This window comes from Pseudomonas sp. (assembly GCF_035497915.1).
Classification (GTDB): Bacteria; Pseudomonadota; Gammaproteobacteria; order Pseudomonadales; family Pseudomonadaceae; genus Serpens.
Map to the genome: position 1 here is coordinate 113,304 of NZ_DATJCS010000025.1, position 52,147 is coordinate 165,450.

Genomic DNA, 52,147 nt, shown 5'->3' on the forward strand with positions numbered 1-52,147 from the left:
ATCAGGTTGAGGATCTTCTGCGGATCGACGCGGCGCAGGAACACGTGCACGCCGGCCAGCGCGGTGACGGTCCAGGGGTAGCACCAGCCGTTGCAGTGGAACATCGGCAGGGTCCACAGGTAGACCGGCTGCATGCCCATCGACCAGGTCATCTGGTTGCCCAGCGCGTTCAGATAGGCGCCGCGGTGGTGGTAGACCACACCCTTGGGGTTGCCGGTGGTGCCGGAGGTGTAGTTGAGGCTGATCGCCTCCCACTCGTCGTCCGGCCACTGCCAGGCGAACTCCGGATCGCCCTCGGTGAGGAAGGCCTCGTAGTCCAGCGCGCTGACCGCCTCACCCTCGCCGTATTCGGGGTCGTCCACGTCGATCACCAGGATCGGCCGGCCGAGCATGCCCACGGCGGCGTGGATCACTTCATGGAACTCGCGGTCGGTGATCAGCGCCTTGGCCTCGCCGTGCTGCAGCATGAAGGCGATGGCCTCGGCGTCCAGGCGCACGTTCAGGGTGTTGAGCACCGCGCCGATCATCGGCACGCCGAAATGCGCTTCGAGCATGGCCGGGATGTTCGGCAACATCACCGCCACCGTGTCGCCCTTCTTGATGCCGCGACCGGCCAGCGCCGAGGCCAGGCGGCGGCAGCGCGCGTAGGTCTCGGCCCAGTTGCGCCGAATGGAGCCGTGGACAACCGCCGGGTAATGCGGATAGATGGCGGCCGTGCGCTCGATGAAGCTCAGCGGCGAAAGGGCGATGTGGTTGACGGGGGAGCGGGCCAGGCCCTGTTCGAAGATGGACATGCACGTTACCTGCGGCTGATTGTTGGCTCTGGTTATGAGTTGCCGGGTCGGGGCCTCTGCGGTTTGTGACAGCGCGGGCCCGTACCTTTCTGCAAGCTGGCTTTACTTATAGAGAGCGCGTAGGTGGATTGGTATATAAACCAAGGTTTTATAGTGGTTTTACTAGATCGGATTTCGCATAGATGAAGGCGATGGAATTGCAGTCACAGTTGCTGTTGCGCCGGGTGGGCGAGCAGCGCCCGCTGGCGGAGTGCGCGGCGGCGCTGTGCGAGCTGCTGCGCGGCTGCCCGCCGGTGCTGGCGGTCTGGTACCTGGCCTGGCAGCCGGCCAGTGGCAGCTACCTTCCGGTGTGCGGGGGGCGCCTGCCGCCAGCGGCGGACGATCCGCTGACCCTCAACGACCAGCCGCTGCATGCGCTGCTGCAGCAGCAGGCGCGGCTGTCGCTGGCCGAGCTGCGCCAGGTGCCCTGCTGGCTGGCCGGCCGGCTGCGCCGCGCCGGCATCGGGCAGGGGCTGGCGCAACCCCTGGCGTTGCAACCAGGGCAGCCCGGTCTGCTGTTGCTGCAGCTGGAGGACGGCGCCGGCGAGCAGGCCCTGGAGCTGGCGCTGGCCCTGCTGCGCAGCCTGCTGGCCACGGCCGCCGGCCAGCCGTCGGGGACCCCCTGGCTGGACGCCGATCCGCAACCGGCGCTGCTGCTGGATGGCGACGCCGAGCCGCTGGGCCACAACAGCGCCTGGCAGCGGCTGCTCGCCGGCCAGCCCGCCGAGCGCTTGCTGCCGGTCAACCATGTGCAGCTGGTGCGCGCCTGCCTGGCCCAGCGCCGGGCCATCGAGGGCGTCGAGGCCAGCGCCGACGAGCGCATCCTGCTGTGGAGCTATGTCCCGGATCCGGCGGCTAGCCGCGTGCTGGCGCGCTGTCGCGACGCCAGCGCCGAGGTGCGCGCCGGTCGCGAGGCGGCGCGCGCCCGGCGCCTGTACCGGCTGATCACCGAGAACACCACCGACCTGATCTCCCGCCACACCCTGGACGGCCGTTTCCTCGACGCCTCGCCGGCCAGCTGGACGCTGCTCGGTTACTGGCCGGAGGAATTGCGCGGCTCGCTGGCGCATGCGCTGTTCCACCCCCAGGACCTGACCCAGCTGGTGGCGCGCGCGCGCAGCGCCCTGGAGCAGGACGGCTACCACACCATGACCTACCGCGCGCGGCATCGCGACGGCCATTACCTGTGGTTCGAGACCGCCAGCCGGGCGATTCGCGAGACCTACACCGGTGAGGTGGTGGAGGTGGTCAGCGTGTCCCGCGACATCACCGCCCGCGTGCAGGCGGAGGAGAATCGCCGGCGCCTGGCCGAGGTGGTGGAGGTGAACACCGACCTGGTGATGTTCGTCGACGCCGAGGGGCGGCTGACCTACCTCAACCCGGCGGCGCGCCGCGCCCTGGATGTGGCGGGCGACGCGCTGCCGGCACTGGAGACGCTGCTCGGCGCCGAGGACCTGCGGCGCCTGCGCGGTGAAGGCCGCGAATGCGCCGAGCAGCGCGGTGTGTGGAGCGGCGAAGTGCGTCTGCAACCCTGTGAGGCGGGTGCCTCGCTGCCGGTGTCGCTGGTGCTGCTGGCCCATCGGCCGACCAGTGGCGAGCGTTACTACTCGCTGGTGGCCCGCGACATGACCGAGCGCGAACTGCGCGAGGCCCAGCAGCGCCGCCACCAGGACGAGCTGGCGCACACCGCGCGGCTGGTCACCCTGGGTGAGCTGGCCTCGGGCATCGCCCACGAAATCAACCAGCCGCTGGCGGCGGTGGTCAACTACGCCGGTGCCAGCCAGCGCTACCTGCAAGCGCTGGGCAGCAACCCGCAGGCCGCCGAGCGCATCGCCCAGGGGCTGGCGCGCATCACCGAGCAGGCCAACCACGCCTCCGCAGTCATCCGCCGCCTGCGCGCCTTTCTGCGCAAGGGCCAGCGCCGCATGCAGGCCCTCGACGTGGCGCAGGTGGCGCGCGAGGCCGTGCGCCTGTGCGCCTGGGAGGCGGCGCAGGCGCAGGTGACGGTGGAGGAGCGAATGGACGACAATCTGCCGCCGGCCTATGCCGACCCGGTGCTGCTCGAACAGGTGCTGCTCAACCTGTTGCGCAACGCCATCGACGCCAACCGCGAGCGACACGCCGGGGCCGCCTCGTACATCGTGCTGAGCACCGCCCTGCAACACGGCGAGCTGTGTGTGCGGGTCGAGGACCAGGGCCCCGGCGCGGACGCCGAGCGCCTGACACAGATGTTCACGCCGTTCTTCACCAGCAAGCCGGACGGCCTCGGGCTGGGCCTGTCGATGAGCCGCAGCATCGTCGAAGGCTTCGGCGGCGCGCTGGAGGCACGGCCCGGCAAGCAGGGTGGCCTGTGTCTGGAGTGCCGTCTGCCGCTGCGCGAAAACAACAACGAAACAGGGAACCGGCCATGAAGCCACAGGAACAACGGGTGTATGTGGTGGACGATGACCAGGGGATGCTGGATTCGACCGTCTGGCTGCTGGAATCGGTGGGCATCCAGGCGCTGCCGTTCACCAGCGGGCAGGCCTTCCTCGACGCCTGCACGCCGTCGCCCCACGCCTGCGTGCTGCTCGACGTGCGCATGCCGGGCATGGGCGGGCTGCATGTGCAGGAAGCCATGCGCCAGCGCGGCCTGGATCTGCCGGTGATCTTCGTCAGCGGTCACGCCGACGTGCCCATCGTGGTACGCGCCTTCCGCGCCGGCGCGGTGGATTTCATCGAGAAGCCCTACAACGAACAGCTGCTGCTCGACAGCGTGCAGCAGGCCCTCAGCCGCACCACGCCGGGCAACGGACTCGACGCGGTGCGCGAACGCCTGGCCAGCCTGACCCCGCGCGAGCGCGACGTGCTGCTGCCGCTGGTGCAGGGTTACACCAATCGCGAGATCGCCGAGCAGCTGGGGGTGAGCATCAAGACCGTCGACCTGTACCGCTCGCGGGTCATGAAACGCATGCAGGCCGAACATTTGCCGGCACTGGTCGGCATGGCCATCGCCGCCGGGCTGGTGGATGCGCTGGATGTGCGCGGGGGTAATCGTGGCTGAAGCCGCTTTTACAAGAGCGGGCCGGATCTGCCCGGTTCTTCGAGGATTCTGGCGCAGGACGGTCAGAACAATACTGACCGCCCTGCGTTTTGCTCAGGCCCGATTAAAATCGGTAGGCGAGAGAAAGGGCGCCGGAGCCAGCTGACACGGTGCCCGAGTAGGGGTAACCCAACTCTTCAAGCATGTCCGCATAGGGTTGGGCCTGGCGGGCATGGAGCGAGAAATCCAAGGCCACACGTTCCCAGTTGTATCCCAGGCCGAAGCCGATCATCGTGCCGCTCAGGGAGCGTGAATAGCCAGGCTCTTCCAGTTCTTCCGAAAAGAGACCGAGTGACAGGTAGTATTTAAAACCTTCCCGAGCGAGATTCGAGCCCAGCAGAAGCTGCAGGTCGAATCCAGACAGCTCGGTGCTGGAGGCGTCTTCCCACTCCTGGGAATACAGGTGTCCGCGCAGGGCCAGGTTATTGTTGAGACTCAGAGTCGCATTGATGGCAGCGCCGCCAAAACGAAACTCGTCACTTCCCTTGTAAGTGTCAACGGAGAAAACGGTAGCGTAACTGCTGAGACCCAGTGCAAAAGAGCTTTCGGAAGGCTCCTGGGCCTCGGTCATGGTCGCACTGCTCAGAACCATCAAGCCGAGCATAACTGCCTTGCTTCTATGCATCGCTGCTGTCCTTAGACGATATGAGGGTCGAGCAATTTACTGCATCAGAATTTTTTTTCAACTCGGCGGGATGCTTTTTTGGAAAGCCGCTTGGGTTGATGCGTGTTATTGAAGCAATAATTAATTGCTTATTCTTTGGTGGCCAGAGTATCCGGATGCACAGATTGACTGCGAAAAAAGCCAGCACATAGTTCTCTATCGCGCAAGATGCGTCATAACGGCGCACCCAGTGTTCGGCGACGTAGTTTGGTAAATCAGCTTTCTTATCTAACTGCTCCCCCGATAACTGTCTCCGGGCCTTCGCCCCCATTGATCCCGTCTTGTCCACCAGCGCGCAGCGCGGCCGGCTTTCAGCCGGCCTCGGCCCAGCCCCGGTACACATAGGTCATCGGTCGCGGGCCCTTCAGGTAGCCGCTGTCCAGCTCGCGGATGGCGAAGCCGGCGCCCTTGAGCAGGCGCGGGATGTCGCGATCCAGGTGGCAGCCGCCGGCCAGCGGTTTCCAGCAGGGTGTCAGGCGCCCCTGCCAGCGCGCCACGCCGGCATCCGGCGCCAGACCATGCTCGGCGAACAGCAGCCGCCCGCCGGGCTTGAGCACCCGGCGCATCTCTTCCAGCGCCGCCGCCACGTCGGGAATGCTGCACAGGGTGAAGGTGCAGACGATGCTGTCGAAGCGATCGTCCTGCGCCTGGATCTGCCCCAGCTCCAGGGCCAGCATTTCCACCGGAATGGCGATCCCGGCCGCCCGCCGTTGCGCCATCGCCTGCATCTGCGCGGCCGGATCGACGCCGACCACGCGGCTGACCCGCGCCGGATCGTAGAAGCCCAGGTTCAGCCCGGTGCCGATGCCGATCTCCAGCACCTCGCCCTGCGCCTGCGGCACCAGCTGGCTGCGCAGTTTCATTACTTCGCCCATGCCGCAGGCGTAGTCGATCAGATGCGGCAGCACGTAGCGTTCATAGAGGTTCATGGTGGGTCCCTGGGGGCGGTTGGCGGTGGGCTGAGCATGGACCCGGTGACTATCGCGTCACAAGTTGCTCGTGCGCATTGGCCAGTGATGGCGTTTGGCTTTTAAATGGCGGCCTCTGGATCCATCCGCTCATCAAGGAGTCGTCATGCGTAACGCAGCAATCTTCGGCCTGGCCGGTTCCCTCATGCTGGCCAGCGGTCTGGCCCAAGGCGCGGCGGATGAGCGAATGTTCAGTGTCGGCGGAGCGCTGTACTGGATCGATGTGGACGCCACGAACGTCGTCACTATGGATTTCAGCGGTGGCGCCATCGTCGGCACCGCCGCCTTCAACGACAATGTGGCACTGCGCGGCAGCATCTACGGCGCGGCCTGGGATGTGAACGACGAGCTGGAAGTGACCGGCTACGACGCGCAGCTGCTGCTGGGCAGCAACCTGAACCGTGAAGGCTTCAAGTACTACGTGGCGTTGGGCGTCTTCGATGAGCGCATCGGTCTGGAGGGTGACGATGTCGATGACAAGGAACGTTTCAGCGGCGCGCAGCTGGGGGCGGGCTTTGGCTACAACTGGCCGCAGGTGGCGCTCGACTACACCCTCAATATCCGTTCCGCCAGCGACTATGCCGACTTCATCGAAGACAGCGGGATGATGCAGGTGGCAGGGGCCCGGCGCTCGGAGGTAACCGCCACCTCGACCGCCCTGACGCTGTCGCTGCGCTTCTGAACCTCGCGCGGGCACCACTCCGACTCAAGTCGGCCAGAAAAAAGCGCTGGCCGCCTTGAGTGGGATTCGGACCCGCTTGCAACTTACAGCCGGTAGGCGAGCGACAGGGCCATGGAACTAGCCGATACGGTGCCACCGCCCGGCATGTGCATTTCTTCAAACATGTCCACATAAGGCTGCGCATTGCGGATATTGAGCGAGAAGTCCACGGCGGCACGCTCCCAGTTGTATCCGAGTCCGAAGCCCACCATGGCGCCGCTCAGGGAGTATGCGTCAGTACTTTGGTAGGCGCTGAGTTCTTCCGAAAAGAAGCCCACTGCCAGGTAGTACTTGAATCCCTCGCGGATAAGGTTTTCGCCCAGCAGGAACTGTATATCGAACCCGGCCAGCTCGACGTTGGTGTCATCGTCCCAAGTCTGCGAGTAAACATGCCCGCGCACGGCAAGATTATTATCGACGGCCAGCGTGACATTGAGGGCCGCGCCGCTGAAACTCCAGTCGTAATTACCGTAGCGGGAATCCGTAACCGCCAGGGTAGTGGCGTAACTGCTGATGCCCAGCGAAACAACGCTTTCGGCTGGCGTCTCTTGAGCCTCGGCCATTGTTGCGCCGCTCAATACCATCAGGCCGAGCATAACCGCTTTACTTCTATGCATCGTTGCTGTCCTTGGACGAATTTATTAATTCGTCCAAGCTACGGCGTTCAATGCTTTTTACAACTCGACGAAAGCGATTCTAACGTAGAGTCAGGCGCTGTGGATTTTGCTGAAGTGTTTGAACTTCTTTGTTCTTGCGGGGATTTAAAGCTATTGCGCCAAGTTGCGACTACTCATCATCCCCTTCGGCGGAATATGCGTCATAACAGCGCACCCAATACTCCTTGCCGTCCTGGGTTACCACCCACAAGTCCTGTTCTTCGTCATAGCGGGCGGCGGCGAGTTCGGCGTGGTTGAAGGCCCAGCACAACTGCTGCTTGCCTTCCTGGGCGCGGACCTCCAGTTCGATGTCATCGTCGGCCTCGATTTCGTAGAGGTCGAATTCGAAGGCGTGCATGCCCTCGACTTCCAGCATGTCGGCCTGTTCCAGGGCGTCGATCAGGGTACGGCTCATGGGTGCTCTCGCGGCGATAAGGATGGGCGCCATGATGCGCCCGGCGCAGCGGCCGGGCAATTCCATGGGCTATAGCGTGTCGACTTCCAGACTTTCCTCGTCCGGCTCGCCGCGCAGCTGGCGCAGGTAGCTGCGCCAGTGGTCGAGTACGGCCGAGGCCGGGCCGAGTTGCGGGTCGGACGGCTCATGGCCCTCGGCCTGCTCGCGCGCCGCCACCGCTTCGTAGGCCAGGGTGAAGGCGGCCTCCAGGTCGTCGGTCTGCTGCAGGGCGTCGGCGTACAGGGCCTGGCCGAAGTAGGTGTAGTCGTTTTCCTCGGTACAGCCGAACGAGGCGCGGTCGGCGCGGGCGGCGGTCATCAGCAGGGTGCGCTCGTCGAGCAGCGGCTCGATGAAGCCACCGGAGTAGCAGGCGGAGATCACCAGCACCTTGTAGCGGTCGGCCAGCGGCAGCAGCAGCTCGTTGAGCTCGCCGGGGGTCAGATCGAACAGTTCCAGGCGCGGCAGCTCCAGCTGCAGGGCATGTTCGGGCGAGCCATGGCTGGTCAGGTGGAGAAACAGCAGATCCTCCGGACCGCTGCGCTCGCCCAGCGCCTGCAGGGCGCGGCGCAGGTTCTCGCGGGTCGCCAGCACGCGGTCGGCGATACGGTCGCGGTGGTTGGCCAGCACCAGCTGGCCGCGGGCGCCGAAACGCTCGCGCAGCACCTGCGAGACACTCTCGGCCTCGCGCAGGAACACGCTCTGCCGGCCATCGCCGGCCAGTGTCAGGCTGTACAGCTCCATGGCCGGCGTGGAGGCGGGCAGGGCGTCGAGGGCCTCGCGCAGCAGGCGGCCCTGCTCGAGCAGCGCATGCTCCAGCGGGTCCGGCAGCGGCTGGCCATCTTCCTCGAACAGCCGCTCGCCACGCGCCCAGGTGCCGCTCAGTCGCTGGCCGCCGGCCAGGGTGAGCACGCCCTGACCCTCGAAGCGGCCATCGACCACCTCGCCCTGGTACTGATCGCCCTCGGCGTTCTTGTAGGCGGTCTTGCCGTGGGGCTGGCCGTCGCGGAACTGACCGTTCCAGGTCTCGCCCGAGGCCAGGGTGAGCATGCCTTCGCCATGGAACTGGTCGTCGTGGAACTCGCCGATGTACAGGGTGCCGTCGGCGCCCCGGTACTGGCCCTTGCCCTGCAGTCGGCCATGCTCGAACTGGCCGCTGAAGCGACTGCCGTCGGCATCGTGGCGCACGCCCTGGCCGTGGATCTCGCCGTCCTGGAACTGCCCCTGGTAACGGCTGCCGTCGTTCCACTCCAGCTGGCCGAGGCCGTGGTAGCGGTCGTTGCGGAATTCGCCGCGATAACGGCCGTCCGGCAGGTCCAGCTGGCCCTGGCCATGCAGGCGGCCGGCGAGAAACTCGCCGTGATAGCGGCCGCCATCGGCGTAGCTGAACACCCCCACGCCCTGGAACAGGCCGTGGGCGAAGCCGCCGGTGTATGCGTCGCCCGAGGCGCCGCGCCATTGGCCCTGGCCATGGAACAGCCCCTCCTGGAACTCGCCTTCGTAGCGAGCGCCGTTGGCGTATTCGATGCGGCCCTGGCCATGCAGCAGACCGTCCAGCAGTTCGCCGTGGTAACGGCCGCCATCGGGCAGCAGGGCATCGGCTGCCGGCGTCGGCGTGCGGTTGTCGCAGGCCGCCAGCAGGAGGAGAAACAGCAAAGGAAGGGACAGGCGCATGCAGATTCCACTTTGCCATCATTAATGGGAAGGAGGGAGTATGCCGCATAGTGGGACGGCACGCCTATAATGCGCGGTCCGGATAATGAGGTAGCTCAATGTTGGTATTGCGCGGACTGACCTGGCTGATTCTGTTCCAGCTGCTGGGTACGGTATTGAATGTGTTGCTGTTGCCAATCCTGCCCGGGCCGATCATCGGCCTGCTGCTGTTGCTGGGCTTCCTGGTGATGCGTGGCGAAGTGAGCGAATCGCTCAACCAGGGCTCTTCCCAGCTGCTGCGCTTCCTGCCCCTGTTTCTGATTCCGCCGGCGGTGGGCGTGATCGTCTATGCCGAGGCACTGGCCGCGGATTTCTGGGCCATCACGGTGACCCTGGTGCTGTCTCTGGCGGTGTCGATGGCCTTTGCCGGCTGGCTGATGCAGAAGCTCATCGACCGCCAGCAGGGCAAGGAGGGTGACGTATGAACCTGGACTTCCCGGCCGCCTGGCAGGCGCTGATCCACCATCCGCTGTTCGGCCTGGGCGTCACCCTGGGCGTCTACCAGCTGGCGGTGGTCGCCTACGAGCGCACCCGCTGGATTTTCCTGCAGCCGGTGCTGCTTTCCATGGTGCTGCTGGTGTGCCTGCTGCTGGCTACCGGCCTCGAATACGCGGAATACAGCACCAGCGTGTCGCCGCTGATCCTGTTGCTCGGCCCGTCCACCGTGGCGCTGGCCGTGCCGCTGTACCTCAACCTGCGGCGCATCCGTCAGCTGCTGGTGCCGATCCTGGTCACCCTGCTGGTCGCCGGGGTGTTCGCCACCGTCTTCGGCGTGCTGCTGGGCTGGCTGCTCGGCGCCGATCGGCTGGTGCTGATGACCCTGGCGCCCAAGTCGGTGACCTCGCCGATCGCCATGCTGGTGGCCGACGAGATCGGCGGCGTGGCGGCGCTGGCGGCGGTGTTCGTGATGATCACCGGTGTGCTGGGCGCGATGTTCGGCCCGGCGCTGCTCGACCTGTGCCGGGTGCGTCATCCGGCGGCGCGCGGCATGGCCATGGGCATGACCGCGCATGCCGTGGGCACCTCGCGCGCCCTGCAGGAAAGCGAGGAGTGCGGCGCCTTCTCGGCGCTGGCGATGAGCCTGATGGGCGTGGCCACCGCCGTGCTGCTGCCACTCCTGGTGGCGTTGATGGTCTGATCCGGAACAGGAGGGCGCGCCGATGACTCTGCCGCTGTTTCCGCTGGACACCGTGCTGTTCCCCGGCTGCAACCTGGATCTGCAGCTGTTCGAGCCGCGCTACCTGGACATGCTCAGCGCCTGCCTGAAGCGCGGCGAGGGGTTCGGCGTGGTGACGCTGCTCGAGGGATCGGAGGTCGGCCCGGCGCCGCGGGCCTATTCCGAGGTCGGGTGCGAGGCGCTGATCCGCGACTGGCGCCAGCAGAGCAACGGCCTGCTGGGCATCCGCGTGGAAGGCGGGCGACGCCTGCGGGTGGACAGCGTCCGTGTGCAGCCCGATCAGTTGACCCTGGGTGAGGTGCGCTGGCTGGAGGAAGGCGTCGACGCGCCGCTGGGCGGGGAGCACGCGGACCTGCGCCAACTGCTGCAGGTCCTGGTGGAGCATCCGCTGGTGGCCGCGCTGAACATGGCGAGGCCGGTGCACAGCTACGGGACACTGGCCGACCGGCTGGCCTACCTGCTGCCGTTCGAAAACGCCCGCAAGCTGCGCCTGCTCGAATGCCTCGACCCCCGCGAGCGCCTCGCGCTGCTGGATGAGTGGCTGGAGGCGCTGCAGGAGGAGTAGGTGTCCTGTGGGGCCGGCTATACGGCGGCGTGCAAAGCTGAAATCCACGCCGCCGTCGGCCGGGATAAACCCGGCCCCACACGAGTCCCGCAGCCCGCAGGGTGGACAACGCTTTCCTTGTCCACCATTGGCCCCAGCGCCGCGCCTGATGGCGGCCAGGAAAGCGCTGGCCGCCCTGCGGGCGTGGGCTTCGCTAGTAGCGATACAACTCCAGCGCCGCCGGCAGCTCCCAGGTGGCGATGCCGCCGAGCAGCGCCAGGCAGGCCGGCAGGATCAGCCACCAGGCGTGCGCCGGCAGCGCCGCCAGCGGCGTACGCCACTGCAAAGTGGCCAGGCTGGCGCCGCACAGGGTGGCCGCCAGCAGCGCGCCGGCGATCACATCGCTCGGCCAATGCACGCCCAGGTAGACCCGCGACAGGGCGATCAGCGTGGCCGGAATGCAGGCCAGCAGTAGCCAGGTCAGACGCAGGCGTGGCGTCTGGCCACGGCCGGCCAGCACCCCCAGGCAGAGGAAGAAGGCGAACGCCGCCGAACTGTGGCCGCTGGGGAAGCTGTAGCTGCCCAGCGGGTCGAGCAGCACCTCGGGGCGCACGCGGGCGAACAGCGCCTTGAGCAGGCCGTTGGCCAGGGCCGTGCCGAGCAATGTGCCGATGGCCAGGGCCAGCGCCCGCCACTGGCGCAACACCAGTAACAGCAGGCACAGCAGCGCGCCGCAGTACAGCTGGGTGCTGAAATCACCGAGCCGGGTGATCAGCACCATGGCGCGGTCCAGCCCGTCGCCGCGCACGCTCTGTACCAGCGCCAGCAGGCTCTGATCGAAGGCCGCCAGCCAGGGCCAGCCGATCATCAGCGCCGCCAGGCACAGCGCGCTGCCCCAGGCGGTCAGAGGGGTGGCCAGGCGCTGGCGGCGCAGGCTCAGCTGCACGGTGAAGGCCAGCAGCAGGCCCAATGCGGCGCCGATCACCCCGCTGGACAGCCAGAAACCCTCCGGCAGCGGCAGGCGCAAGGCTGCGCCGGTGGCCCAGCCCGGCAGCAGATAGGCGACTGACCAGCCGGCGGCGGCCACCGCGCTGATCAGCCAGAAGCGCAGGAAGGGCATGTCCAGCATGCCGGCGAGCATCGGCAGCATCGGGCGCAGCGGGCCGATGAAGCGCCCCAGCAGCAGGCTGGCGGCGCCGTAGCGCTGGAAGTGCAGCTCGGCGCTGATCAGCCATTCGGGATGCTGGCGCAGGCCGGGCAGGCGCCGGATGTTCTGGTGGAAGCGCCGGCCCAGCGCGTAGGACAGCAGGTCGCCGAGCAGCCCGCCGGCATAGCCGAGCAGCAGCACCTGCCACAGCTCCAGGGCGCCGCCGCCGGCCAGCACGGCGATGGCGAACAGCAGCAGCGTGCCGGGGATCAGCAGGCCGACCACCGCCAGGCATTCCAGGCAGGCCGCCAGGAAAATCGCCGCCCCCAGCCAGTGGGGATTCAGGCTGAGCCAGAGGTTGAGGCTGTCGATCCAGGCGTGCATCGGCGGCGGTCTCGCGCTTCGTCAAGGGCGCGAATGATAGCAGCCGCCGCATGGCGGCAAGCCAGGCTCCGGATCGCCTTCAGGCGTCGATATGGAACGCCTTGGCCGCCGCCTGCAGCTGCTGCGCCAGCGCCAGCAGCGCCTCGCTCTGCGCATGGGCGCTGGCGATGCGTTCCAGGTTGGCATGGCCAAGCTGGTGCAGCTCGGCGCTGTGGCGGTGGATGCGGCCGATCCCGGCGGACTGCTCGGCGGTGGCCGCCGCGATGCGCTGGGCCATCTGCACGCTGGCGCGGATGCCATCCACCACCGTCTGCAGGGCGCCATCGGCGCTTTCCGCCTGGGCGGCGCTGTGTTCGGCCTGCGCCACCTGGCTGTGCATGGCCTGGCGCGCCTGCTCGGCGGCCTGCTGCAGGTGGCCGATGCGCCCGCGAATCTGCTCGGTGGCCTCGGCGCTGCGCCGTGCCAGTGCGCGTACTTCGTCGGCGACCACGGCGAAGCCGCGCCCGCTGTCGCCGGCGCGGGCCGCCTCGATGGCGGCGTTCAGCGCCAGCAGGTTGGTCTGCTCGGCGAGGGCGCCGATCACGTCCAGCACCTGTTCGATGGCGGCGCTTTCCTCGGCTAGTCGGGCGATGCCGTCGGCATTGCCGCGCACCGCCTGCACCAGGCTGTGCAGTTCCTCCAGGCTGCGGTCAATCACCCGCTGGCTCTGCTGAGTGGCGTCGCCGGCCAGGCGGCTGGCCTCGGCGGCCTGATCGGCGTCGCCGGCCACCTGCTGGATGCTCTGCTCCAAGGTACCGAGGGCCTCGTGCATCTGGCCGTCGCCCGCGGCCTGCCGCTCCGCGCTGGCGTGCAGCGCCTGGCTGAGTTCGGCCAGGCTGCGGCTGCTGGCATCCACCTGACCGGCGTGTCGGCGCAGCGTGTCGACCAGGCCGGACAGGTAATCGCGCAGGCGGTTGAGGGACTGGCCGATGCGCTGCACCTCGCCCAGCCAGGAATGCAGGCTGACCGGGCGGGTGAAATCCCCCTGGGCCCAGTGCTCCAGGGCGCCTTCCAGGGCCGCCAGCATCTGGGTGAGGTGCCGTTGCAGGGCGTAGGTCAGCAGTGCGGCGAACAGGATCAGGGCGATGGCGATGATCTGCAGGGTGCCGACCTCGGCCTGAATGCGCTGCTGTTCGCCGCGCACCAGCGGCTCCAGCGCGGTCAGGGCCTCGCGCAGCGCGGCGATGCGGGCCTCGCTGGTGTCGCGCAGCTGCTGGCGCTGCAGAATCAGCGCGCGGGTGCGCTCGAGTTCGGCCGGATAGCGCTGCACCAGGCTGGCCAGCTCGCGCTTGAGGGCGATGCCGCGGTCTTCGCGGGCCGCGCTGTCCTCGCCGGCCTCCAGGCCGAGTAGCGCGGCGAAGCTGTCGTCGGCGGAGGCGCTGTCATCGCTCACTCCCAGCAAGGGCAACGCCTGCACGGCGTCGATCGCCCGGTGCAGGTCGGTGAGCGCCGGCGGCACCTCGTTCAGCAGATTGTCCCGACCGCTGGCCAGCAGCTGGGCGCGCGTCAGACCCAGGCGTTGCAGCTGCAGCGCGGCATCCAGCAGGCGCGGCGGGTAGGCCCGTGCGAGGCGCTCGTCGCCCTGCTCGGCATAGCGCGCCAGCTGTTCCAGGCCGGCGCTCATCTCGCGCTCGGCCTGGCTCAGCAAGCCCTGGGGGTCGCCGGCCAGCTTGCCGGCGGCCAGGAGGTCGCCATCGGCGAAACGCCGCAGGGCCTGCAGACTGGGACGCAGATCGTCGCCCAGGGCGGCGGGCAGGCCGGCCAGTTGGCTGCCGAAATGCGCCAGAGCCTCCTGCACCGCGCGGTGGCGCAGCGCGTCGCCGCCATCCAGGTAGCCGCCGATCTCGCCGGTCAGGCGCTGCAGTTGCTGGGACAGCACCAGGTACTGGCCCATCAGCTGCTGCGGGCGCTCCAGGGCGCGCTGCGACCACCAGAGCGTGGCGCCGAGCACCAGACAGACGGCCAGCATCAGCAGGGTGATGGACGGGGTGAGCAGCTTCAGACGCATCGTGGCCTCGGCGGGCATCGGGCGGGATGCCGGCAACATATGGCACTTTGATGACATTCTCGTGAACCCGACGAAGCTCGCAAAAAGTTCGGCCGGCAGGCCGGAACGGTTCCCGATATAGTGGTTCGAAACCGCTTCACAATCGTTTCGAAAACCCTGGAAGGACATCGCCATGCTGGACTGGAAAAACCGCAACAGCGGTTCGACTCCCCCGGAAACGCCTCCCCGTACTCGCCGCCAGCCTGGTGGCTGGCTGGGGCGCAGCCTGGCCATCCTGCTGGGCGTGGCGCTGCTGGTCAGCTGGGTGGTCGGCTGGTACTGGAGCCGCGAGCCGGCGGCCTTCCCGGTGCAGCAGCATGCCCAGGCCGCCGCCGAAGGCGCGCAGCGCCAACTGGTGCTCGGCTACACCACGGTGGAAACCCTGCGCCGCGTGGCCGGCACCCTGCTGGACAAGCCGGGTGGCTACCTGAGCAACGACATCGCCCCGCCGGGCCTGTGGCTGGACAACATGCCCAGTTGGGAATACGGCGTGCTGGTGCAGGTGCGCGACCTGTCCCGCGCGCTGCGCAAGGACTTCGCCCGTTCGCAGTCGCAGTCCACCGAGGACCCCGACCTGGCCAAGGCCGAGCCGCTGTTCCACTTCGACAACAAGAGCTGGGCCCTGCCGGCCACCGAGGGCGAGTACCGCGTGGCCATCCGCCATCTGGACAGCTACCTGGTCCGCCTGGCCGATCCGAACCAGCAGAACGCGCGCTTCTTCACCCGCGCCGACAACCTCAATACCTGGCTGGGTGATGTGGCTACCCGTCTGGGCTCGCTGTCCCAGCGCCTGTCGGCCAGCATCGGCCGGGTGCGGCTGAACCCCGAAGAGGGGCAGGTGAGCGAGGAGCGGGTGGAGACGCCCTGGCTGCAGATCGACAACGTGTTCTACGAGGCACGCGGCCAGGCCTGGGCGCTGTCGCACATGCTGCGCGCCATCGAGGTGGACTTCGCCGACGTGCTGGCCAAGAAGAACGCGCTGGTCAGCGTGCGGCAGATCATCCGCGAGCTGGAGGCGGCCCAGGAACCGCTGTGGAGCCCGGTGGTGCTCAACGGTAGTGGCTACGGCGTGCTGGCCAACCACTCGCTGGTGATCGCCAACTACATCTCGCGCGCCAACGCGGCGATCATCGACCTGCGCAACCTGCTGAGCCAGGGCTGATGAGCATCACGCCCCAAGAGCATGCCCACCGCCAGGCCTCCGATCTGGAGCGGGTGGCCTGGGTGGACGAGGAGGACCGCCTGCTCGGTGCACTGCCGCGCGCCGAACTGCGAGAAAACGGGCGCATCGGGCGCGGCACCTTCGTCCTGCTGTTCAACAGCGCCGGCGAGCTGTGCGTGCATCGCCGCACCCTGAGCAAGGCGCTGTACCCCGGCTTCTGGGACGTGACCGCCGGCGGCATGGTCGGCCCCGACGAAAGCTACGCCGAGGCCGCCGCCCGCGAATTGCACGAGGAGCTGGGCATCGGCGGCGTGCCGCTGCAGGAGCACGGGCGCTTCTTCTTCGACGAACCGGGCAATCGCCTGTGGGGCGCGGTGTTCTCGGCGGTCTCCGACGACCCGCTGCTGCTGCAGCCGGAGGAGGTGCTGGAAGCGTGCTTCATGCCGGTATCCGCCGTGCTGGCGCACAGTCAGCACGAGGCCTACTGCCCGGATTCGCTCGAAGCGCTGCGGCTGTTCCTGCGCTAGGTCGGGCCGGGGCTTTCTCGCTAAACTGCCGCCCCGCGCTTTACCGAGGAATCGTCGTGGCCAAGAAACTCACATCCCTGTCCGCCCTGGGCGGGCTGGTCTATTCCACCGACGGCGGTCGCCACTGCCCGGATTGCAACCAGCCGCTGGATGCCTGCGTCTGCAAGCAGGCGGCGGTGCCCGAGGGCGACGGCATCGCCCGCGTGCGCCGGGAAACCAAGGGCCGCGGCGGCAAGACCGTGACCACCGTCAGCGGCGTGCCGCTGGCCGGCGAGGCGCTGAAGGATCTGGCCAGCGCGTTGAAGAAACGCTGCGGCTGCGGCGGCGCGCTGAAGGACGGCGTGATCGAGATCCAGGGCGAGCATGTCGAGCTGCTGCTGGACGAACTTCTCAAGCGCGGCTTCAAGGCCAAGAAATCCGGCGGGTAAGCGGCCGGCGCCGGCCTTGGCCGGGATCAACCCGGCCCTACAGGTTCGGCGCGGCCAACGCTTCTCTGTAGGGCCGGCTTTATGCCGGCCGACGCGGCCCGAGATGGCATCCGGCGCGAGAGGCCGGGTTCGACTACACAGCGGGGCTTCGCAACCTTCCCAACCCTCCACCAAACTGGCAGGCTCGGGTCCAGTTCACAGTATCGAGAGGCAGCCCATGGCACGACGCACACGCAAGGACGACGGCAGTCACTGGACCGTGGCCGACAGCAGGGGGGTCTACGGCATCCGCCACTGGGGCGCCGGCTACTTCGCCCTGAACGACGCCGGCCGTGTCGAGGTCCGCCCCCGACGCCTGGAGGCCCACGGCATCGATCTCTACGAGCAGGTGCAGCAACTGCGCGAAGGCGGCCTGCAACTACCGATGCTGTTGCGCTTCCCGGATATCCTGCAGGACCGGGTGCGCCAGCTCACCGGCGCCTTCGACGCCAGCATCGCGCGGCTCGACTACCAGAACCGCTACACCGCCCTGTACCCGATCAAGGTCAACCAGCAGGAAGCGGTGGTGGAAAGCATCATCGCCACCGACCACGTCGCCATCGGCCTGGAGGCCGGCTCCAAGCCGGAGCTGCTGGCGGTGTTGGCGCTGGCGCCCCGCGGCGGCACCATCGTCTGCAACGGCTACAAGGACCGCGAATTCATTCGCCTGGCGCTGATCGGCCAGAAGCTCGGCCACAACGTGTTCATCGTCATCGAGAAGGAATCCGAGGTGACGCTGCTCATCGAGGAGGCCGCCGAGCTCAAGGTGCAGCCGCAGATCGGCCTGCGCGTGCGGCTGTCCTCGCTGGCCTCCTCGAAGTGGGCGGACACCGGCGGCGAGAAGTCCAAGTTCGGCCTGTCCGCCGCGCAGCTGTTTTCGGTGATCGAACGCTTCCGCGAGTCCGGCCTCGACCAGGGCGTGCGCCTGCTGCATTTCCACATGGGCTCGCAGATCGCCAATATCGCCGACTACCGGCGCGGCTTTCGCGAGGCCATCCGCTACTACGGCGAGCTGCGCCAGCTGGGCCTGCCGGTGGACCATGTGGACGTCGGCGGCGGCCTGGGCGTGGACTACGACGGCACTCATTCGCGCAACGCCAGCTCGATCAACTACGACATCGAGGACTACGCCGGCGCGGTGGTCGGCATGCTCAAGGAGTTCTGCGACGAGCAGGGCATTCCGCACCCGCACATCTTCTCGGAAAGCGGCCGCGCGCTGACCGCCCACCACGCGGTGCTGGTGGTGCAGGTGACCGACGTGGAGCGCCACAACGACAGCGAGCCGGAGATCGACCCGCAGGCGGACTACCCGGAGTCGCTGCGCGAGCTGATCGACATGCTCGGGCACTGCGATCCGGAGACCGTGGCCGAAACCTACTGGCGCGCCACCCACTTCATCAGCGAGGTTGCCGCCCAGTACTCGGCCGGCAAGCTCAACCTGTTGCAGAAGGCGCTCGCCGAGCAGTGCTACTACGCCATCTGCCGGCGCCTGCATCAGCAGCTCAAGGTTCGCCAGCGCTCGCACCGCGCGCTGCTCGACGAGCTCAACGACAAGCTGGCGGACAAGTACATCTGCAACTTCTCGGTGTTCCAGAGCCTGCCGGACACCTGGGCGATCGACCAGATCCTGCCGATCATGCCGCTGCACCGCAACGACGAGGAACCGCTGCGCCGCGCCGTGCTGCAGGACCTGACCTGCGACTCGGACGGCAAGATCCGCCACTACGTCGACGAGCAGAGCATCGAGACCAGCCTGCCGGTGCACGAGGTGCGGCCGGGCGAGGAGTACCTGCTGGGCATCTTCCTGGTCGGCGCCTACCAGGAAATCCTCGGCGACATGCACAACCTGTTCGGCGACACCGACTCGGTGAACCTCTATCAGCGTGCCGACGGCAGCGTCTACCACGCCGGCATCGAGACCCACGACACCATCGAGGACCTGCTGCGCTATGTGCACCTGTCGGCGGACGAGCTGATGAGCTTCTACCGCGACAAGGTCTCCGGCTCCGGACTCGGCGCCGCCGAACGCAACCGCTACCTGGACGCCCTGCGCCTGGGCCTGACGCGTTCGTCGTACCTGACCACGCCGTAGCGGCGGAAACGGGCCGGAGCAGACGGCGTCGCCCCGGTGTAGGGCGGTCGGCGCTGTTCCGGCCGCCGGCGGGCCCCGGCGCCGTGGCGACGGTGGACAAGGAAAACGTTGTCCACCCTACGCATCCGCTTGTCCCAATCGCGGCCACAGCCGCCAGGCCAGCACCGCCATGCCCAGGCTGCGCAGCAGCATGAACAGGCAGAAGGCCAGCCACAGGCCATGGTTGCCCCAGCCTTGCAGCAGCCAGCCCGCCGGGAGTGCCAGCAGCGCGGCCAGTAGCATGGCGTCGCGCATTTCCCGCGCCCGGGTGGCGCCGATGAACAGGCCGTCCAGCAGGTAACTCCACACCGTGAGCAGCGGCAGCAGCGCCAGCCAGGGCAGGTACTCACGGGCCGTGGCCAGCACCTCCGGCATGTCGCTCTGCAGGCGCAGGAAGTGCTCGCCGCCGAGCAGGAACAGCAGGGCGAAGGCGAGACTGCCGAGCAGCGACCAGCCGCCGGCCACCACCAGGCTGCGGCGCAAGGCGACCCGATCGCGGGCGCCGATGGCGTGGCCGCACAGCGCTTCGAGCGCATGGGCCAGGCCGTCCAGCGCGTGGGCGGTGAGCAGCAGGCCGTTGAGCAGCAGCGCATTGGCCGCCACGGTGGCATCGCCCAGCCGCGCGCCCTGCACGGTGACCAGGAAGAACACCCCCTGCAGCAACAGCGAACGGATCAGGATGTCGCGGTTCACCGCCAGCAGCGGCCGCCACTGGCGCCAGTGGCGCAACGGCGCCAGGCGAAACGCGCCGGCATGCCGGGCCAGCTCGCCGCGACACAGCAGCAGGCCGAGCAGCGCGCCGCTCCATTCGGCGATCACCGAGGCACGCGCCGCGCCGGCTACGCCCCATTCCAGGCCGAGCACGAACCACAGGTCGAGCAGCAGGTTGAGCAGGTTGATGCTCAGCAGGATCGCCAGCGCCGCGCGGGCGTTCTGCGCGCCGAGAAACCAGCCGATCAGCGCCTGGCTGGCCAGCATCGCCGGCAGGCCGAGCAGGCGCAGGTGGAAATACTCGCGGGCCAGGCTATCCAGCGCCGCCGACGGTTCCATCAGCGCGAGGGCCGCGCCGCTCAACGGCAGCGCCGCCAGGCCGAGCAGGATCGCCAGCGCCCCGCTGAGCAGTCCGGCCTGCAGCAATAGCTGGCGCAACGCCGCGCCATCGCCCCGTCCGCTGGCCTGGGCGGCGAAGCCGGTGGTGCCCATGCGCAGGAAGCCGCAGCACCAGATCAGCAGGGTGTACAGGCTGGCGCCCACCGCCACCGCACCCAACTGATGGGCATGGCTGAGGTGGCCGATCACGGCGGTGTCCACCAGCGCCACCAGCGGCACGCTGAGGTTGGAGAGCAGCAGGGGCGCGCTCAGCGCCCAGACGCGACGCTGGGTCGGCGTGTGGCGCCAGTCATCGAGAAGGAAGCGAAACATGGCGGCCATGATACGCGCAGCGCCGACGGCAGGCGCGATGGCCCGCTGCTAGTCTGTGTAGCGACGCCGGGTGCGGCGCGATGTCGCGCACCCTTGGGAGAAAGGAGAAGGGTGAGTGAAGAAACGCCCCCAATGGCTACGGCTCGGAGCACCGCTGGCGCTGATGGTCATTGTCGATGGCCAGGCGGCGCTGGGCGCCGAGCCGGTGGCCACCGTGCAGCGCCAGTTCGACGCCGCCGGGCGTGTGCTGCGCGACCAGCAGGTGGACGCGCAGGGGCGCCCCCATGGTCTGTTGCGGGAGTTCTACGCCAACGGCGTGGTGCGCTACCAGGCGCAGTACGTCGAGGGGCGTCGCGAGGGGCTGGAACGCCATTTTCGCGAGGACGCCAGCCTCAGCCGGCTGGCCTATGTCGACGGCCAGGGGCGCGAGCTGGCCAGCGTGGCGCTGCTGGCCGACGGGCGCCTGAGCAGCCTGCGCTGCGCCGACCGGCCGTTGCTGGAGTCGCGCGATCTGGTCTGGTGCGGCTTTTCCGGCGAGCCCAGCGAGCTGACCCTGCATGACGAAAGCGGCCGGGTCACCGGGCGGGAGGTCTGGTTGCGTGGCGAGCTGCTGCATCGTGAGGAATACGACCGCAACGGGCGGCTGGCCAGCCTGCAGCGGCGCAACGGCGATCACGACGTGCGCGTGCGCTATTTCAACAACGGCCAGCCGCGCAGCGAGTCCTCGATCCGCGTCGGCCAGCCGGAGGACCAGCGCGACGGTTTCGAGCGCGAATGGGCACAGACCGGCCAGTTGCTGCGCGAGGTCTACTGGGAGCGCGGCCGGCTGCTCAGCGACAGCCAGTGGTACCTGAACGGCCGCCTGAAGGAGCGGCGCATGCTGCAGGAGGCGGAGCACGGCCCGGCGCTGATGAAGATCGAGCAGTACTGGAACAGCGGCCGGCTGCGCTACCGGGGCTCGCAGGTGGGCGGGATCAGCGTGGGCAGCCACGAGCGCTTCGACGAGGAAGGCCGGCTGCTGCAGGAAGTGCGCGTGGATGGCAACGGCATGCCGGTGCTGCGTCTGGAATACGACCCGCAGACCGGCGAGGTGCGCAAGGCCGAGCGCATCGGCCCGAACGGCCTGACGCCGTTGCCGCTGCGCCCGGAGCGAGAGGTGTTCTAGCCACCTACGGCGTCACGAACAGCGCAACGACGAAGCGACGTAGGGTGGGTAACTCGCGCAGCGATTACCCACCGGGTCGACGGTTACGAACGACGCTCAACGATGAAATTGGCCAGCTGACGCAGCGGCGCGGCGGCCTCGCCGAAACCGGCCAGCGCGGCATGGGCCTGGTCGCGCAGCTCGAGCGCATAGGCCTTGGCGGCGGGCAGGCCGAGCAGGGCCGGATAGGTCGGCTTGTCGTGGGCCTGGTCCTTGCCCTGGGTCTTGCCCAGCGTGGTGGTGTCGCTTTCCACGTCGAGAATGTCGTCCTGCACCTGGAAGGCCAGGCCGATGGCGCGGGCGTAGGTCTGCAGGGCAGCCAGGCGCGGCGCATCTGCCTTGCCGCTGGCCAGGGCGCCGAGGCGCACGCTGGCTTCGATCAGCGCGCCGGTCTTGTGCCGGTGCATGGTCTCCAGGGCCTGCTGGTCCAGGCGCCGACCCACGGATTCCAGGTCGATGGCCTGGCCACCGACCATGCCGGCTGCGCCGGCCGCGCGGGCCAGTTGGGTGAACATGTCCAGACGCAACGCCGGGTCGGCGGGGTTGCCGGACGCCTGGCTCAGCGCCTCGAAGGCCAGCGCCTGCAGGGCATCGCCGGCGAGGATCGCGCAGGCTTCGTCGAAGGCCTTGTGGGTGGTCGGCTGGCCACGGCGCAGGTCGTCGTCGTCCATCGCCGGCAGGTCGTCATGCACCAGGGAATAAGCGTGGATCAGCTCCACCGCGCAGGCGGCGCCATCGGCCTGACCGAGATCGCCGTGCAGCGCCTGGCAGCCGGCGTAGACCAGCAGCGGGCGCACGCGCTTGCCGCCGTTCATCACGCTGTAGCGCATGGCGGCGTAGAGACGCTGCAGTTCCACGCGGGGCGGCACCAACAGGGTTTCCAGGGCGCTATCGACGCGACGCTGACAGTCCTTCTGGTAACTCTCGATCATTCCTGGTCATCCGCCTCGAACGGCTCGGTGCGGGTTTCGCCGTCGCGTTCGAGCAGCATCTGTACCTTCTGCTCGGCCTGGCCCAGGGCACCCTGGCAGTCGCGGGTCAGGCGAATGCCCTGCTCGAAGGCGCTCAGCGACTCCTCCAGCGACAGCTCGCCGCCTTCCAGCCGCTCGACCAGTTGCTGCAGCTCGGCGAGGGATTGTTCGAAATCCAGGGGGGCTTTCTTGCGGATGGCCATGACGCGGTTCTCGGAACGACAAAACGGGCGCGACACTAGCAGAGCCGGGGCCTAGCGGCAAATGGGCGCCAGGCCGCTCGGGTGGGTGCAGCCCATCGGTGGACAAGGAAAGACGTTGTCCACCCTACGGATCTACGACGGGTCACAGCGGTGAGCACCGTGGCCGGCGTGCACCGGCGCCGTTGTAGGGCCGGGTTGATCCCGGCCGACACGGGTAGGAACGCTACGAAAGGGTTGGTCTCGCCTCCGCTGGCCGGCATAAAGCCGGCCCTACAGGATCAACCGTACCCAGGGGGTTCGCCGTCAGGCGTAGACCTTCCAGAAGTAATAGAGGGTCATGCCGCCACCGACCACCAGCACCAGCGCGCGCAGGAACTTCGGTGGCAGGCGTTCGCCCAGGGCGCCGCCGGCGTAGCCGCCGAGGGTGGCGCCGGCCAGCAGGATCACCAGTTCGCTCCAGCTCACCCGGCCGGCGATGATGAAGGTCAGGCTGGCGACCGTGTAGATCATCGCCGAGAACAGGTTCTTCAGCGCGTTGGCGCGGTTGAGCGCATGTCCCTCGATGGAGAACGCCGCCAGCTGCAGGATGCCCATGCCGGCGCCGAAGTAGCCGCCGTAGATGGACACCAGGCCGTGGCCCAGCAGCGCCGGCGCGCTATGGCGCACCTGATCGCTTTCGCGGCGGCGTTTGGCCAGCCAGCGACTCAGCCAGGGGCTGGCGGCGAACAGCAGGGTAGCGACCAGCAAGAGCCAGGGAATCAGATCGCTGAACAGATCGTCGCCGCTGAGCAGCAGCAGGATGCCGCCGGCCGCGCCGCCGACCAGGCCGACCAGCAGCAGCGGCAGCAGGTAGCCGCCAAGGCCGCGCAGGGACGGGCGTGCCGCCCAGGCGCCGGCCAGGCTGGCGGGCCACAGGGCCACGGCGTTGGTGGCGTTGGCGGTCACCGGCGGCAGGCCGACGGCGAGCAGGGCGGGGAAGGAGAAGAAGGTGCCGCCCCCGGCGAGGGCGTTCATGCCGCCGGCGGCGAAACCGGCGACGAGGATCAGCAAGGCATCCAGAAGACTCATGGCGAACTCTTGTTTTTATGGCAATCGGGCGTAACGAACTGCACCGTTATGGAGCGCAGCTATTAAGCCCGTTGTGCCTGCCATTCGCAATCCGCGGCCGGCCGGGGCCGCGCGAACAGGAAGCCCTGCAGGCGGTGGCAGCCATTGAGGCGCAGGAAGGCGGCCTGGCGTTCGTTTTCCACGCCCTCGGCGACCACTTCCAGGCCCAACTGCGCGGCCATGGTCAGGATGCCGCGCACCAGCGCCACCGAGCGCGGGTTCTCGGGCAGCTCGGCGACGAACTGGCGGTCGATCTTCAGGCCGTCGAAACGGAACTTCTGCAGGTAGGTGAGCGAGGAGTAGCCGGTGCCGAAGTCGTCGAGGTACAGCGGCAGCCCGGCCTCCTTCAGGCGCAGCAGGGTTGCCTGCACGCAACCGTCGGACTCCAGCAGCGCGCTTTCGGTCAGCTCCAGCTCGATCAGCTCGGCCGGCGCGCCTTCCTCGGCGAGGATGCCGGTGAGGATCTCGGCCAGGTCCGGCTGGCGGAAGTCCAGCGGCGAGAGGTTGACCGCCACGCGCAGCGTGAGGCCCTGGGCGGACCACTGCACGGCCTGCCGGCAGGCCTGGCGGAATACCCAGCGTGACACCTCGCGGATCATCCCGGTGTCTTCCAGCACCGGGATGAACTGCAGCGGCGAGACCAGTCCGCGACTCGGCGAGCGCCAGCGCAGCAAGGCTTCCACCGAGCGGGGACGGTTGTCGTTGTCCACCTGCGGCTGGTAGTGCAGCTCGAACTCCTCGCGGGCGATGGCCAGGCGCAGTTCGTCTTCCATGCGCTGGCGTTCCTCCGCCTCCGCCGCCAGCTGGCTGTCGAAGCAGGCCAGCCGGTTGCGGCCCTCGGACTTGGCACGCAACAACGCCAGGTCGGCCTGCTTGAGCAGCTCGCTACCGCTGCCGCCGCGCCCGCTGTGCTGGGTGATGCCGAGGCTGGCGGTGATGTACAGCGAATACTGGCGGGCCTGGAACGGCTGGCGCAGTGCTTCCACCAGACGCTCGCCCAGCTCCACGGCCGCGGCGCTGTCACGCCCGTCGAGCAGGAACAGGAACTCGTCGCCGCCCAGGCGCGCGAGCAGGTCGCGGGGGCTGGCATACAGGCGCAGGCGGTCGGCCACGGCGCGCAGCAGCTGATCGCCGATGTCGTGCCCGAGGCTGTCGTTGATGCGCTTGAAGTGATCGATGTTGAGGAACAGCAGGCTGAGCGGGCCGCCACGGGCGAGCAGCTCGTCGAGACGGATGAGCAGGTGGTTGCGGTTGGCCACCTCGGTCAGCTGGTCGAAGTTGGCCAGGTGACGCAGGCGCTGCTCGGCGCGCTTGCGGTCGCCGATGTCGTGCAGCAGCAGCAGGTGGAACGCCTGGCCGTTGCGTTCGAAGGGCGTGCAGGAACCTTCCAGCGACAGCACCTGCTCGCCGCTGCGTACGGTGAGTTCCTGCTGCTGGCGTGGCCGATCCAGCAGCTGGCGCCAGTTTGGTCCGCCCAGCAGCGTCTGGCTGTTCGTCTCGGCCATGGCGCGCAGCGAGCGGTCGAACAGGCGGCCGGCGGCCGGGTTGGCGTCTTCGACACGACCCTCGGCGTCGATGATCAGCATGGCAATCGGCGCCGCGCTCACCAGATTGCGCAGCAACTGCTCGCTGTCGCGCAGGGCGGTCTGGTTCTCGCCGAGCTGCTGGATCATCTGGTTGAAGTTCTCGGCCAGGCGGCTGATCTCGTCGCGCCCGCCGACCCGGGCCTGGGTGTTGCCGTCGCCGTTGGCATAGCGCTGCACGGCATTGCCGATGACGCCCAGCCGGCGGGTCACCAGGCGCCCGTAAAGCAGGTTGAGCAGCAGGCCGAGCAGCAGCAGCAGGCCGAGGGTCTGGGTCAGGGACATCCAGGCGCTGGAGCGGCGCTGGTCGAGATGCTGTTCGTAGTCGAGACTGACCAGCAGGTTGTTGCGCGACAGCTGTCCCTGCGCATAGGTCTGGGCCAGCGGGTAGCTGGCCAGGTAATGATGCTCATGCACCGGGAGCCAGTGCGGGCGGTCGCTGCCGAGCAGGGTGTCGAGGGCGCCGGCGTCGGCCAGCTCGGCGGCGGGGGCGAGCCCCAGCCGCGTGGCGGCGACGATCTGCTGGCGATCGTCGATGACCATGGCCCAGCGCACCCCCGGCAGGCTGCCCAGATCGGCCAGCACGCTCTGCAGTTCGTCGGTGCGGCGCTGACGCAGGTGATCGCTGGCGCTGCTCTGCACCAGGATGAGGATCTGCTCGGTGTAGCGCTTGAGGTCTTCCTCGGCCAGGCGCGCGGTGCGCGGCAGGTGCAGGCCGATCATCAGCAGGATGTAGAGGCCGGCGAACAGCCCCAGCAGCAAGGGCAGGGACTTGCGCAGCGACAGGTGAGTCAGCATGACGCGGCCCCGCAATCGAGCAGGCGCCGGTAGTCCAGCGGGCTGGTCAGCAGGGTGCGCTGGAGCTGGTAGTCGTGGGTCCATTGCAGGCGCTTGAACAACTGGCCGCCTTCGTAGAACTGCCGGTTGAGGGCCAGGTCGCCCATCAGCAGGCCTTCGCGGGTCAGGCGCAGGGTTTCTGCGTTGAGGCCCAGGCGACGCATCAGCACGCCGTCGATGTAGTCGGGAGACTGGCGCCAGCGCGCCAGGCTCTCGTGCCAGAGCGCTTGCAGCCGGCGGCGCGCCTGCGGGCTGACGCGCTCGCGGTCGACCACCAGCACGTCGATGATCTCGTTGGGCAGGTCGCGGCTGTCCATCAGGCGCCGGGCGCCGAGCGCCTGCAGTGCAGGGCCTTCCGAGGCGAAGGTGATCACCGCGTCGAGGCGGCCTTCCTGCATGGCGCTGCGATGCTCCTGGACCGGCAGGCTGATCACATGCAACTCATCGCGCTGCAGTCCGGCGCGGTCCAGTACCCGGGCCAGGAAGAAGGCGCCCAGCGCCGAGTCTTCCACGCCGATGCGCTTGCCGCGCAGATCGGCGGGTTCGCGCAGGGGGGGCATGGCGTAGATCACGTCGGCGCCGGCGGAAATGTTGGTGATCAGCAGGATTTCCAGGTCGTGACCGTTGGCCATCAGGCGCAGGGTTTCGTCCACGGTGAGCAGAGCCGCGTCGAGCATGCCGTTGCGAAAGGCGCGCAGCACGCCGCTGGTACTGGGGTATTCCAGCAGGCGGAAACCCGAGGGCTCCAGCCAACGCAAATCGTCGGCGATATAGAGGGGGCCATAACCCAGCCAGCGATTACTGCCGATGCGCAGGTCATCGGTGTTGTCGCTGCAGCCGAGCAGGGCACTGCAGAGAAGGACGAGGAGGCAGAGGCGCCGCATAGCGAAAATCCGTTCCGCTGACATTCCAGGCGCATAGCGTATAGCCAAGTGCCATCATTTATAAAGCGTTTCTGGCCTCTGCATTTTCGCGCCGCGCATCTGCGCGCGGCGCTTCGTGGGGCGCTGAATCCAGCCTGCGGCGTAGCGCCGCGCCTCAGAACCAGCGGTCGTTGCGCTTGCGGCCGCGAGTCAGCGCCGGCACCAGCAGGCCGAGCAGCAGACCGGCACCGGCGATGCCGCCGCCATACACCATGTAATCCATCAGCAGCTGGTTCTTCTCATCGCCCAGGCGCTCGCGCGCGGTTCGCAGATCCGCCTGGGTCTGAGCCAGCTCGGTGCTGAGCGCCTTGCGCTGGTTCTCCAGTTCATCGATGAGCGCCTTGCGCGAATCCAGGGTCTCCTGCATGCCCTGTACGCGGGTTTTCCAGGTGTCCTCGATGCCGCCCAGGCGCTCGCGCAGGTCGAGCACTTCCTGTTCCAGGGCCGGCAGGCGCTCGAACTGGCTGGGGCTGTCCTGCAGATCGCGGCTGGGAATCCACACGCTCTCGCCGGACTCGGTGCGGATCTGGCTGTAGGTGCCCTGGGTGGTCAGCAGCGTGACCTTCTGGCCGGATTTCACCGCGCCGACGATGCGGTAACCATCGGTGGGGCCGCTGCGCACGAAGGTGTTCAAGGAGTCGTTGACCCAGCGATCACTGGGCGCGGCCTGTGCCGAGGCGACGACGCCCAGGGCCAGCAGGCCGAGTGCGCCGCCCAGGGCGCGACGCGGGAAGGAAAGGGGACGAGCGAAAGAATGACGGGACATGTACATACGAACTTCACATGCAGGGGAAACGAAAAGCCCGCAGAACGGACCGACGAAAAAGGGGCAGTGGCTGCGCCGTAGCGGGCCGCTGGAGCCAAACCTGACGAATTGAAACCCGCCAAACAGCCGGCAGTCTACCCGTGCCAGGTAGCCCGGGGTCTCCCCTGGGGCGACGAGTGGCTGGGAACGCAGGAAACCGGAAAAGTTCCCCTGAGGGGATTGGGCTTTGGTAGCGCACTGCTGTGCGCGGCATCGCGGGTTCGGGTGCTGGCATGGCAAAAGGCTTACAAATGGCCGCTGCGATTCACCCTATGCCGCCCCCCGGGGCGTCCCGGAGAATACGCCTCGCTGCAGCACAGGAAGTGCTCGGATCAAGGATGATGGCCAGGACAGGAAGTCACCCGACAGGATGTTGGACGGCCAGAAAGAACCCGCTTCGGCGGGTTTTTTATTGCCTGGAAAAAACCACGGGCATCAAGCCGGGCCGCGAGGCGGCGCCGGCTTGAATCGCAACGACCCTTACGAGCGCTGCCGGACGACCACCGTCCCCGCCAGCTTGTCATGCCAGCCTTGCTTGCGAGCGTCAAAGGCGGCCCAGACAAAGCCCAGGCCCAGCGGCAGGGACGACAGGATATAGGCGAAGTAGCGACCCACGGCCTGGCCGGTGGTCAGCGCGTTGCCCGTCTCGGCATCCACCACCTGAGCGGAAACCGCCATCTTCCCGGGGGTGGCCCGCTTGTACAGCCAGAACAGGATGATCGCCACGGCAGGCAGCACGTAGGAGATCAGGACATCGGCAACCCCGGCGATCGCCGGCGCGTACGGGTCCGTGAAGTACTCCGTCCCGTAGAAGGCGATCAGCAGCGGCGCGCTGATAACGGTGAGGATGATGGCGTCGATAAGAGTCGCGCCGACACGCGCCCAGAAACCGACATATTCGATAGTGCTTTCTTGCATTGGGATTTTCCTGGCAGAACTGAATTCAAGGGTGTAGCGGCGCCAGTGTGCATGAGCAGGCGCGGCCACCTGAAGACAGAAAGCCTCGCCGGGTTCACACGAAACACCTTGTGTTGATCGGCGTCAGCAGCCACCGGGACGCAGTTCACAAAATGGGGCGGGAACTGGAACGGTAGGGGGCGGACGATTCTGGGTGGAGCAGGCATGGCTCGCCGAACTGGGCTGTTTCCTAAGTTGACACTGGGTTGGGCCCCAGGTCCTGAGAGTTTTGGATTCGGGGTGGTTGGCCTCCGGTGTCGTCGAGTGACCGCTATCGGCCAATAGCGGACATAGGCAGACGGCAGCTGCCGCTCAGAAGCGGACAGTCATCGATAAATGATCCAGTCCTCTTTTATACGGGTGGCACTGGTGGCCCGCAGGTAGATTCCAGTCGTATTCCGGCTTGCGCGACGCCACCACCCAGCCCAGCTCCGCCGTCATCTATGCGCTGAACGACTGCAGCCAGTCACCCGCCCTCAGCGGCGAAGCCATTAGTAGTGTGTGTTTGTTAGACTAATCGGACAACCCCAAAAACTAACGTTAACCACCCCGCACATCACTCGCGGGAAAGTTTTAGAAAACGAAACGCCTTGATTGCGCACCCTAATAGCCAATTAAATACAAGGATGAGAAGCTTAGTTAATGGCCTTCATTAAAGATATTCGGATAGAAGACAATGCAACCCCTGCTGCGGCCACTTCAAGAATAGTCGCCCAGCGATTAGGTAAAACACTTCGCGAACGTTTTCAGGACCACATACATAAACGTGAATGCACCGCAGACATGCCCGACTACGAGGTTAAAATGGCTAGTAGAGCCATTGCAGCCTTTTCAATTTACAGTCTCGCATCCGTCGATGAAGCTACTGCAGGTAAAAGTGTTTGCGACAGCTCCGCAGATGGAGGAATTGATGCGATATGTGTAAACCATAACGAAAAATTAGTTGTCATTGTGCAGTCCAAGTTCAACCAGGCGGGCAATGGGACATGGATAAGAGATGACTTTCTTGCTTTTAAATTTGCCTGTGAGAGGCTGCAGCTTGAGGAGTACTGCAGATTCGATGAAATCCTTCAAGCAATGTCACCTGACATTGACATAGGCCTAAGCTCACCGGATTACAAATTTCTCTTCGTCATGGCTCACACTGGGAAAAGAGGAGCAGCAGAAGCCATTCTTAGCGATATGCAACTCTGGCAGGACGAACTTAACTCTGCAGCGCTTGCGCCCGATACACTTTCACAAGATGAATTGCCATTTCAAGTCCATTTAGTATCTGCCGAAGACCTAACTGAATGGCTGCAAGCAGGAACACATATTAGTATCGATCTAGACGACGTTGAGATTGATAACTATGGCCAAAAGAATGAGCCGTATCTGTCAGTCTACGGGCAGGTCAGTGGCGACCAAATTCTGGAGTGGTGGGAATCTCATGGCACTCGACTATTCTCAAAAAACATACGGAATCTATTAGGTGACACAGAAGTAAACTCTTCAATCAAGGAGACAGCCAACAGCGCCCCGGAGATGTTCTGGTACTACAATAACGGTATAACACTGCTAGTGTCTGACATACAGCCTCATCGTAGAAATGCTAGCAGAGACACAGCCAGAGGAACCTTTAAGTTCTTAAATGTCAGCATTATCAATGGCGCTCAAACGGTAAGTACCATTGGACAAATATTCAAGGGAATCGCCGAAGAGCGAAGCACTACTCTATCTAAGATAAGAGTCTCTGCGCGGTTTATAAAGGTCAATGATACCGAAAACGCTGAAGTTGCAGCATCGATCACAAAAGCCAACAATCACCAAAACAGAGTATTAGGCCGAGATTTTGCCTCTCAGCACCCAGAGCAGATAAGGCTGGCAAAAGAGCTTGCCGTAGAAGGCTACCAATATCAGCTACTTAGGACATCGCCCCAAATTGGATTGCGGGAACCAACAGTAATTGATCTTGATGAAGCCCTTGACGGACTTGCCTGCCTAACCAAATCCTCATCTATACTCACCACACTTAAAGGGAAACGAGGACGTTTCTTCGAAAGCCTTGACGGAAACTTTTACAAGGCCATATTCAACCCTACAGTGTCTGGGATCAAAGTCATAAACTCCGTCACGCACTTACGCGTTATCGATAGACTGATCTTTGAAAAGCTTGAGGGAATTGACAGACGCACAAAAAGGAAACAGCATTTAATCGTCACTCACGCAAATAGAGCACTGACTTCTCTTCTGCTTAGAGAAGTATGTAGAATTTTTAGTGCAACAGAAATTGTTCGACCAGACGAACCTCAGCTATCTGAAAAACTCAACTTCTTGTGTGATGAGATTGAGCGATACATAGAGCACAAATATACAAATGCTTATCCTGCAAGGTTCTTTGAAAATACCGAAAAGGTTGACGAGATAATTGATCACCTGACAAATAAGCTCAAATCCTATCCGACTGCCAACGGACCTATTTCATGCCAATGAAAACTGCGTATTAATTGGGAAAAGACTACAATACTGATGCGTCCGGAGGGAATTCTAGGACTGACTCCACAGACTTGGCCGGTTTCTGCCTTTCGAGCGACCGGCCTCTTTGGGTCGACAGCTGCCAGTCACGAATGACCGGAAACACCACGTGAGCGAAGCGACAAACGAGCGAAGGATCAGGTGTTGTTGCGGTGGCGTTTGCGGGTTGGCGGGAAGTACCACCAGGCAGCAATGACGAACGCTGCGAACACCGTGTATGTGAAGGTGAAGACCCAGGGCGGTGCCTCGTAGAAAATAATGCGCTGTAGCCAGTGCTCGATGAAGCTCTTCGTGTAGATAGGCTGACCAGCCTGGACTCTCAGCCAGGATTCCAGGGTTGTGAGCGGGCATAGCTGCCCGAGCAACGCCTGTGCGGCGACGATCCCAATGGCCGTCAGGTGAGCCAGCCGAAACCACCATCCGTTGACCCAGCGCCACCCGAGCCAGTTGCCCGCGACAACGACAACCAGCCCGCCGACGACGAACAGGACGATGACGAAGTGCAGAACGAGGATCGCGTCGGCAAGAAGCTGGTAGGACATAACGTTGAGCTCACGAATGACGGACGCGGCATGGCAGCAGTGAACTGCGTCGCCTGCGCCTGATTAGGCCTCAGCCGCACCATCTACCCACACGGCCTCGCCCGGATGATGCTCCCGAATCGTTTCGAGCGCCTCGGCCAGATTGTGTGAGCTGATCGAGGTCGTGAAGTCTGTGACGGCCAATCCATTCGCCCGCACACGTGTGAGCTCAGCCGGGCTAAGCACTCCAAGCGCAACCCATAGGGCATCGGGCAGCCAAGCAGACGAGGCCACCAACTGATCGTAGCTTTGGCGTGAGGTTACGAAGTGGATCATTTGAGTGCCGTTCCCTCTCTGGATTAGGCAGTGAGCCGAATAGGCGGCCTTATCGGCTCACACGGCGAGCCGAATAGATCTGCTAATCGGCTCATGAATGAGCAAGACCATGAACGAACCCCTCTGGATCTGGCAGCAGCCCGTTCTCCTGGCAAGCCGCACCGCTTGCCCGCTGCTACGCGCCTGCACCCTGGCTCAAGGCCGCTTGCTCGGCATGCTCGGTGCTATCGAGAGTGATACCGAAGTGCCGGCGAGATATGGTTGGCTTCTAGCACGCTCGAGTGGCTGACATGTGCTCTCCATCATCCCTGACGCAAAAGTATGTAGCTCATAGGCGATTGCCAGTCTATAACCCGCGTTTCGTTGCACTCTCTAGGATGAGGAAGACTGATGGCAGGAAAGCCAGCTGCACGAAAAACTGATCCAATTTCATGCCCGATTCCCGGACATGGCGCAAACACGATTGCCATGGGATCACCCGACGTACTGATTAATGGTCTGCCTGCCGCCCGACAGGGAGATACCACTGATTGTGGAGGGGTGCTTTCAGATCTTCTATCAACCACAGTTTTTATCAATGGGAAGCCTGCTGTCATCGCGGGGAGTCTTCACAGTCACGGGGGCGTGGTATTTGGTGGCTCTGGCGATGTCTTGATTGGGGATGTGGTTACCTCAAGTCCGGCAGCCCTGTCGGTGCAAACGTCACAAGAAGAATGGATCGGTTTTTCCATAGCTGCACCGGAAAGCTATGAAGGACTTTCATGCATCGCTCATTTTGACGATGGCACTTCGCTTCAAGGTGTTTTTGGCGCCGATAATAAAGTGAAATTTTCACCAACTGGAAGGATTTGCCAGAGGCTGGAGTTCTGCGCGTCGCCGGAGCAAGAAAGCTCGTCGGTCATGGGTTTGTTGCTAGGGAAGATTACTGGATAGGGAACAGTCATGTCAGGAACCGCTGCAATCGAAGGTGGCTTTTCCACCCAAGCTGAACACTCGCTCGCTCAATCTCCGCTTGAAATGGCTATCGCCGGATTTGAGGGTGCCGCTACACGTTTTTCGGTGGACGCAATTAGCGATGCCAATACACGTGCAAGCTATATGAAAAACATCCGGAGGATTTCCGAACAAGCGCGAACAGATGTCAAAGCTAGCCGGATCAGCTCACGCGAAGCCATGGAGTTCTGCCATGAGATGCGCAATAAAATCATGGCTGAGCATAGAAAATTCACATCTGTACAAGGTTTGGCACTCGCTGAAAAAAAGAAAAGAATCGCTCCAACAATCAAGGAAATTATCGATAAATATTCAAAAGACAAGTTCGGTATAGAGTATGAGAGGCTGAGCGCGGCACAAAAGGATTCCGTGCATTACACCATTGTGGAATCATCGGGGCGTGATCGGGCGAGCTTCACCAAAGGAACGCAGCGTATGCGGGTGATTGCTAAGGTTGGGATCTTGGTAACAGCAACGCTAGCAACATATGAAATAGTAATCGCCGATAACAAGGTAAAAGAAGCGGCGCGCCAAGGGCTAGTTGTGGGCTTTGGAGGTGTGGGAGGCTTAATTGCAGCTCTAGGCGTTTCAGCAATATGCGGGCCAGGTGCTCCGGTTTGTGCCGTTGCTTTGGTACTTGCCGGAAGTACGGTTGGTGGTATCGCGGGGAGCCTTACAGCAGATTACCTAGATGAAGAGCTTGAGGAATTTTCGAAGTGGGAAGTTTTCTAAGTCATGCCGAACGGGAGGTTGTTTGGCAGGCGTTGTCTTATGCGTTTGTAGATAACGAAATTGATTGCGACTTAATTGCTAGAAAAGTCATCGGCTACGAATTAAAAGGCGTCGAAGATATCTTCTTTAAAGAAGTTGCCCCGGTCTGTTATCCGAATATCATTTCCGTCATCCCTTTGGTATGGACATTCTTCAGCGACGAGTGGCTGGAAGAAGAGATAACGTCTTTGCTGGAGAAGAGCAACCGAAATGCCTATCAGCGCATGAGATATAAGATCTACGTGTTTTACCTGCGCTGGGCCTGCAAAGACATCTGGACCTCCATAACGGACAGCATCCATGCAATGAAGGGATTGGCTTAGCTGGGTTCTTCACCGGGGTACGCGGCTTATGGGTCGCCAGTCATTCCGGACGCCCAGTCAACTGCAATTCACAGCCCAACGCGTCGATAACTATGCCACTGAAATGAGGGTTGGGGCGCTTCGTGGTTACTCCTGCAAGCCTCACCCGGTACGGAATCCGAACCGCGCAATCGCTCAGGCAGGTGAAGCGAGCCTGGCAAGCAGCTTTTCCACCGGCAACTTGGTGATGGCGAAACCGGCCAGCAGCAGAATGGAATAGAACGCCAGATCACCTGATACCGGAAGGCCCTCGTACCACGCGCCGACAATCACGGCGAATACCGGGAAGATGATGAAAACGAAGGACAGGATCACCGGGCTCAGGCGCTTCAGCAGGAAGAAGTAGACGATGAATCCTCCTACGGAGGCGAAAAGGCCAAGGTAGATCAGCGCCCACCAGGAGCGTGCGCTGATCTCGGCATACTCCGGCTGCTCTATGCCGAGCCCGACAAGAAACAGCATCAATCCAGCCAGGCCGATGGGCAGCGTGTTGAAGGTGACGACACTGATCTCCGCGCCTTTCTGCTTGGTCACCACGTAGCACAGCGCGTGCATCAGCGCAGCGGCGAGGATCGCCAATACACCGGCAAAACCGTCGTGCTCCAGGCTCAAGCCCTGACTGCGCAGGATCATTAACAGACTGCCGAAGCCAATGGTGATGCCCGCCGCCTGGGACCAGTAGATGCGCTCGCGGAGGAACAGCGCGGAGAAGATCAGGATGAACACCGGCATGCAGCTGAACACTAGGGCGGTCAGACCTGAGGAAACATGCGTCTCGCCATAGTTGAGCAGGTAGTAGGGCAGGCCGAAGTAGCAAAGGGTAATGAAGACGAAGAATCCCAGGTGTCGGCGCGGGAAGAGGATCGATTCGCTGCGGATCAGGGCGAAGGTCACGAATAGCGGAAAGGCAATCAGAAAGCGCAGGCCGGAGGCGGTAAGCGGCGGCACCGTTTCCACGGCGATCTGGATACCCAGCCAGGTGGTGCCCCAACTGAGGCAAACGGTCAGGAACAGCAGGGTAGTGGCGAGTCTCGCCAGCCACTGCTTCCTCAGTTGACCGGCTTTACCGATTGCCGTCGCTATTGCCATGGTTCCTATCCCTGATAGCCATTAAATTGAAAGCGTCCAATCACTATTGAGACGAATAAAATGGCTGTCAAACCTATATTTGACACGGTGTCAATGCTTGCGGAGGCGCTGAAATCGGGGCGTGGCGCCAAATACAAGCGCCTCGCCAATGCCTTGGAAATAGGTATTCGTGAGGGGCGCATCGACGCGGGGATGAAGCTGCCGCCGCATCGCAGACTGGCGGACCGTCTCGGCGTAACCATCGGTACGGTCAGTCGCGCCTATGCGGAGCTGGAGCGCCTGGGATTGCTGGTGGCGCGGGTGGGCAACGGTACTTTTGTCCGGCAGCGGGAGCTGGAGCGCAAGCGCGATGCGGGGTTCAGTAACTTCGTCGAGGACTGGCCGGAGCAGTACGACATGAGTCGCAACATGCACATTCCCGGTTCGGAAATCGGCTTCCTGGCGAACAGCCTGCTGGACCTGGCCGGTGATCCTCAGACCCTCAGCGAGCTGACCCTGTACGCTCCGGACGTCGGCCTGCCGCGTTACCGACAAGCCGGTGCGCACTGGCTTGCCCATCATGAGTTTCGACCCCAGGCCGAGCAGGTGCTGTGCGTCAATGGTGGCCAGCACGGTTTGCTTTGCACGCTGATGGCGTTGCTGCGCGCCGGGGACGCGCTGGTTACCGAGCAACTTACCTACCCCGGGCTGATCACCGTCGCCCGGATGCTGGGCATCAAGCTGCTCGGTGCGGCGCTGGACGAGGAGGGTCTGTGCCCGGCGTCGCTCGATGAGCTTTGCAGGCATAACCGGATCAGCGCGATCTATTGCAGCCCTACGCTGCAGAACCCGACCACGGGGGTAATGTCCGCGCAGCGCCGCGAAGCCCTGGTTGCCATCTGTCGAGCACATAACCTGTTGATCATTGAAGACGAGGCGCACGCCGTGCTGGTGGAGGATCGCCCGCTGCCCCTGAGTTACTACGCACCCGAGCGAAGTGTGCTGATCGGTAGTTTGAGCAAAGCGGTGGCTGCCGGTCTGCGGGTGGGTTATCTGCATGCCCCAACGTCCCTGGTCAGCCGGATTGCCGCCGCCTTGCGGGCCACCTGCTGGATGGCTACGCCGCTGACCATGGAATTGGCCGCCTGTTGGATCGAGAGCGGAGTCGCGAAGAAACTGCTGGGGCAACAGATCGCCGAGATCGAACGACGTAAGCAATTGGTGAGCACGCTGTTGGACGGGCTGAGTTATCGAACTCATCCGCACAGTCCGCATTTCTGGATCAGGGTGCCCGAGCCCTGGCGGGCCTCTGATGTGGAAGCTGACCTGAAGCTGAGGAATTATCTTATCGCCACGGCGGAAACCTTCGCCGTCGGCCGCGCCGCGGTGCCGCAGTTCGTGCGAGCCAGCGTCAGCAATGCCTCGCATAACGACCCGTTGCTGCTGGCAGGATTTCAGGCGCTGGCCGACGCCCTGCGCCAGGACAGCGGCCCAATGAAGGAGTGAGGCGCTTCGCGATTCGGCTCGGTTCCGGCATTTTTGGCTTTTGGCAGGCAATAAAAAAGCCGGCTTGTGGCCGGCTTTTCTTCAGTGCTTCGACTTACTTCTGATAAGCCTCGGCAGCTTTGATGATGGCGGCGCGGGCGGCGTCGGCGCCTTCCCAGCCTTCAACCTTGACCCACTTGCCCTTCTCCAGATCCTTGTAGTTCTCGAAGAAGTGCTTGATCTGCTCGATCAGCAGCGGGGGCAGGTCGGTGTATTCCTTCACGTCCTTGTACAGCTGGGTCAGCTTGTCGTGCGGGACGGCGATCAGCTTGGCGTCGCCGCCGGCTTCGTCGGTCATGTTCAGCACGCCGACCGGACGGCAGCGGATCACGGAGCCCGGGGCGACCGGATACGGGGTCACCACCAGCACGTCCAGGGGGTCGCCGTCGTCGGCCAGGGTGTGCGGGATGAAGCCGTAGTTGGCCGGGTAGAACATCGGGGTGGCCATGAAACGGTCGACGAACAGGCAGTCGGTGTCGTGATCGATTTCGTACTTGATCGGCGCGTGGTTGGCCGGAATCTCGATGGCGACGTAGATGTCGTTCGGCAGGTCTTTGCCGGCGGGCAGGTTGCTGTAGCTCATGAAGGCGGCTCCGTGTTCGGCCGAGGTGGCCGGGGGCGAAAAAAAGTGGCGGGATTATAGGGGCAATCACCGCCGTGCGCTATCGAGAGGGTGGGTCCTGGTAGGCGGGATGCCGGCTTTGCAGATGACGCAGGCGAGCCAGCGGGTCCTGGCGGTAGAAGAGGGCGAGCTGCCGATAGACCTCGGGAAACGCGTCGTGCAACAGATCCGGCGCGGTGAAGAAATATTCGCTGGTGACGGCGAAGAACTCGGCCGGGTTTTCCGCCGCGTAGGGATCGATCGGGGTGTGCGCGTGCGGATGGGCATCCAGGGTGGCGTTCATGGCGTCGTAGGCTGCCTGCAGGGTGCTGGCCCACTCGGCCAGGCGCATGTCGCCGTGCAGGGGCGGCAACCCGTTGGCGTCGCCGTTGAGCATGTCCAGCTTGTGGGCCAGCTCGTGGATCACCAGGTTGTAGGCGTCCCAGCCGCCGCTGTCCTGCACGCCCGGCCAGGCGAGGATCACCGGGCCGCGATGCCAGGCTTCGCCGCTGCGCGCTTCTTCATATATATGTTCGACGCCGCTGGGGTCGCGGTGCTTCTGCGGGCTGACAAAGTCGTCCGGATACAGCACCAGCTCATGGAAGCCCTGGTACCAGTCCAGATCCGGCAGGGCGAGCAGCGGCAGTTGCGCCTGGGCGGCCAGGCGCAGGCGCGCGAAAGCATCCAGCTCGACGCCGGGCAGGGCGGTCAGGCGCTTGGCATGCAGGAACAGCACGCAGTGTTCGCCGAGCAGCCGCAGTTCGGCGTCGGACAGGCCGTCGAGGATCGGCAGGCTGTCGAGCACCTCGCGCCACAGGTGGGCATCAAGGGGATGGCGGGCAAGCAGGCGGCGTCGGCGCCAGGCGCGAAATGACCACATGGGAGCGGCAGCGGTAGTGGGGTGGGCCACCTTAAGCAGGCGAGGCAGGGAGAGCAAGGGGAGGGGAGCCCGGCTCTGCTGGCCGATAGCCGTTACAGAGCCTGCTCGGGAGGCCGACAGACGCCGGCGGATCGGGACGCGCGCAGCCTCGTGAGCCTTGGCGTACTCCCTCGGACGGGTACCTGACCGAACCTGCCGGCGAGAGCGGCGCAAGGGTAACAGCTGTGACCGGCGGGTCAATCGATACCTTCGTACGGGCGTTTGAAAGACCCGGCGCGGAGAATCCGCCGAGCGGTCATGCCCCCGGTTTGCAGCGTAACCGCTCTGCCACGGGGGCTGCAGGGCAAGCGGCCCGGACAGGAATTCCGCTTCGGCTGGTATTCGACTTACGTCGTAGGTGCATTTTGTGCTCAGTCGTTAGAATGCCGCCTCAATTCCACCCCCGGTAGTCAGAGATTCCGCATATGCATACCGATCGCATCCGCCTGTCTTCTCTTCATAGCAAGGTCATGAGCGCTGAACAGGCTGCTTCTTTGATTCAGGACGGCATGACAGTCGGTATGAGCGGATTCACCCGTGCCGGCGAAGCCAAGGCCGTGCCGATGGCGCTGGCCGAGCGCGCCAAGAAGACCCCGATGAAGATCAACCTCTTCACCGGCGCCAGCCTGGGTAACGATCTGGACAAGATCATGACCGAAGCCGGCCTGCTGGCCCGTCGCTCGCCGTTCCAGGCCGATGCCACCCTGCGCAAGGCGATCAACGCCGGCGAGGTGATGTTCATCGACCAGCACCTGTCGCACACCGTGGAGATGATGCGCAACAACCAGCTGAAGAAGCCGGAAGTCGCCATCATCGAGGCCGTGGCCATCACCGAGCAGGGCCACATCGTGCCGACCACCTCGCTGGGTAACTCGGCCAGCTTCGCGCTGTTCGCCGATCAGGTCATCGTCGAGCTGAACCTGGCCCACAACACCAACCTGGAAGGTCTGCACGACGTCTACATTCCGACCTATCGTCCGAACCGTCTGCCGATCCCGCTGCTGAAGGTCGATGACCGCATCGGCACCACCGCCATTCCGGTCGACCCGGCGAAGATCGCCGCCATCGTGGTCACCAACCAGCCGGACTCCTACTCGACCGTCACCCCGCCGGACGAAGAAACCGCTGCCATCGCCAGCCACCTGATCAAGTTCTTCGAGAACGAAGTGGAAGCCGGCAACCTGCCGCGCAACCTCGGTCCGCTGCAGGCCGGTATCGGTAACATCGCCAACGCCGTGCTGACCGGCCTGAAGGATTCGCCCTTCCAGGATCTGGTCATGTACTCCGAAGTGCTGCAGGACTGCACCATCGAGCTGATCGATGCCGGCAAGATGAAGTTCGCCTCCGGCTGCTCCATCACCCTGTCCGAGCGCTGCAACGAGCGCGTGTTCGGCAACATGGAGAAGTACAAGGACAAGCTGGTGCTGCGTCCGCAGGAAATTTCCAACCACCCGGAAATCGTCCGTCGTATCGGCATCATCGGCATCAACACCCCGCTGGAGTTCGACATCTACGGCAACGTGAACTCCACCCACGTGGGCGGCACCCGGATGATGAACGGCATCGGCGGTTCGGGCGACTTCGCCCGCCACGCGTTGGCCATCTTCGTCACCAAGTCCACCGCGAAGGACGGCAAGATCTCCTCCGTGGTGCCGATGGTGTCTCACGTTGACCACACCGAACACGACGTGGACATCGTGGTCACCGAGCAGGGTCTGGCCGACCTGCGTGGTCTGGCGCCGCGCGAGCGCGCCCGCGTGATCATCGACAACTGCGTGCACCCGAGCTACCGCGACAAGCTGAACGACTACTTCGAGCGCGCCTGCGCCAAGGGCGGTCAGACCCCGCACATCCTGCGCGAAGCGCTGGAGTGGCACATCCAGCTGGAAGAAACCGGCTCGATGCTGTAAGCGGCGCACACTGCAAGACAAAAGCCCCGATGAGCGATCATCGGGGCTTTTTGTTTGGGCGGGATTTCGTCAGGTGAGCGGCGGGGCGTGCCGTGACGCGTGGGGCCGGCTGGCGCCGGCCTTGGCCGGGATGAACCCGGCCCTACAGGTTTTGCAGGCAGGTTCAGCCGGGCACGTTCCTCGTAGGGCCGGCTTTATGCCGGCCGTCGCTGCCGAAATCCTCACCTTGGCAGCGGCCGGCCCGATCACTCTTCCCCGGCTAGCCAGAGATTGCTGTTCAGGCGCTGGTCGAAGCGCGGCATATACGGCGCAACCGAAGCGGGGTCAGTCTGTTGGGCTTGGCCTGCGCGAGGCTTGCGCCTACAGTGGTGCGCGCCGCCTGAGGAGTCGTTATGCGTGTGGATACCTCTACGGGCTGGGTCGACGGCATCCGCCACTGCCCCTCGCCCAATTACAACCAACGCCCGCTGGGGGAAATCTCCCTGCTGGTGATCCACAACATCAGCCTGCCGCCGGGGCAGTTCGGCACCGGCAAGGTGCAGGCGTTCTTCGGCAATCAGCTGGTGGTCGATGAACATCCCTATTTCGCCGAGATCTGCCACCTGCAGGTTTCCGCGCATTTCCTGATCGAGCGTGACGGCGCCGTCACCCAGTTCGTGTCCTGTCTGGACCGTGCCTGGCACGCCGGCGTCTCGCACTTCGACGGGCGCGACAACTGCAACGACTTCTCGCTGGGCATCGAGCTGGAAGGCACCGATGAGCAGCCCTACACGGATCGCCAGTATCAGGCGCTCATCGAACTGACCGAGCAGTTGCGCGACGCCTGGCCGGCCATTACCGTCGAGCGCATCTGCGGACACTGCGACATCGCGCCGGGACGCAAGACCGATCCCGGCCTCGCCTTCGACTGGGCGCGCCTGCGCGCTGCCCTGGCCGTACGAGGAACCTGGGTATGAATTTCATCGTTCTGTTGCTGGTGCTGTGGGTCGAGAAATTCACCGGCTGGCGCCACCGCGTGCAGCACGACGCCCTGTGGCTGCGTCTGCTGAGCCGGGTCGAGGCCACCCCGCGTCTGGCGCCTCGGCCCTGGCTGATGCTCGCGGCCCTGCTGCTCCCGCCGCTGCTGGCGCTCGCCCTGCTGCTCTGGCTGCTGCAGCCGGTGGCGTATGGCTGGCTGGCCCTGCCGGTGCATCTGTTGGTGCTGCTCTATAGCCTGGGTCGCGGCGATGTGCAGGCGGCCTTCGGCGCTTTCCGTGACGCCTGGCGGCGCGAGGAGCTGGAAACCGCCTCGCTGGCCGCCGAGCGTGACCTGCAGGTGCGGGCCGACAGCCCTGACGAACTCCTGCCGGCGGTACAGGAGCGGCTGGGCTGGCGGGCCCACGAGGCGTTTTTCGCGGTGATCTTCTGGTATGCGCTGCTCGGCCCGCTGGCCGCGCTGGGTTACCGGTTGCTCGCCCTCACCGAGACGCACGCTCGCGGCCAGTCCCTGCAGGAACTGGCTGCGCAGTTTCGCCATGCCCTGGACTGGCTGCCGGCGCGCGCCCTGGCGGCCAGCATGGGGCTGGTCGGCAACTTCGTGGCGGTCAATCGGGTGCTGTTGCCCGAGCTGCTGCACTGGCAGCAGCCGGCCGAGCGCCTGGTGGGCGCCGCCCTGCGTGCCGCCGGTGAATGCCAGGACGCACCGCGCGGCGACATGGGCGCGGCCAGTCTGGATGAGCTCTGGCAACTGCTGGTGCGCGCGGCGCTGCTCTGGTATGCGGTGTTCGCGCTATGGTCGCTAGTCGTGGGGTAGCCACTGGTTCTGGTTCAGGCGTGCGTCTACCCACTGCAGCATGGTTTTCACGCGCGCCTCGACAGGTCCGCGGTAAGCGTCGTCAGTGAAGCGCCCGGTTAGTCGGGTGTGTCTGCCATCTTCGGCCGAGAAACTCAACGTTCCTTCGGGTGCCAGCCAGGTGATGATGGAGCCGCGCTGGGCCACCACGCCATCGAGGCTTGCCGAGCCATCCAGCAAGGAGCGACCAAAGCTGGCGATGGACTGGTCGATATTCAGCAGCGTCATCAGGGTCGGCAACACGTCGTATTGCGAGGCGAAGCCCGATTCGCGACCCGGGGCAACCGAGCCGTCGGGGGTATAGATGAAGAAGGGAACCCGGAACTGGCTGGCCGGATCCTGGGGATCCGGAAAGATCGTGTGGTCTGACAGAAATACGAATGTCGTGTTCTGGTACCAATCCTGCTGCTGCGCATGCTGCATGAATTGCTCGATGGACCAGTCGCTGTAACGCAGGGTATTCAGATAGGCATCCAGGGAGCCGGTCACATGGGGGCGGATATGGAATTCCGCGCCGGGGTCCGGGAAGGGGTAGTGAGTGGTGCCGGTAAAAAAGAACGTGAAGAACGGGGAGTCCGGATTCGGGCGTTTATCAATCCACTGCGCGGCGTACATCAAACCGTCGTAATCCCAGCCGAACAGGGGGACTTCCTGAGGATACTGGCGAACCAGAGGAAAATCTTCCTTGGCAGAGTAGTGCTTGAAGCCCAGTTGCGCGGCAATACCATCCATATGGAACGAGCGGCGGTTGGACGTTTGCACCATGATGGTTTCGTAGCCTTGTCCCGCAAGTAGTTGGGCCAGACGGGTCATGCGGTTCTGCTCCAGGCCCCAGCCCAGCGCGGGCTGGCTGGGCAGCACCGGTACCGAAGTCAGGATCGCCTGAATGCCTTCGATGCTGCGTTGACCTGCCGCGAAGAAATTGTCCCAGACGCGGGATTTCTTCATCAGTTCGTCCACGAAAGGCGTGGCACCGTACTGGCTTCCCGAGAGGCCATCAATATGCGGATAACTCCAGCTTTCCAGCAGAACCAGCACCAGGTTGCGGCGCTTTACTCCTGCGGCAGGCTGGTGCCAATTGGCCAGGAACGGATCTCTTGCCTGCCAGTCCATGCCATCAAGGTTGGCCTTCAAATCAGTCTGAGTGAAGAATGCCAGCGGCTCACGGTCCTGCTTGCGGGCCTTGCGGGTGTTGTGGATCACCGCGAACGCGCCATTGAGCGCCAGGGATGCCTGCTTTTCGCCGCCCGCGGCAAATGCATCGATGGTGCTGAGAGGTTTGCCCGTGACCACGCCGCGCGCCCCCAGGAACACCAGCACAAGGGCCAGCACCGCCAGTGCGGACCGCGAGCTCCAGTGGCCGCTCAATGGCTGGCTCAGGGTGGGACGCACTACCAAGCGCTGCCAGGCGATGGCGCCGACAGCCAGGGCCGCGAAACTGCCCAGAGTGATAGGCAGATAGGATGAAAATGCCGCCTCGAGCAGCATCGGATAGTCATCGCCGATGAGCAGAATTTCCCGGCCGGCATGGCGATACACCTCGCCGAAGTACAGCAGGTCGCCCATGTTGACCATGAACAGACCGGTCAGCGCGAGGAACGTCGTCCAGAGGCCGAGATGAATCAGCACGGTCCGCAGGCGAATGCGGAAGGGGAACAGGGCCAGCGCAAGGAAGGGCAGGCTGGCAAGCATGGCGATGGAAAGATCGAAGCGAAAGCCGATGAGATAGATACGAGCCAGCTCGGCCAGGTCAAAACTGCCGAAGTACTCCTTGTACACCAGGTAATAGCCGGTGCGGATCAGCGCAAAAATCAGCAGTGCGAATACGGCAACCCGTAGCGGTATCAACAGCAAGCTCGGCACGATAGCTCCATGGGGCAGGAAAAAAGGCTGCGCATTCTAGGGCCATGTGCTGTCAAGAGGCCATCCGTTTACCTTTAGTTACCCACCCCGCCGTCGATATCGTTTATAGATGAGGCAGTTTGCCATCGCGGCGAAATGACGCGTGCGACCCTGCATGGCAAGCCCTACGCATAACAAGAAGAAATAGGGAGGGTTTCCTCATGAAGGCGCTGCTATATCCCGCCATGCGGCTGATGGACCGGCTGGGCTTCGGCATGAAGTTCGGGTTGATCAGTGTCGTATTCTTTCTGCCCATCCTCATCACCAGTTTCTACCTGCTGCGCGATGCCTACGAGCAGTACGGGCGTACCGCGCTGGCGCGCGACAGTCTGGTGCTGCTCGATGCCGGGTTCGACGCCCGTCGCGACCTGGAAACGTACCAGGCGCTGCTGGCGATTCGCGCCACCGAGCCCCAGCAGGACAAGGCGCTGCTCGACAGTCGCCTTGGCGAACTGCAGCAGCGGCTGCGCCAGCGGCTGCAGGCGTTGCCGACCGGCATGTTCCCGCCTGCGGCACGCGCCGTGCTGGACCAGGAGCGCGGCGCACTGCTCAATCAGTTGCAGGCAGTGGCGGACGAGCCGTCCCAGCACAGCAAGGTGCTGCATGCCGAGCGCCTGTATGCCGCCGCCCAGGTCTTCATCAACCGCATCGTCAATGACAGTGGCCTGGGACAGGACGCCGAGGCCGAGGTGCGCCAGCGCACCGAACTGATCAGTCGCGGTACCGCCGAAGTCACCATGCTGCTCGGCCAGTTGCGCACCATCGGCACGGCAGCGCTGGGGCAGGGCGTGCTGCATTCCAATGACAGCATGCGCCTGGATGAATTGCTGAGCGCCCTGGAAAAACTGCAGGGTGCCTACGGGCTGATGCTGGAGCCGCTACGCGGTGGCGCCCTGGCGGCGCAGGCCGAAGCCAGCCTGAGCAGCCTGGCGGAGCTGGCGGGCCGGCTGGAGGAAGAGGTGATCATGTCCGACAGCCTGAGCACGCCCTGGCCGGTGTTCTTCGAGCAGATGAGCGGACTGCTGGCGCGCACCCACGCGCTGGAGGACGCCAGCCTGCAGCGACTGGAACAGCGCCTGGCCGAACGCCTGGCCGCCCAGCAGGCGCGCATGTTCGGCCTGCTCGCCGCCATGCTCGGCGTCATGCTGCTGATCGCCTACCTGTATGGCGCCTTCTACCTGTCCATCCGTCAGACCCTGCAGGCCCTGCGGGGCGTCATGCGGCAGGTCGCGGCGGGCGACATGACGGTGAGCTTCCAGGCCGCCAGCCGCGACGAGCTGGCCGAGCTCGGCCAGGACTTCAGCGCCAGTGTGGCCCAGGTACGGGTGCTCATCGAGCGGGTCGGGCAGACCGCCGCCGAGGTGGAAGGCCAGGCGCAACGGGTCGAAGAGATCTCCAGCCAGAGCAGCCAGGCGGTGCGCGAGCAGCGCGAACGCATCGACCAGGTGGCCACGGCGATGAACGAGATGTCCGCCACCGCCCAGGAAGTCGCGCGCAGCGCCGCCACGGCGGTGACCAATGCCCAGGGCGTGAACCGTGAAAGCAGCGCCGGACGCGAACTGGTGGACAAGCAGGTGCGGGAAATCCAGCACCTGGCCGAAGGCCTCGATCGCGCAGTGGCGACCGTCAACCGCCTGGCCGTGGACAGCCAGGCCATCGGCCAGGTGCTGGACGTGATCAAGGGGGTCGCCGAACAGACCAACCTGCTGGCGCTCAACGCGGCCATCGAGGCGGCGCGCGCCGGTGAGCAGGGTCGTGGCTTCGCGGTGGTCGCCGACGAGGTGCGCAGCCTGGCGCAGCGCACCCAGCAGTCCACGGCGGAAATCGAGCAGATGATCGCCCGCCTGCGCGAAGGCGTGAGCGCGGCGGTGGACGGCATGCACACCAGCCATAGCCAGGCGGACGCCACGGCGGGCCACTCCGGCGCGGTGCAGCAGGCGCTGGAAAACATCCTCGCCGCGGTGAGCGCCATCGTCGATCAGAACCAGCAGATCGCCGCCGCCGTGGAGCAGCAGACCGCCGTGGCCCACGACATCGATCAGAACATCGTGCAGATCAGCCAGACCGGCGAGCGCACCTCCGACGGCGCCGCCCAGGCCGAACAGGCCAGCCGCGAGCTGTCCGGTTCGGTGGCCCGGCTGCGGCAGCTGATCGGCACGTTCAAGGTGTAAGCCGCTCCGGCGCGGCGTCCGAGGCTCAGAGCGCGCTGCGCAAAGGCGGCTCGCCCAGTTCGAGCAGGGCGTCCATCACCTCCTGCGCCCGCTCCCGTTGCGCCTCGGAGCGTGCGCTCCGCTGTCGGTCCCGGGCGATATCCAGCAGCGCGGGGGTCGGAGTGGGCAGCACGGCCTGATCCGCCAGCAGGCGCATCAGATCGACACGCTGGGCCAGGATCAGCGATTCGAGCAGCACGTCGTGGCCGTTGAATTCGCAACGCTGCCCGGCTGCGAGCTTGCTGCCGTGGCTGAGCAACTGGCTGAAACTCTCGCGGCTGGCGTGCGGGTCCCCGTCGCTGCGCAGCGAGCGGGCGAACAGCTGGATGGCGGTGTAGCGGGTGTTGCGGTTGTGGCAGTTGAGCCGGCCGTCGGACTCGATGTTCGGGTCGGCGCCGGCGGCCAGCAGGGCGTTCACGGCGGGGAAGTTCTGCGCCTCGCTGGCCCGGTGCAGCGCGGTCTTGCCGTCGCCGTCGCGCTTGTCCAGGTCCTGCGTGAGTTGCAGCAGCTCGTCGAACGCGTCCTTGGCGCGCCGGTCGGCGGCCAGCTTCATGAGCAGGGTGACGCCCTGCGCGTTGGACGCCTCCAGAACGGTGCCGTACAGGGCCAGGAAGCGCAGGCGCGGCCAGGGCGCGTTGTCCTTGAGATCCCGCTGCAGGGCGTGTTCGGCCAGGGTTTGGCCGCGATACTGCCCATGCAGCTGCGCACCGTGGCTGATCAGCAGTTCGGCGATTTCCAGTTCGAGCGACTGCAGCGCCAGCAGCAGCGCGCTGTAGCCGTCTTCGCCGACGACCTCGCCGGGAATGCCTTCCTCCAGCAGCGAGCGGACCTTCGCCAGGTCGGCGGCGCGCACCGCGTCGAGCAGCGGCCAGTGCGCCCTGCATTCGGCGGCGCTGGCCTTGGGCAGCTGCAGATTCTCCAGCACGCGGTGCGGCACCGACTGTCCGCCGGCCAGGCGCAGCGAGCAATACACGCGGTAGTGCTCCAGGGCCCGGGCCAGATGCGTTCGGTTGTGCGGATCGCGCGTGTGCAGGCGCCAGTCCAGGTCGGCCAGGTTCAGGTGCGCCGGCGTGCGTTGCGGATCGCGACGCAGCACCTCGAGCAGCAGCGGGCGGGCCTCGGCGAGCCGGTCCGCCTCGCTCAGCCAGTAGGCCGTGTCGTTGAGCAGGCGCACCACTTCCGCTTCGTGCCGGCCGACCTGGCGATAGTCGTGGCGCATCAGAAAATCGCGCAGCGGCGTCAGGCTCGGCAGTGCTCCCTTGTTGCGGAAGGCCTCGGCATGCAGTCGGCGCAGTTCCTCCACCGCATCCGCGGCGGGCTGGACCGGCAGCAGGATGACGCCGGCGGATCGCTGGCGCTCGGCGTGGGCGGCCAGTACGGCCTGCCAGACCTGTAGACGCTCGGGCGTCATCGGTTGCAACGGCTTCAGGCGGGCCGGCTTGCCGTCCGGCGCATGGCCGACCGCCATGCGGGGTGCGCCCTCGCTGGCGCCATCGAGCAGCAGATGGCCCCGGGTCGGCGCACCGGGGCAGTTGAAGGTGACGGTCAGCAGGTGCAGGTCCTGGCCGAGCGCCTGGCGGCTCGCCCAGCGGTCGACGTCGCAGTCGCTCAGTGCATCGAACGCCTCGCGGCTGAACAGCGGCAGCGGGCCGAGCTTGTGGACCCGCTGGCGCAGGCGCTGATCCTCGTACAGGTTCAGGTAGAACAGGCCGTTGAGCTCGCTCAGCACGGGCCAGTAGCCGGCGCCGAGCGGCAGGGCGGTGGGGCTGGAAGCGAACGGTCGCTCCGGCGAATCGAGCACGATCGAACCGGTCAGACGCATCCAGGCGATGTCGATGTCGAAGGCGGACACCTGGCTGCTGAACAGGGCGCAGGAAAGCCACAGAGAGCGAAACAGCGTGCGCATGAGCGGGACGTCCGTGTAAAGGCGGGGTGCCATCATAGTGGGCCGGTTCGCCAGCGGCCAGCCGGGGCGCTACCCAGGCCGATCGGGGCGGCGGCGATTCATTCCTGCCAGCCGAACACCCGGCAGCTGTTGCGATAAGCGGCCTCGGCCAGCGCATTGGGCTCGATGTTCATCTGCCGGGCCAGGTCGGCGCAGATCGCCGGCAGAAATTCCGGGCTGTTGCGCTGCCCCGGGTGGCTGGCCGGTGCCATGTCCGGCGCATCGGTTTCCAGCACCATATCCTCCAGCGAAAGCCGCTCCAGCATTCGGTGCATGCGCTTGGCCTGCGGCCAGGTGCCGGCGCCGCCGAGGCCGAGGTAGAAGCCCTGGCGCCGATATTCGCGGGCCTCTTCGTAACTGCCGCTGAAGGCATGCACGATCCCGCCACGCGGCAGGCGCAGGCGCTTGAGGGTGGCGATCACCTCGGCGTGGGCGCGGCGCACGTGCAGCAGAGCGGGCAGTTCGAATTCCCGCGCCAGCTGCAGCTGGGCTTCGAACAGCGCCTGCTGGGCCGGCTTGTCCGGCTGTTCCACGTAATGGTCGAGGCCGATCTCGCCCACCGCGCAGAGCTTGGCATGGCCGGCCCGTTGCGCCAGGCGCTCGCGCAGTTGCGAGAGATGTTCGGGGCGATGCCGGTCGAGGAAGCACGGATGCAGACCGAAGCTGGCGTACAGGCCATCCTCGGCGCAGGCCAACGACCACAGGCGGTCCCAGTGATCCTCGGTGACGCCGATCAGCACCTGGCGCTGGACGCCCAGTGCCCGGCTGCGCGACAGCACGGCGGCGCGGTCGGCGTCGAACTCGGGGAAATCCAGGTGGTTGTGGGTATCGATATAACGCATGGCGCACAGGATAGCGCGGGCCTCCTTCCGCTTCGAGACGCCGCTCTGCCGCGCGCCTTGCCGTGGCCCGGGCAGGAAGCCAGAATGCCGCCAACCGTCGCGGCCGCCGCCGCTCCTGCAAGGATTCCCGATGTCTGATTTCGCCGCCCTGCTGCGCCTGTCCCCCGAAGCCCTGACCCGCCCCTGCGACCCGACGCAATTCCGCTTCGCCAGTACCGACGAGCTGGAGCCCTTTCGTGGCGTGCTGGGCCAGGAACGGGCGGTGGAGGCGCTGCAGTTCGGCGTGGCCATGCCGCGGCCGGGCTACAACCTGTTCGTCATGGGCGAGCCGGGCACCGGGCGCTTCTCCTTCGTGCAGCGTTACCTGAAGGCCGAGGCCAAGCGCCTGCAGGCGCCGGCGGACTGGGTCTATGTGAACAACTTCGACGAACCGCGCGAGCCCCGCGTGCTGGAGCTGCCCGCCGGTACGGCGGCGGCGTTCATCGCCGACCTGGAAGCGCTGATCGATAACCTGCTGGCCACCTTCCCGGCGGTGTTCGAACAGCCCAGCTATCAGCAGAAGAAGAGCGCTATCGACCGCGCCTTCAACCAGCGCTACGACCAGGCTCTGGACATCATCGAGAAGCTGGCGCTGGAGCGCGGCATTGCCCTGTACCGCGACAGCGCCAACGTGGCCTTCACGCCGATGAAGGATGGCAAGGCGCTGGACGAGGCGGAGTTCGCCCTGTTGCCCGAGGCCGAGCGCGAGCGCTTCCACAGCGACATCAGTCACCTGGAGGAACGGCTCAACGAGGAGCTCTCCAGCCTGCCGCAGTGGAAGCGCGAAAGCAGCAATCGGCTGCGCCAGCTCAACGAGGAAACCATCACCCTGGCCCTGCAGCCGTTGCTGGCGCCGCTGGCGCAGAAGTATGTGGAAAACGCCGGGGTCGATGCTTACCTGCAGGCCATGCAGGTCAACCTGCTGCGCACCGTGCTGGAAACCCTGGTGGACGAAAACCGCACCGACGTGCAGAAGCGCAACGACCTGCAGGAGCTGTACGCCCCCGGGCTGGTGGTCGCCCAACCGCTGGACGGCGGCGCGCCGGTGGTGTTCGAGCCGCACCCGACCTACGACAACCTGTTCGGGCGCATCGAATACAACACCGACCAGGGCGCGCTCTACACCAGCTACCGGCAGTTGCGTCCCGGCGCGCTGCACCGCGCCAACGGCGGTTATCTGATCGTCGAGGCGGAGAAGCTGCTCGGCGAGCCCTTCGTCTGGGACGCCCTCAAGCGTGCCCTGCAGTCGCGCAAGCTGAAGATGGAGTCCCCGTTGGCCGAGCTGGGCCGGCTGGCCACCGTGACCCTGACGCCGGAGGTCATCCCGCTGCACGTCAAGGTGGTGATCATCGGCTCGCGGCAGGTGTATTACGCCTTGCAGGATCTGGATCCGGACTTCCAGGAGCTGTTCCGCGTGCTGGTGGACTTCGACGAGGAGATTCCGCTGGCCGATGACAGCCTCGAACAGTTCGCCCAACTGATCAAGACGCGCACCTCGGAGGAGGGGCTGGCGCCGCTCACCGCCGCCGCCGTGGCCCGCCTGGCCACCTACAGCGCGCGCCTGGCCGAGCATCAGGGCCGTCTCACCGCGCGCATCGGCGATCTGTTCCAGCTGCTCAGCGAGGCCGATTTCCTGCGCCAGCTGGCCGGCGACGCCCTGACCGACGCCGCCCATCTGGAGCGCGCCCTGCAGGCCAAGGAACGGCGCACCGGGCGGGTCTCGGCGCGCCTGCTGGACGACATGCTGGCCGGCATCATCCTGATCGACACCGACGGCGCGGCCATCGGCCGCTGCAACGGCCTGACCGTGCTGGAGGTCGGTGATTCGGCGTTCGGCCTGCCGGCGCGCATCTCCGCCACCGTCTATCCGGGTGGCTCGGGCATCGTGGATATCGAGCGCGAGGTCAATCTCGGCCAGCCGATCCACTCCAAGGGGGTGATGATCCTCACCGGCTACCTGGGCAGTCGCTATGCCCAGGAATTCCCGCTGGAGATCTCCGCCAGCATCGCCCTGGAGCAGAGCTACGGCTATGTGGATGGCGACAGCGCCTCGCTGGGCGAGGTGTGTGCGCTGATTTCCGCACTGTCGCGCACGCCGCTCAAGCAGGGCTTCGCCATCACCGGCTCGATCAACCAGTTCGGCGAAGTGCAGGCGGTGGGCGGCGTCAACGAGAAGATCGAAGGCTTCTTCCGCCTCTGCGAAGCGCGCGGGCTGAGCGGCGAACAGGGAGCTATCATTCCCTATGCCAACATCAGCAACCTGATGCTGGATGAACGAGTGCTGCAGGCGGTGCGCGAGGGCCGCTTCAATGTCTATGCGGTGCGCCATGTGGACGAGGCGCTGAGCCTGCTGGTCGGCGAGCCCGCCGGTGCGCCCGATGCGCAGGGCGAGTTTCCCGCCGGCAGCGTCAACGCCCGTGTGCTGGAGCGGCTGCGCGAGATCGCCGAGGTGGAACTGGATGACGAGGAACGCAAGGCGGCCGCCGAGGCGGCTACGGAGTCTGGTCAGTCACTGAGCGATGCGTCCACCCCTCAGGCGTGACGGTGGCTGCTGCGACGTTTTCAGCGCTCGCCCACAGACTTATCCACATATTTTGAGGATAACTCCCAGCTGTGCCCGGACTGCTCCGGGCTGGGAACAGCCCCCCTGGGAGAAGAGTCATGTCGCATCACATCTGCCTGGTCCGGGACTACCTGGGCATGAGCATGCGCATCGAGGCCCGCATCCATGCGCTGGCCGGCGGCAACGGACGCTGGACGCTGCTGTGCGCGGCCGGGCTGAGCGGGTCGCAGCCCACGGAAATCAAGGTGCAAGGCCCGTTCCTGGGCGTCGGCGAGGCCAATCGGGTGCTGGCGGCCATCGTCGACAACCTGCGCGAGCAGGGCTACCAGGAGGTGTTCGACGAGCCCATCTGGCGGCTGCACATGCAGGCCCGGCTGCGCCAGTTGAACGGCCAGCCGCAACGCCGCGCCTGGCCCTGAGCAAAGGTTGGAGCTTTTCTGCGCAATCTGTCCGCAGGTGGCGCACGGCGGGTTCCAGCGGGGTCTGTGAACAGGCCTTTCCACCGAGTTATCAACAGCTTGCGTGGATAACCGGTGCGTTTTCCACTGTC

Annotated in this window: 46 protein-coding genes and 2 pseudogenes (1 of these 48 running past the window's edge); 24 read left to right on the forward strand and 24 right to left on the reverse strand. The window is 65.2% G+C overall.

What is annotated here, in order from left to right; genetic code table 11:
• On the reverse strand, positions 1 to 794 hold the 5' portion of the coding sequence (locus tag VL129_RS08415) for an acyl-CoA synthetase (RefSeq protein ID WP_325412002.1). Its footprint begins 826 nt before the window's first position; 794 of the gene's 1,620 nt are visible here — the first part of the coding sequence; its start codon is at positions 792 to 794; its stop codon lies beyond the left edge, outside the window.
• Between the two features lie 182 nt (positions 795 to 976).
• Here VL129_RS08415 and VL129_RS08420 point away from each other — a divergent pair, with 182 nt between their 5' ends.
• Complete coding sequence (locus tag VL129_RS08420; protein WP_325412004.1) at positions 977 to 3,244, forward strand: PAS domain-containing sensor histidine kinase; 2,268 nt, start codon at positions 977 to 979, stop codon at positions 3,242 to 3,244.
• Positions 3,241 to 3,876, forward strand: coding sequence for a response regulator transcription factor (locus tag VL129_RS08425; RefSeq protein ID WP_325412006.1), 636 nt, complete (start codon positions 3,241 to 3,243; stop codon positions 3,874 to 3,876). The genes VL129_RS08420 and VL129_RS08425 overlap by 4 nt, the downstream gene beginning before the upstream one ends.
• A gap of 103 nt (positions 3,877 to 3,979) precedes the next feature.
• Here VL129_RS08425 and VL129_RS08430 read toward each other — a convergent pair whose 3' ends face one another.
• Genes VL129_RS08430 through VL129_RS08440 form a run of 3 tightly spaced genes read right to left on the reverse strand, consistent with a single transcriptional unit; the run spans position 3,980 to position 5,508 of the window.
• A complete protein-coding gene (locus VL129_RS08430) occupies positions 3,980 to 4,540 on the reverse strand; it encodes a hypothetical protein (protein ID WP_325412008.1) in 561 nt (186 codons plus the stop codon).
• A complete protein-coding gene (locus VL129_RS08435) occupies positions 4,533 to 4,868 on the reverse strand; it encodes a hypothetical protein (RefSeq protein WP_325412010.1) in 336 nt (111 codons plus the stop codon). Before VL129_RS08435 ends, VL129_RS08430 begins: the two co-directional genes overlap by 8 nt.
• A gap of 22 nt (positions 4,869 to 4,890) precedes the next feature.
• Positions 4,891 to 5,508 carry a class I SAM-dependent methyltransferase gene (locus VL129_RS08440; RefSeq protein WP_325412012.1) on the reverse strand — a complete coding sequence of 206 codons (618 nt, stop codon included), beginning with the start codon at positions 5,506 to 5,508 and terminating at the stop codon, positions 4,891 to 4,893.
• A 145-nt stretch (positions 5,509 to 5,653) separates the two neighbouring features.
• Here VL129_RS08440 and VL129_RS08445 point away from each other — a divergent pair, with 145 nt between their 5' ends.
• Complete coding sequence (locus VL129_RS08445; protein ID WP_325412013.1) at positions 5,654 to 6,229, forward strand: outer membrane beta-barrel protein; 576 nt, start codon at positions 5,654 to 5,656, stop codon at positions 6,227 to 6,229.
• Positions 6,230 to 6,312: 83 nt separating this feature from the next.
• On the opposite strand, the gene VL129_RS08450 is transcribed toward VL129_RS08445, so the two are convergent.
• The 3 genes from VL129_RS08450 to VL129_RS08460 form a co-directional block, all read right to left on the reverse strand.
• The gene (locus VL129_RS08450; RefSeq protein ID WP_325412014.1) at positions 6,313 to 6,864 is read right to left on the reverse strand and encodes a hypothetical protein; all 552 of its coding nucleotides are present in this window, start codon (positions 6,862 to 6,864) and stop codon (positions 6,313 to 6,315) included.
• Positions 6,865 to 7,054: 190 nt separating this feature from the next.
• Positions 7,055 to 7,339 (reverse strand): DUF5629 family protein, encoded by a 285-nt coding sequence (locus VL129_RS08455; protein WP_325412015.1) that lies wholly within the window; start codon positions 7,337 to 7,339, stop codon positions 7,055 to 7,057.
• Positions 7,340 to 7,408: 69 nt separating this feature from the next.
• Positions 7,409 to 9,049, reverse strand: a complete 1,641-nt coding sequence (locus VL129_RS08460; protein ID WP_325412017.1) for a C13 family peptidase — start codon at positions 9,047 to 9,049, stop codon at positions 7,409 to 7,411.
• 101 nt (positions 9,050 to 9,150) lie between these two features.
• Between VL129_RS08460 and VL129_RS08465 the strand changes: the two genes are divergently transcribed.
• The 3 genes from VL129_RS08465 to VL129_RS08475 are packed head-to-tail and all read left to right on the forward strand — an operon-like array spanning position 9,151 to position 10,830.
• The gene (locus tag VL129_RS08465) at positions 9,151 to 9,513 is read left to right on the forward strand and encodes a CidA/LrgA family protein (protein WP_325412104.1); all 363 of its coding nucleotides are present in this window, start codon (positions 9,151 to 9,153) and stop codon (positions 9,511 to 9,513) included.
• Positions 9,510 to 10,226: an LrgB family protein gene (locus tag VL129_RS08470; RefSeq protein WP_325412019.1), complete on the forward strand. Its 717-nt coding sequence runs from the start codon at positions 9,510 to 9,512 to the stop codon at positions 10,224 to 10,226. The genes VL129_RS08465 and VL129_RS08470 overlap by 4 nt, the downstream gene beginning before the upstream one ends.
• Positions 10,227 to 10,248: 22 nt before the next feature.
• Positions 10,249 to 10,830 (forward strand): LON peptidase substrate-binding domain-containing protein, encoded by a 582-nt coding sequence (locus VL129_RS08475; RefSeq protein WP_325412021.1) that lies wholly within the window; start codon positions 10,249 to 10,251, stop codon positions 10,828 to 10,830.
• 193 nt (positions 10,831 to 11,023) lie between these two features.
• Here VL129_RS08475 and VL129_RS08480 read toward each other — a convergent pair whose 3' ends face one another.
• A complete protein-coding gene (locus VL129_RS08480) occupies positions 11,024 to 12,340 on the reverse strand; it encodes a bifunctional DedA family/phosphatase PAP2 family protein (RefSeq protein ID WP_325412023.1) in 1,317 nt (438 codons plus the stop codon).
• A gap of 79 nt (positions 12,341 to 12,419) precedes the next feature.
• Positions 12,420 to 14,660 carry a methyl-accepting chemotaxis protein gene (locus tag VL129_RS08485; RefSeq protein ID WP_414705173.1) on the reverse strand — a complete coding sequence of 747 codons (2,241 nt, stop codon included), beginning with the start codon at positions 14,658 to 14,660 and terminating at the stop codon, positions 12,420 to 12,422.
• Here VL129_RS08485 and VL129_RS08490 point away from each other — a divergent pair.
• The 4 genes from VL129_RS08490 (at position 14,560) to speA (ending at position 18,674) form a co-directional block, all read left to right on the forward strand.
• The gene (locus tag VL129_RS08490; RefSeq protein ID WP_325412027.1) at positions 14,560 to 15,588 is read left to right on the forward strand and encodes a DUF2333 family protein; all 1,029 of its coding nucleotides are present in this window, start codon (positions 14,560 to 14,562) and stop codon (positions 15,586 to 15,588) included. The two genes, VL129_RS08485 and VL129_RS08490, sit on opposite strands and share 101 nt — an antisense overlap.
• Entirely contained in the window at positions 15,588 to 16,115 is a 528-nt protein-coding gene (locus tag VL129_RS08495; protein WP_325412029.1) for an NUDIX hydrolase, read from the forward strand. Before VL129_RS08490 ends, VL129_RS08495 begins: the two co-directional genes overlap by 1 nt.
• A 56-nt stretch (positions 16,116 to 16,171) precedes the next feature.
• Positions 16,172 to 16,543, forward strand: coding sequence for a translation initiation factor Sui1 (locus VL129_RS08500; RefSeq protein ID WP_325412031.1), 372 nt, complete (start codon positions 16,172 to 16,174; stop codon positions 16,541 to 16,543).
• Positions 16,544 to 16,760: 217 nt separating this feature from the next.
• Positions 16,761 to 18,674: an arginine decarboxylase gene (gene speA, locus VL129_RS08505; protein ID WP_325412033.1), complete on the forward strand. Its 1,914-nt coding sequence runs from the start codon at positions 16,761 to 16,763 to the stop codon at positions 18,672 to 18,674.
• A 117-nt stretch (positions 18,675 to 18,791) separates the two neighbouring features.
• Here the strand turns inward: speA and VL129_RS08510 are convergent, their stop codons facing one another.
• Positions 18,792 to 20,135 (reverse strand): MATE family efflux transporter, encoded by a 1,344-nt coding sequence (locus VL129_RS08510; protein WP_325412036.1) that lies wholly within the window; start codon positions 20,133 to 20,135, stop codon positions 18,792 to 18,794.
• Between the two features lie 115 nt (positions 20,136 to 20,250).
• Between VL129_RS08510 and VL129_RS08515 the strand changes: the two genes are divergently transcribed.
• A complete protein-coding gene (locus tag VL129_RS08515; protein WP_325412039.1) occupies positions 20,251 to 21,300 on the forward strand; it encodes a toxin-antitoxin system YwqK family antitoxin in 1,050 nt (349 codons plus the stop codon).
• A gap of 83 nt (positions 21,301 to 21,383) precedes the next feature.
• On the opposite strand, the gene ispA is transcribed toward VL129_RS08515, so the two are convergent.
• The 7 genes from ispA to VL129_RS08550 form a co-directional block, all read right to left on the reverse strand.
• On the reverse strand, positions 21,384 to 22,271 hold the full coding sequence (ispA, locus tag VL129_RS08520; RefSeq protein WP_325412041.1) for a (2E,6E)-farnesyl diphosphate synthase: 888 nt from the start codon (positions 22,269 to 22,271) through the stop codon (positions 21,384 to 21,386).
• Positions 22,268 to 22,513, reverse strand: a complete 246-nt coding sequence (locus tag VL129_RS08525; RefSeq protein WP_325412043.1) for an exodeoxyribonuclease VII small subunit — start codon at positions 22,511 to 22,513, stop codon at positions 22,268 to 22,270. Before VL129_RS08525 ends, ispA begins: the two co-directional genes overlap by 4 nt.
• A gap of 303 nt (positions 22,514 to 22,816) precedes the next feature.
• The gene (locus tag VL129_RS08530; protein ID WP_325412045.1) at positions 22,817 to 23,581 is read right to left on the reverse strand and encodes a sulfite exporter TauE/SafE family protein; all 765 of its coding nucleotides are present in this window, start codon (positions 23,579 to 23,581) and stop codon (positions 22,817 to 22,819) included.
• Between the two features lie 62 nt (positions 23,582 to 23,643).
• Positions 23,644 to 26,001 (reverse strand): putative bifunctional diguanylate cyclase/phosphodiesterase, encoded by a 2,358-nt coding sequence (locus tag VL129_RS08535; RefSeq protein ID WP_325412047.1) that lies wholly within the window; start codon positions 25,999 to 26,001, stop codon positions 23,644 to 23,646.
• Complete coding sequence (locus VL129_RS08540; protein ID WP_325412049.1) at positions 25,995 to 26,924, reverse strand: ABC transporter substrate-binding protein; 930 nt, start codon at positions 26,922 to 26,924, stop codon at positions 25,995 to 25,997. The genes VL129_RS08535 and VL129_RS08540 overlap by 7 nt, the downstream gene beginning before the upstream one ends.
• 154 nt (positions 26,925 to 27,078) lie before the next feature.
• Entirely contained in the window at positions 27,079 to 27,729 is a 651-nt protein-coding gene (locus tag VL129_RS08545) for a TIGR04211 family SH3 domain-containing protein (RefSeq protein WP_325412051.1), read from the reverse strand.
• 519 nt (positions 27,730 to 28,248) lie between these two features.
• On the reverse strand, positions 28,249 to 28,686 hold the full coding sequence (locus tag VL129_RS08550) for an RDD family protein (RefSeq protein WP_325412053.1): 438 nt from the start codon (positions 28,684 to 28,686) through the stop codon (positions 28,249 to 28,251).
• 681 nt (positions 28,687 to 29,367) lie between these two features.
• Between VL129_RS08550 and VL129_RS08555 the strand changes: the two genes are divergently transcribed.
• A complete protein-coding gene (locus VL129_RS08555) occupies positions 29,368 to 31,197 on the forward strand; it encodes an AIPR family protein (RefSeq protein WP_325412056.1) in 1,830 nt (609 codons plus the stop codon).
• 179 nt (positions 31,198 to 31,376) lie between these two features.
• On the opposite strand, the gene VL129_RS08560 is transcribed toward VL129_RS08555, so the two are convergent.
• Positions 31,377 to 31,781 (reverse strand): DUF2784 domain-containing protein, encoded by a 405-nt coding sequence (locus VL129_RS08560; protein WP_325412058.1) that lies wholly within the window; start codon positions 31,779 to 31,781, stop codon positions 31,377 to 31,379.
• A 424-nt stretch (positions 31,782 to 32,205) separates the two neighbouring features.
• Here VL129_RS08560 and VL129_RS08565 point away from each other — a divergent pair.
• The 4 genes and pseudogenes from VL129_RS08565 to VL129_RS08580 form a co-directional block, all read left to right on the forward strand.
• Positions 32,206 to 32,343 (forward strand): annotated as a pseudogene (locus VL129_RS08565) (DUF4172 domain-containing protein); the annotation flags it as partial.
• A 143-nt stretch (positions 32,344 to 32,486) separates the two neighbouring features.
• Entirely contained in the window at positions 32,487 to 33,029 is a 543-nt protein-coding gene (locus VL129_RS08570; RefSeq protein ID WP_325412060.1) for a PAAR domain-containing protein, read from the forward strand.
• Between the two features lie 9 nt (positions 33,030 to 33,038).
• On the forward strand, positions 33,039 to 33,821 hold the full coding sequence (locus tag VL129_RS08575; RefSeq protein ID WP_325412062.1) for a hypothetical protein: 783 nt from the start codon (positions 33,039 to 33,041) through the stop codon (positions 33,819 to 33,821).
• Complete coding sequence (locus tag VL129_RS08580) at positions 33,806 to 34,183, forward strand: DUF7079 family protein (RefSeq protein WP_325412063.1); 378 nt, start codon at positions 33,806 to 33,808, stop codon at positions 34,181 to 34,183. Before VL129_RS08575 ends, VL129_RS08580 begins: the two co-directional genes overlap by 16 nt.
• A gap of 174 nt (positions 34,184 to 34,357) precedes the next feature.
• On the opposite strand, the gene VL129_RS08585 is transcribed toward VL129_RS08580, so the two are convergent.
• Complete coding sequence (locus VL129_RS08585; protein ID WP_325412065.1) at positions 34,358 to 35,311, reverse strand: DMT family transporter; 954 nt, start codon at positions 35,309 to 35,311, stop codon at positions 34,358 to 34,360.
• A 60-nt stretch (positions 35,312 to 35,371) separates the two neighbouring features.
• On the opposite strand from VL129_RS08585, the gene VL129_RS08590 reads away from it, so the two are divergent.
• Positions 35,372 to 36,796 (forward strand): aminotransferase-like domain-containing protein, encoded by a 1,425-nt coding sequence (locus tag VL129_RS08590; protein WP_325412067.1) that lies wholly within the window; start codon positions 35,372 to 35,374, stop codon positions 36,794 to 36,796.
• Positions 36,797 to 36,890: 94 nt separating this feature from the next.
• On the opposite strand, the gene ppa is transcribed toward VL129_RS08590, so the two are convergent.
• Both ppa and VL129_RS08600 read right to left on the reverse strand, forming a co-directional pair.
• Positions 36,891 to 37,418 (reverse strand): inorganic diphosphatase, encoded by a 528-nt coding sequence (gene ppa, locus VL129_RS08595; protein WP_027590962.1) that lies wholly within the window; start codon positions 37,416 to 37,418, stop codon positions 36,891 to 36,893.
• A 79-nt stretch (positions 37,419 to 37,497) separates the two neighbouring features.
• A complete protein-coding gene (locus VL129_RS08600; protein WP_325412070.1) occupies positions 37,498 to 38,316 on the reverse strand; it encodes a M90 family metallopeptidase in 819 nt (272 codons plus the stop codon).
• 464 nt (positions 38,317 to 38,780) lie between these two features.
• Between VL129_RS08600 and VL129_RS08605 the strand changes: the two genes are divergently transcribed.
• The 3 genes from VL129_RS08605 (at position 38,781) to ampE (ending at position 42,057) form a co-directional block, all read left to right on the forward strand.
• Positions 38,781 to 40,265, forward strand: a complete 1,485-nt coding sequence (locus tag VL129_RS08605) for an acetyl-CoA hydrolase/transferase family protein (protein ID WP_325412072.1) — start codon at positions 38,781 to 38,783, stop codon at positions 40,263 to 40,265.
• Positions 40,266 to 40,657: 392 nt separating this feature from the next.
• A complete protein-coding gene (gene ampD, locus VL129_RS08610) occupies positions 40,658 to 41,221 on the forward strand; it encodes a 1,6-anhydro-N-acetylmuramyl-L-alanine amidase AmpD (protein ID WP_325412074.1) in 564 nt (187 codons plus the stop codon).
• The gene (ampE, locus tag VL129_RS08615) at positions 41,218 to 42,057 is read left to right on the forward strand and encodes a regulatory signaling modulator protein AmpE (protein WP_325412076.1); all 840 of its coding nucleotides are present in this window, start codon (positions 41,218 to 41,220) and stop codon (positions 42,055 to 42,057) included. The genes ampD and ampE overlap by 4 nt, the downstream gene beginning before the upstream one ends.
• Here ampE and VL129_RS08620 read toward each other — a convergent pair.
• On the reverse strand, positions 42,043 to 43,959 hold the full coding sequence (locus VL129_RS08620; RefSeq protein ID WP_325412078.1) for an LTA synthase family protein: 1,917 nt from the start codon (positions 43,957 to 43,959) through the stop codon (positions 42,043 to 42,045). The genes ampE and VL129_RS08620 overlap by 15 nt on opposite strands.
• 1,181 nt (positions 43,960 to 45,140) lie before the next feature.
• On the opposite strand from VL129_RS08620, the pseudogene VL129_RS17170 reads away from it, so the two are divergent.
• Both VL129_RS17170 and VL129_RS17175 read left to right on the forward strand, forming a co-directional pair.
• A pseudogene (locus tag VL129_RS17170) lies at positions 45,141 to 45,287 on the forward strand (hypothetical protein); the annotation flags it as partial.
• Positions 45,288 to 45,455: 168 nt separating this feature from the next.
• Positions 45,456 to 46,169 carry a methyl-accepting chemotaxis protein gene (locus tag VL129_RS17175; protein ID WP_414705176.1) on the forward strand — a complete coding sequence of 238 codons (714 nt, stop codon included), beginning with the start codon at positions 45,456 to 45,458 and terminating at the stop codon, positions 46,167 to 46,169.
• A 25-nt stretch (positions 46,170 to 46,194) separates the two neighbouring features.
• On the opposite strand, the gene VL129_RS08630 is transcribed toward VL129_RS17175, so the two are convergent.
• Entirely contained in the window at positions 46,195 to 48,114 is a 1,920-nt protein-coding gene (locus VL129_RS08630) for an ankyrin repeat domain-containing protein (RefSeq protein ID WP_325412082.1), read from the reverse strand.
• A 98-nt stretch (positions 48,115 to 48,212) separates the two neighbouring features.
• Complete coding sequence (locus tag VL129_RS08635; protein ID WP_325412084.1) at positions 48,213 to 48,995, reverse strand: TatD family hydrolase; 783 nt, start codon at positions 48,993 to 48,995, stop codon at positions 48,213 to 48,215.
• Positions 48,996 to 49,125: 130 nt separating this feature from the next.
• Here VL129_RS08635 and VL129_RS08640 point away from each other — a divergent pair, with 130 nt between their 5' ends.
• Both VL129_RS08640 and VL129_RS08645 read left to right on the forward strand, forming a co-directional pair.
• Positions 49,126 to 51,576, forward strand: a complete 2,451-nt coding sequence (locus VL129_RS08640; RefSeq protein WP_325412086.1) for a Lon protease family protein — start codon at positions 49,126 to 49,128, stop codon at positions 51,574 to 51,576.
• Between the two features lie 119 nt (positions 51,577 to 51,695).
• The gene (locus tag VL129_RS08645) at positions 51,696 to 52,016 is read left to right on the forward strand and encodes a PA4575 family protein (RefSeq protein WP_325412088.1); all 321 of its coding nucleotides are present in this window, start codon (positions 51,696 to 51,698) and stop codon (positions 52,014 to 52,016) included.
• The last annotated feature ends 131 nt before the right edge of the window (positions 52,017 to 52,147 follow it).

Coding starts and splice junctions, on each gene's coding strand:
- VL129_RS08420 (WP_325412004.1), top strand. CDS start 977: ATGAAGGCGATGGAATTGCAGTCACAGTTGCTGTTGCGCCGGGTGGGC.
- VL129_RS08425 (WP_325412006.1), top strand. CDS start 3,241: ATGAAGCCACAGGAACAACGGGTGTATGTGGTGGACGATGACCAGGGG.
- VL129_RS08430 (WP_325412008.1), bottom strand. CDS start 4,540: ATGCATAGAAGCAAGGCAGTTATGCTCGGCTTGATGGTTCTGAGCAGT.
- VL129_RS08440 (WP_325412012.1), bottom strand. CDS start 5,508: ATGAACCTCTATGAACGCTACGTGCTGCCGCATCTGATCGACTACGCC.
- VL129_RS08445 (WP_325412013.1), top strand. CDS start 5,654: ATGCGTAACGCAGCAATCTTCGGCCTGGCCGGTTCCCTCATGCTGGCC.
- VL129_RS08450 (WP_325412014.1), bottom strand. CDS start 6,864: ATGCTCGGCCTGATGGTATTGAGCGGCGCAACAATGGCCGAGGCTCAA.
- VL129_RS08455 (WP_325412015.1), bottom strand. CDS start 7,339: ATGAGCCGTACCCTGATCGACGCCCTGGAACAGGCCGACATGCTGGAA.
- VL129_RS08460 (WP_325412017.1), bottom strand. CDS start 9,049: ATGCGCCTGTCCCTTCCTTTGCTGTTTCTCCTCCTGCTGGCGGCCTGC.
- VL129_RS08470 (WP_325412019.1), top strand. CDS start 9,510: ATGAACCTGGACTTCCCGGCCGCCTGGCAGGCGCTGATCCACCATCCG.
- VL129_RS08475 (WP_325412021.1), top strand. CDS start 10,249: ATGACTCTGCCGCTGTTTCCGCTGGACACCGTGCTGTTCCCCGGCTGC.
- VL129_RS08480 (WP_325412023.1), bottom strand. CDS start 12,340: ATGCACGCCTGGATCGACAGCCTCAACCTCTGGCTCAGCCTGAATCCC.
- VL129_RS08490 (WP_325412027.1), top strand. CDS start 14,560: ATGCTGGACTGGAAAAACCGCAACAGCGGTTCGACTCCCCCGGAAACG.
- VL129_RS08485 (WP_414705173.1), bottom strand. CDS start 14,660: ATGGCCAGGCTGCGCCCCAGCCAGCCACCAGGCTGGCGGCGAGTACGG.
- VL129_RS08495 (WP_325412029.1), top strand. CDS start 15,588: ATGAGCATCACGCCCCAAGAGCATGCCCACCGCCAGGCCTCCGATCTG.
- speA (WP_325412033.1), top strand. CDS start 16,761: ATGGCACGACGCACACGCAAGGACGACGGCAGTCACTGGACCGTGGCC.
- VL129_RS08510 (WP_325412036.1), bottom strand. CDS start 20,135: ATGTTTCGCTTCCTTCTCGATGACTGGCGCCACACGCCGACCCAGCGT.
- ispA (WP_325412041.1), bottom strand. CDS start 22,271: ATGATCGAGAGTTACCAGAAGGACTGTCAGCGTCGCGTCGATAGCGCC.
- VL129_RS08525 (WP_325412043.1), bottom strand. CDS start 22,513: ATGGCCATCCGCAAGAAAGCCCCCCTGGATTTCGAACAATCCCTCGCC.
- VL129_RS08530 (WP_325412045.1), bottom strand. CDS start 23,581: ATGAGTCTTCTGGATGCCTTGCTGATCCTCGTCGCCGGTTTCGCCGCC.
- VL129_RS08535 (WP_325412047.1), bottom strand. CDS start 26,001: ATGCTGACTCACCTGTCGCTGCGCAAGTCCCTGCCCTTGCTGCTGGGG.
- VL129_RS08540 (WP_325412049.1), bottom strand. CDS start 26,924: ATGCGGCGCCTCTGCCTCCTCGTCCTTCTCTGCAGTGCCCTGCTCGGC.
- VL129_RS08545 (WP_325412051.1), bottom strand. CDS start 27,729: ATGTCCCGTCATTCTTTCGCTCGTCCCCTTTCCTTCCCGCGTCGCGCC.
- VL129_RS08550 (WP_325412053.1), bottom strand. CDS start 28,686: ATGCAAGAAAGCACTATCGAATATGTCGGTTTCTGGGCGCGTGTCGGC.
- VL129_RS08555 (WP_325412056.1), top strand. CDS start 29,368: ATGGCCTTCATTAAAGATATTCGGATAGAAGACAATGCAACCCCTGCT.
- VL129_RS08560 (WP_325412058.1), bottom strand. CDS start 31,781: ATGTCCTACCAGCTTCTTGCCGACGCGATCCTCGTTCTGCACTTCGTC.
- VL129_RS08570 (WP_325412060.1), top strand. CDS start 32,487: ATGGCAGGAAAGCCAGCTGCACGAAAAACTGATCCAATTTCATGCCCG.
- VL129_RS08575 (WP_325412062.1), top strand. CDS start 33,039: ATGTCAGGAACCGCTGCAATCGAAGGTGGCTTTTCCACCCAAGCTGAA.
- VL129_RS08585 (WP_325412065.1), bottom strand. CDS start 35,311: ATGGCAATAGCGACGGCAATCGGTAAAGCCGGTCAACTGAGGAAGCAG.
- VL129_RS08590 (WP_325412067.1), top strand. CDS start 35,372: ATGGCTGTCAAACCTATATTTGACACGGTGTCAATGCTTGCGGAGGCG.
- ppa (WP_027590962.1), bottom strand. CDS start 37,418: ATGAGCTACAGCAACCTGCCCGCCGGCAAAGACCTGCCGAACGACATC.
- VL129_RS08600 (WP_325412070.1), bottom strand. CDS start 38,316: ATGTGGTCATTTCGCGCCTGGCGCCGACGCCGCCTGCTTGCCCGCCAT.
- VL129_RS08605 (WP_325412072.1), top strand. CDS start 38,781: ATGCATACCGATCGCATCCGCCTGTCTTCTCTTCATAGCAAGGTCATG.
- ampD (WP_325412074.1), top strand. CDS start 40,658: ATGCGTGTGGATACCTCTACGGGCTGGGTCGACGGCATCCGCCACTGC.
- ampE (WP_325412076.1), top strand. CDS start 41,218: ATGAATTTCATCGTTCTGTTGCTGGTGCTGTGGGTCGAGAAATTCACC.
- VL129_RS17175 (WP_414705176.1), top strand. CDS start 45,456: ATGAACGAGATGTCCGCCACCGCCCAGGAAGTCGCGCGCAGCGCCGCC.
- VL129_RS08630 (WP_325412082.1), bottom strand. CDS start 48,114: ATGCGCACGCTGTTTCGCTCTCTGTGGCTTTCCTGCGCCCTGTTCAGC.
- VL129_RS08635 (WP_325412084.1), bottom strand. CDS start 48,995: ATGCGTTATATCGATACCCACAACCACCTGGATTTCCCCGAGTTCGAC.
- VL129_RS08640 (WP_325412086.1), top strand. CDS start 49,126: ATGTCTGATTTCGCCGCCCTGCTGCGCCTGTCCCCCGAAGCCCTGACC.
- VL129_RS08645 (WP_325412088.1), top strand. CDS start 51,696: ATGTCGCATCACATCTGCCTGGTCCGGGACTACCTGGGCATGAGCATG.